At 27.9% G+C, this 44,903-nt stretch carries 41 protein-coding genes and 1 pseudogene; 38 read left to right on the top strand and 4 right to left on the bottom strand.

The window, feature by feature from the left end:
- Positions 1–21 precede the first annotated feature (21 nt).
- From kdpA to ACRDDE_RS05090, 5 genes are read left to right on the top strand one after another with little or no spacing between them, the layout of a single operon-like run.
- Entirely contained in the window at positions 22–1,767 is a 1,746-nt protein-coding gene (gene kdpA, locus ACRDDE_RS05110) for a potassium-transporting ATPase subunit KdpA (RefSeq protein WP_438626000.1), read from the top strand.
- Positions 1,768–1,792: 25 nt separating this feature from the next.
- Entirely contained in the window at positions 1,793–3,853 is a 2,061-nt protein-coding gene (gene kdpB / locus ACRDDE_RS05105) for a potassium-transporting ATPase subunit KdpB (protein ID WP_438625998.1), read from the top strand.
- 20 nt (positions 3,854–3,873) lie between these two features.
- Positions 3,874–4,443, top strand: coding sequence for a potassium-transporting ATPase subunit KdpC (gene kdpC, locus ACRDDE_RS05100; protein WP_438625996.1), 570 nt, complete (start codon positions 3,874–3,876; stop codon positions 4,441–4,443).
- 15 nt (positions 4,444–4,458) lie between these two features.
- The gene (locus ACRDDE_RS05095; RefSeq protein ID WP_438625994.1) at positions 4,459–7,155 is read left to right on the top strand and encodes an ATP-binding protein; all 2,697 of its coding nucleotides are present in this window, start codon (positions 4,459–4,461) and stop codon (positions 7,153–7,155) included.
- A gap of 16 nt (positions 7,156–7,171) precedes the next feature.
- Positions 7,172–7,867: a response regulator transcription factor gene (locus tag ACRDDE_RS05090; protein WP_438625993.1), complete on the top strand. Its 696-nt coding sequence runs from the start codon at positions 7,172–7,174 to the stop codon at positions 7,865–7,867.
- A gap of 189 nt (positions 7,868–8,056) precedes the next feature.
- Here ACRDDE_RS05090 and ACRDDE_RS05085 read toward each other — a convergent pair whose 3' ends face one another.
- Entirely contained in the window at positions 8,057–8,476 is a 420-nt protein-coding gene (locus ACRDDE_RS05085; protein WP_438625991.1) for a flavodoxin, read from the bottom strand.
- 197 nt (positions 8,477–8,673) lie between these two features.
- Here ACRDDE_RS05085 and ACRDDE_RS05080 point away from each other — a divergent pair, with 197 nt between their 5' ends.
- From ACRDDE_RS05080 to ACRDDE_RS05065, 4 genes are all read left to right on the top strand, one after another.
- Positions 8,674–9,393: a ribonuclease H1 domain-containing protein gene (locus tag ACRDDE_RS05080; RefSeq protein WP_438625989.1), complete on the top strand. Its 720-nt coding sequence runs from the start codon at positions 8,674–8,676 to the stop codon at positions 9,391–9,393.
- A 237-nt stretch (positions 9,394–9,630) separates the two neighbouring features.
- Positions 9,631–10,896, top strand: a complete 1,266-nt coding sequence (locus ACRDDE_RS05075) for an MFS transporter (protein ID WP_438625987.1) — start codon at positions 9,631–9,633, stop codon at positions 10,894–10,896.
- A gap of 107 nt (positions 10,897–11,003) precedes the next feature.
- A complete protein-coding gene (locus tag ACRDDE_RS05070) occupies positions 11,004–11,225 on the top strand; it encodes a small, acid-soluble spore protein, alpha/beta type (RefSeq protein WP_438625985.1) in 222 nt (73 codons plus the stop codon).
- A gap of 159 nt (positions 11,226–11,384) precedes the next feature.
- Entirely contained in the window at positions 11,385–13,340 is a 1,956-nt protein-coding gene (locus ACRDDE_RS05065) for a sensor histidine kinase (protein WP_438625983.1), read from the top strand.
- 58 nt (positions 13,341–13,398) lie between these two features.
- Here ACRDDE_RS05065 and tnpA read toward each other — a convergent pair whose 3' ends face one another.
- From tnpA to ACRDDE_RS05050, 3 genes are all read right to left on the bottom strand, one after another.
- On the bottom strand, positions 13,399–13,800 hold the full coding sequence (tnpA, locus tag ACRDDE_RS05060) for an IS200/IS605 family transposase (RefSeq protein ID WP_438625981.1): 402 nt from the start codon (positions 13,798–13,800) through the stop codon (positions 13,399–13,401).
- A gap of 9 nt (positions 13,801–13,809) precedes the next feature.
- A complete protein-coding gene (locus tag ACRDDE_RS05055) occupies positions 13,810–14,877 on the bottom strand; it encodes an FUSC family protein (protein WP_438625979.1) in 1,068 nt (355 codons plus the stop codon).
- Between the two features lie 123 nt (positions 14,878–15,000).
- Positions 15,001–16,353, bottom strand: coding sequence for an MATE family efflux transporter (locus ACRDDE_RS05050; protein WP_438625978.1), 1,353 nt, complete (start codon positions 16,351–16,353; stop codon positions 15,001–15,003).
- Between the two features lie 188 nt (positions 16,354–16,541).
- On the opposite strand from ACRDDE_RS05050, the gene ACRDDE_RS05045 reads away from it, so the two are divergent.
- The 29 genes and pseudogenes from ACRDDE_RS05045 to eutM all read left to right on the top strand — a co-directional run bounded on the left by ACRDDE_RS05045 (position 16,542) and on the right by eutM (position 44,719).
- Positions 16,542–17,180 (top strand): nitroreductase family protein, encoded by a 639-nt coding sequence (locus ACRDDE_RS05045; protein ID WP_438625977.1) that lies wholly within the window; start codon positions 16,542–16,544, stop codon positions 17,178–17,180.
- A gap of 456 nt (positions 17,181–17,636) precedes the next feature.
- Positions 17,637–18,221 (top strand): accessory gene regulator B family protein, encoded by a 585-nt coding sequence (locus ACRDDE_RS05040; RefSeq protein WP_438625976.1) that lies wholly within the window; start codon positions 17,637–17,639, stop codon positions 18,219–18,221.
- A gap of 179 nt (positions 18,222–18,400) precedes the next feature.
- Positions 18,401–19,444 carry a calcium/proton exchanger gene (cax, locus tag ACRDDE_RS05035; RefSeq protein ID WP_438625974.1) on the top strand — a complete coding sequence of 348 codons (1,044 nt, stop codon included), beginning with the start codon at positions 18,401–18,403 and terminating at the stop codon, positions 19,442–19,444.
- Between the two features lie 147 nt (positions 19,445–19,591).
- A complete protein-coding gene (locus tag ACRDDE_RS05030) occupies positions 19,592–20,395 on the top strand; it encodes a hypothetical protein (RefSeq protein WP_438625972.1) in 804 nt (267 codons plus the stop codon).
- A 60-nt stretch (positions 20,396–20,455) separates the two neighbouring features.
- The gene (locus ACRDDE_RS05025) at positions 20,456–20,719 is read left to right on the top strand and encodes a hypothetical protein (RefSeq protein ID WP_438625971.1); all 264 of its coding nucleotides are present in this window, start codon (positions 20,456–20,458) and stop codon (positions 20,717–20,719) included.
- Between the two features lie 251 nt (positions 20,720–20,970).
- Positions 20,971–21,818: pseudogene (locus ACRDDE_RS05020) on the top strand (EAL domain-containing protein).
- A 74-nt stretch (positions 21,819–21,892) separates the two neighbouring features.
- Positions 21,893–22,558, top strand: a complete 666-nt coding sequence (locus ACRDDE_RS05015; protein ID WP_053831073.1) for a response regulator transcription factor — start codon at positions 21,893–21,895, stop codon at positions 22,556–22,558.
- A gap of 1 nt (position 22,559) precedes the next feature.
- On the top strand, positions 22,560–23,999 hold the full coding sequence (locus tag ACRDDE_RS05010; protein WP_438625969.1) for a sensor histidine kinase: 1,440 nt from the start codon (positions 22,560–22,562) through the stop codon (positions 23,997–23,999).
- Positions 24,000–24,076: 77 nt separating this feature from the next.
- Entirely contained in the window at positions 24,077–24,490 is a 414-nt protein-coding gene (locus ACRDDE_RS05005) for a hypothetical protein (RefSeq protein ID WP_438625968.1), read from the top strand.
- 772 nt (positions 24,491–25,262) lie between these two features.
- Positions 25,263–26,204 carry an SH3 domain-containing protein gene (locus ACRDDE_RS05000; RefSeq protein ID WP_438625966.1) on the top strand — a complete coding sequence of 314 codons (942 nt, stop codon included), beginning with the start codon at positions 25,263–25,265 and terminating at the stop codon, positions 26,202–26,204.
- 267 nt (positions 26,205–26,471) lie between these two features.
- Positions 26,472–27,446, top strand: coding sequence for an arsenic resistance protein (locus ACRDDE_RS04995; RefSeq protein WP_438625964.1), 975 nt, complete (start codon positions 26,472–26,474; stop codon positions 27,444–27,446).
- Between the two features lie 165 nt (positions 27,447–27,611).
- Positions 27,612–28,490: a Rossmann-like and DUF2520 domain-containing protein gene (locus ACRDDE_RS04990; protein WP_438625962.1), complete on the top strand. Its 879-nt coding sequence runs from the start codon at positions 27,612–27,614 to the stop codon at positions 28,488–28,490.
- The gene (panB, locus tag ACRDDE_RS04985) at positions 28,465–29,292 is read left to right on the top strand and encodes a 3-methyl-2-oxobutanoate hydroxymethyltransferase (protein ID WP_438625960.1); all 828 of its coding nucleotides are present in this window, start codon (positions 28,465–28,467) and stop codon (positions 29,290–29,292) included. The genes ACRDDE_RS04990 and panB overlap by 26 nt, the downstream gene beginning before the upstream one ends.
- 13 nt (positions 29,293–29,305) lie before the next feature.
- Positions 29,306–30,148 (top strand): pantoate--beta-alanine ligase, encoded by an 843-nt coding sequence (gene panC, locus ACRDDE_RS04980; protein WP_438625959.1) that lies wholly within the window; start codon positions 29,306–29,308, stop codon positions 30,146–30,148.
- A gap of 154 nt (positions 30,149–30,302) precedes the next feature.
- Entirely contained in the window at positions 30,303–31,415 is a 1,113-nt protein-coding gene (locus ACRDDE_RS04975; protein ID WP_438625957.1) for an FtsW/RodA/SpoVE family cell cycle protein, read from the top strand.
- 28 nt (positions 31,416–31,443) lie between these two features.
- The gene (locus ACRDDE_RS04970; RefSeq protein WP_438625955.1) at positions 31,444–32,133 is read left to right on the top strand and encodes a response regulator transcription factor; all 690 of its coding nucleotides are present in this window, start codon (positions 31,444–31,446) and stop codon (positions 32,131–32,133) included.
- Positions 32,120–33,520 (top strand): HAMP domain-containing sensor histidine kinase, encoded by a 1,401-nt coding sequence (locus tag ACRDDE_RS04965; RefSeq protein WP_438625953.1) that lies wholly within the window; start codon positions 32,120–32,122, stop codon positions 33,518–33,520. The genes ACRDDE_RS04970 and ACRDDE_RS04965 overlap by 14 nt, the downstream gene beginning before the upstream one ends.
- A gap of 145 nt (positions 33,521–33,665) precedes the next feature.
- Positions 33,666–34,796 (top strand): 1-propanol dehydrogenase PduQ, encoded by a 1,131-nt coding sequence (locus ACRDDE_RS04960; RefSeq protein WP_438625951.1) that lies wholly within the window; start codon positions 33,666–33,668, stop codon positions 34,794–34,796.
- A gap of 187 nt (positions 34,797–34,983) precedes the next feature.
- Positions 34,984–35,334 (top strand): ethanolamine utilization microcompartment protein EutS, encoded by a 351-nt coding sequence (gene eutS / locus ACRDDE_RS04955; protein ID WP_021429273.1) that lies wholly within the window; start codon positions 34,984–34,986, stop codon positions 35,332–35,334.
- A gap of 2 nt (positions 35,335–35,336) precedes the next feature.
- Positions 35,337–35,762: a EutP/PduV family microcompartment system protein gene (locus ACRDDE_RS04950; RefSeq protein WP_438625950.1), complete on the top strand. Its 426-nt coding sequence runs from the start codon at positions 35,337–35,339 to the stop codon at positions 35,760–35,762.
- Between the two features lie 20 nt (positions 35,763–35,782).
- Positions 35,783–36,358 carry an ANTAR domain-containing response regulator gene (locus ACRDDE_RS04945; protein WP_021432397.1) on the top strand — a complete coding sequence of 192 codons (576 nt, stop codon included), beginning with the start codon at positions 35,783–35,785 and terminating at the stop codon, positions 36,356–36,358.
- 4 nt (positions 36,359–36,362) lie between these two features.
- Entirely contained in the window at positions 36,363–37,739 is a 1,377-nt protein-coding gene (locus ACRDDE_RS04940) for a histidine kinase N-terminal domain-containing protein (protein WP_438625948.1), read from the top strand.
- A 160-nt stretch (positions 37,740–37,899) separates the two neighbouring features.
- Positions 37,900–39,333, top strand: coding sequence for an ethanolamine ammonia-lyase reactivating factor EutA (gene eutA, locus ACRDDE_RS04935; protein ID WP_438625947.1), 1,434 nt, complete (start codon positions 37,900–37,902; stop codon positions 39,331–39,333).
- A gap of 17 nt (positions 39,334–39,350) precedes the next feature.
- Positions 39,351–40,715: an ethanolamine ammonia-lyase subunit EutB gene (locus tag ACRDDE_RS04930; RefSeq protein ID WP_438625945.1), complete on the top strand. Its 1,365-nt coding sequence runs from the start codon at positions 39,351–39,353 to the stop codon at positions 40,713–40,715.
- An 11-nt stretch (positions 40,716–40,726) separates the two neighbouring features.
- Complete coding sequence (gene eutC / locus ACRDDE_RS04925) at positions 40,727–41,608, top strand: ethanolamine ammonia-lyase subunit EutC (RefSeq protein WP_021432401.1); 882 nt, start codon at positions 40,727–40,729, stop codon at positions 41,606–41,608.
- Between the two features lie 22 nt (positions 41,609–41,630).
- On the top strand, positions 41,631–42,284 hold the full coding sequence (gene eutL / locus ACRDDE_RS04920) for an ethanolamine utilization microcompartment protein EutL (protein WP_021429304.1): 654 nt from the start codon (positions 41,631–41,633) through the stop codon (positions 42,282–42,284).
- A 9-nt stretch (positions 42,285–42,293) separates the two neighbouring features.
- Positions 42,294–42,899, top strand: coding sequence for a BMC domain-containing protein (locus tag ACRDDE_RS04915; protein WP_438625943.1), 606 nt, complete (start codon positions 42,294–42,296; stop codon positions 42,897–42,899).
- Between the two features lie 2 nt (positions 42,900–42,901).
- Positions 42,902–44,371 carry an acetaldehyde dehydrogenase (acetylating) gene (locus ACRDDE_RS04910; protein ID WP_438625941.1) on the top strand — a complete coding sequence of 490 codons (1,470 nt, stop codon included), beginning with the start codon at positions 42,902–42,904 and terminating at the stop codon, positions 44,369–44,371.
- A 60-nt stretch (positions 44,372–44,431) separates the two neighbouring features.
- Positions 44,432–44,719, top strand: a complete 288-nt coding sequence (gene eutM / locus ACRDDE_RS04905; protein WP_021429341.1) for an ethanolamine utilization microcompartment protein EutM — start codon at positions 44,432–44,434, stop codon at positions 44,717–44,719.
- The last annotated feature ends 184 nt before the right edge of the window (positions 44,720–44,903 follow it).

The raw sequence follows: 44,903 nt of genomic DNA, 5'->3' as shown, positions 1-44,903 counted from the left end.
TAGAAAATTTAGGAGGAGATTATGAAGATGAGTATTGTAATTCAAGTATTTGTTTTTATTGCAGTAGTTATATTACTAGCAAAACCTTTAGGTATTTATATATCGAAAGTATTTAAAGATGAAAAGGTGTTTTTAACTAAGATATTGGCACCAATCGAAAGATTTATATACAAGGTGTTAAATATAAAAAAAGATGAAGAAATGAATGGGAAAGAATATATATTAAGTGTTATTTCATTTAGTGTAATAAGTTTAATATTTGTATTCTTATTGCAAATGATTCAATATATACTTCCGTTAAATCCAGAAAAGCTAAAAAATATAGATTGGAAATTAGCTTTTAATACAGCTACAAGTTTTATTACAAATACAAACTGGCAAGCTTATAGTGGAGAAAGTACTTTAAGCTATTTAACTCAAATGGTAGGATTAACTGTTCAAAACTTTTTATCAGCAGCGGTAGGAATAAGTGTACTTATGGTATTAATAAGAGGATTTAAAAGAAGTAAATGCAACTCTATAGGGAATTTTTGGAAAGATTTAACTAAATCAACTTTATATATACTTTTACCTCTTTCTGTTGTTTTAGCTATATTCTTAACAACACAAGGTGTAGTACAAAATTTAAAGCCTTATCAAGAAGTTAATTTAGTACAGAATGTAGAAACAGAAAATAAAGGTGTAATAGATAATCAAATAATTCCAGGAGGTCCTGCAGCAAGTCAAATTGCTATAAAGCAATTGGGAACCAATGGAGGTGGATTCTTTGGTACAAATTCAGCATATCCATTTGAGAATCCAACTTATTTATCAAATATGGCACAAGTTGTTTCTATAATTTTAATACCTGTAGCATTATGCTTTACATTTGGAGAGATGGTAAACGATAGAAAGCAAGGAAATGTAATTTTATGCTCAATGATGATTATATTCACACTAGCAATATCATCTGCAATGTATTTTGAATTTAAAGCTACCCCAGAGCTTGCAGATAATAAATATATAACAAGTGAATTAAAATCTGATCAGTCTGGTGGAAACATGGAAGGAAAAGAAGCTAGGTTTGGAGTAATAAATTCAGCTATATGGGGAGTAACAACTACTTCAGCATCAAATGGATCTGTAAACTCCATGCATGATTCTTTTACACCAATGGGAGGAATGATTCTAACATTACTTATGCAATTAGGTGAGGTTGTATTTGGAGGAGTTGGATGTGGACTTTATGGAATGCTTGCATTTGTAATTCTTACTGTATTTATATCAGGGCTTATGGTAGGTAGAACTCCAGAATATCTAGGAAAAAAAATAGAACCATTTGAAATGAAGATGGCATCAATTTTAATAATAACTACACCGGCGTTAGTCTTAGTGGGAAGTGCTATCACATGTATGGTTCCAAATATAGACTTTTTCTTAACTAATAATGGACCACATGGTTTCTCAGAAATTTTATATGCACTAAGTTCTACAGGAAACAATAATGGAAGTGCCTTTGCAGGATTTTATACAAATAATAGCTTCATGAATATATTAACAAGTTTAATAATGATATTAGCTCGTTTTATACCAATAGTTTTAATTATAAAAATAGCACAATCATTAGCTAGTAAAAAAATAGTACCACAAAGTGCAGGGACATTAGCAACTAATAATATGTTATTTGTATTTTTATTAGTTGGAGTTGTTCTTATGATAGGGGCATTAGGATTTTTACCATCACTAGCTCTTGGACCAATTGCAGAACATTTGAAGATGTTTTTTTAAACTTTAGTATAAGGGAGATATTATTATGAGTAATTCAAATGAAAGCTTTGTAAGCAAAGATATTTTAAAAGATGCTATAAAAGATTCTATTAAAAAGTTAAGTTTTAAAGTACAGCTTAAAAATCCGGTTATGTTTGTAGTATATATCGGATCAATAATTGCTAGTTTAATAACTATTATGTCATTTTTTAATATGATAAATGACAATACATCATTTGCCTTAATGATAAGTATTTTTTTATGGTCAACAGTACTATTTGCAAACTTTGCAGAAGCTATAGCAGAAGGAAGAGGTAAAGCTCAAGCTAGTAGTCTAAGAGCTGCAAAGAAAGATGTCTTAGCTAAAAAGTTAAAATCTTGCAATAAAAATAGTGAATTTGAAATGGTACAATCAAGCTTATTAAAAAAAGGAGATATAGTTTTAGTTGATGTAAATGAGCAAGTTCCTGCAGATGGAGATGTTATAGAAGGAGTTGCTTCAGTAGATGAAAGTGCTATAACTGGAGAAAGTGCTCCAGTTATAAGAGAATCAGGAGGAGATAGATGTGCAGTGACAGGTGGAACTACAGTAGTTTCTGATTATTTAATAGTAGAAGTAACATCAAGTCCAGGTGAAAGTTTTTTAGATAAGATGATTGCTATGGTAGAAGGTGCTAAAAGGAAAAAGACACCAAATGAAATAGCTTTACAAACATTATTAATTGCATTAACTTCAATATTTTTAATAGTAACAGTGACTTTATATCCATTTAGTTATTTTGCAGTAAAACAAAATGGTGTAGGTACTGTAGTTTCTATAACTTCATTAGTAGCTTTATTAGTTTGTTTAGCTCCAACGACTATTGGAGGTTTACTTTCTTCAATTGGAATTGCAGGCATGAGTAGATTAAATAATAAAAATGTTCTAGCTACATCAGGAAGAGCTATCGAAGCAGCTGGAGATGTAGATGTGCTACTTTTAGATAAAACAGGTACTATAACTCATGGAAATAGACAAGCAAGTGATTTTATACCTCTTAAACATGTGGATATGGAAGAGTTTGTTGATTGTGCAAAATTAAGTTCTGTATTAGATGAAACCCCTGAAGGAAGAAGTATAGTTGTGCTTGCAAAGAAGATGTATTCATTGGGTGATAATGATTTATCAAATAATGAGATAGAATTTGTACCTTTTTCAGCAAAGACTAGAATGAGTGGAGCTAACTTAATCGAAGATAAAATAAGAAAAGGTGCAGCGAGCGCTATAAAACAATTTGTAGAAGAACAGGGTGGGAAATATCCAAAGGAATGTGATGAAATTGTTGAGGAAATCTCAAAAAAAGGTGGGACTCCTTTAGTTGTTTGTAAAAACAATAGGGTATTAGGCGTTATATATTTAAAAGATATTCTTAAAAAAGGAGTATATGAAAAATTCAATGATTTAAGAAAGATGGGAATAAAGACAATAATGATAACAGGAGATAATCCTTTAACAGCAGCAGCAATAGCAGCTGAAGCTGGAGTTGATGATTTTTTAGCAGAGGCAACACCTAAAGCTAAACTTGATTTAATTCATGAGTATCAAAGAAAAGGTCATTTGGTAGCTATGACGGGGGATGGGAGTAACGATGCGCCTGCACTTGCCCAAGCAGATGTTGCTGTTGCTATGAATACAGGTACACAAGCTGCAAAAGAAGCAGGAAACATGGTAGATTTAGATTCTAGTCCAACTAAATTAATAGAAATAGTAAAAATAGGTAAGCAGCTACTTATGACAAGAGGGGCTCTTACGACTTTTAGTATTGCAAATGATATTGCTAAGTATTTTGCAATAATACCACCATTATTTTTAGGAGTTTATCCACAATTGGATAAGTTAAATATAATGAATCTTAATAGCCCTGAAAGTGCTATAATGAGTGCGGTTATATACAACGCAATCATTATAATTGCATTAGTACCACTAGCACTTAAAGGAGTTAAGTATAGAGAATTACCTGCAAGTAAACTTTTATCAAGAAATTTAATGATATATGGGGTAGGTGGGATTATAACGCCATTTATATGTATAAAAATTATAGACATGATTATAGGTACAATTTTATAATATGATAAGGAGATTGAGATATGAAATATATAAAAAGAGCATCGTTAATATTTTTAATTATGACAGTTATAACTGGGATTATATATCCATTAACAATAACTGCTTTTGCTCAAATATTTGTACCAAATAAAGCAAATGGTAGTATAATTGAAGAAAACAATAAAAAGATAGGATCAAAACTTATAGGGCAAAACTTTACAGACCCAAAATATTTCTGGTCAAGACCATCAAAAACGCAAGATTATCCATATAATCCATTAGGGTCTTCTGGAAGCAATATGTCTCCAACTGGCGAAGAATTTAATAAAGTATTAAATGAAAGAATAAAAATGTATACAAAGTATGATGAAAAAAATACAGAAAAAATTCCTGTAGATTTAGTAACAGCATCAGCAAGTGGGCTAGATCCAGATATATCGTTAAGAGGAGCTAAATATCAAGTTGATAGAGTTTCTAAGTATAGCAAAGTTTCTAAAGAAAAATTATTAGAACTTATAGATAAAAATACAAACTCTAAGTTAATAGGTATGTTTGGAGAACCTACGGTAAATGTATTACAGCTTAATCTAGATTTGGAGAAAATTAAATAATTAGTAGGGGGATTTATGAATAGACCAGATCCGGAAAGTTTATTAAATAAAATAAATAAAGAAGAAAAAAGCCAAAAAAGAGGTCAATTAAAAATTTTCTTTGGATATGCAGCAGGAGTAGGTAAAACCTACTCCATGCTTGAGTCTGCACATAGTTTAAAAGAAAGCGGAATAGATGCAGTAGTTGGGTATATAGAACCTCACTCTAGAAAAGAAACACTAGCGCTGCTAGATGGATTAGAGGTACTTGAATTAAAATATATAAAATATAAAACTATAGATTTAAAAGAATTTAACTTAGATTTAGCACTTAAAAGAAAACCAGAGGTTATACTAGTAGATGAACTAGCACACACAAATGCTAAGGTTTGTAGGCATAGCAAAAGATGGCAAGATATAGAGGAACTTTTAATAGCTGGAATAGATGTATATACAACTGTAAATGTACAACATTTAGAAAGTTTAAACGATATAATTGAAATTGTAGCTAATGTTTCAGTTAAAGAAACTATACCTGATAAGTTAATTGATATTTCATCGCAATTAGAACTTATAGATGTAGAGCCAGATGTTTTGCTAGAAAGATTTAACCAAGGTAAAATATATAAAAAAGAGCAAGCTATACAAGCACAAGAAAACTTTTTTGTAAAAGAAAACTTAGTAGCATTAAGAGAATTAGCATTAAGAAAAACAGCTGAAAAAGTTAATAAAGAAGTTGAAATAACTAGATTATCAAAAGGTGGAGTAGAAGTATTGCCAACAAGGGAAACCATTCTTGTTTGTATATCTCCCTCCCCATCTACTGCTAAGTTAATAAGAACCGCATCTAGAATTTCTCAATCATCATTATCAAGAGTAATTGCTATTTATATAAAAGATCCTAATAAAGACGAGTTATCTAAAGAAGCAAAAGCTCAACTAGAGTCTAACTTAGAACTTGCAAAAAAGTTAGGAGCAGAAGTTGTACTGTTACATGGAGACAATATGGTAGAAGATATATTAAGATATTCTAAAATGAGAAATGTAACTAAAATTATAATTGGGAGAAATCATAGAAAACATAGTGTATTTTCAAGGTTTGTAAAAAGAGATGTAGTTGATAAATTAATTGATGAGGCCGATCATATAGATGTACATGTAATACCATATAAAGGTGGGAAAAGCAGAAATTATAGACCTAAAAAACAAAATGGATTTATTTCTAAATTTAAAATTAGTGGAATAGATATAGTTAAAATATTTATTATAACGACAATAACAACACTTATTGCACATGTATTAAAAAATGCTGGATTTATACAAGAAAATATATATTTAATGTATATGTTGGATATAGCATTAATATCTGTATTTACAAATGGATATGGAACAGGTATAATAAGTTCTATTTTAAATATAATTTTATTAAACTACTTATTTACAAGTCCACTATATACGCTAGATATAGATGATACTAACTATATAATTACTTTATTTGTATTTTGTATAGTTGGAATAATAACTTCATCACTTACATCAAGAATAAAGCAGCAAGTAGAAATTTATTCAAAGCGTGAACAAAACACACAGATGTTATATAAAGTTGGAAGAAGTTTTTTAAGATTATCAAATAAAGAAGATATTATAAATACTGGCTTGGAACTTTTATCAATTGGATTAGATAAAAATGTTGCATGCTATGTAAGTGATAAAAATAAAAAGCAGTTAAATCTTTACAAAAACATAAAAAACAATCAAGATGAAGAGTTTTTTATAAATGATTCTGAAAAAGCTGTTGCAACTTGGGCTTTTAATAATGATTCTATAGCGGGTACAGGGACAGATACTTTGCCTGGATCAAATGGATTTTATATGCCTATAATTGGAATGAGTGAAACGCTAGGAGTAGTAGGAGTAGCGTGTATTGATAAGAAGCTTGACAATGAAGACATATGTTTAATTGAAGCAGTAATTGCTCAAATGGCTATAGCACTAGAAAGAGAAATTTTATCAGAAGTTCAAAAAGAGGCTAGTCTTGAAATAGAAAGTGAAAGATTAAGAAGTTGTTTATTAAGAGCTATTTCGCATGATTTAAGAACACCACTTGCTGGCATAAGTGGAGCTGTTAGTACTATTATTAAAAATAAAAACTTGATAGATGAAAGTGTTATTGATGAGTTGCTAAATGGAGTATTTGAAGATACACAATGGCTAATTAGATTAGTGGAGAATTTGCTTAGTATGACAAGGATAGATGAAGGAAAACTTGAGGTAACGAAAAATCCAGAAATAGTTGAAGAGGTTATATCACAATCTTTATCTCATATAAAAAAGAGAATTCAAGATATAAAAATTAAAATAGAAATGCCAGATAAAATACTTTTTGTTCCAATGGATGCAAAGCTTATAGAGCAAGTTTTTATAAACTTAATTGATAATGCTATAAAGTATTCAAAAGGAGCATGTGAGATTAAAATAAGTGTATATGAATTAGGCAATAATGTAGCATTTGAAGTTATAGATAATGGGCCTGGAATTAATGAGAAAGTAATAGATAACATATTTGATAGATTTTTTACTGGAGAATTAAACTATTCAGATTCAAGAAAAGGAGTAGGTCTTGGATTATCAATTTGTAAATCAATAATAAATGCTCATAAAGGTGAAATAAGTGTTAAAAACAACTTAAATAAAGGTGCAACTTTCAAATTTACATTGCCTAAGGAAGAGTAATTGAATGGGGGAGAATATGAATAAGCATAGTATTTTAATTGTTGAAGATGATGATACAATTCGTAAATTTATAAATGCATCTCTTACAACTCAAGGTTATATAATAAAAGAAGCAATAAACGGAAAAGAAGGAATATCCCTAGCTATGTCACATTCTCCAGATGTTATATTGCTAGATTTAGGTTTAGGAGATATGGATGGAATAGAAGTAATAAAAAATATAAGAAACTTATCTGATGTTCCTATAATTGTAGTATCAGCAAGAGAACAAGATCGAGAAAAAGTAGACGCATTTGATATGGGTGCGGATGATTATATAACTAAGCCATTTTCAATAGCAGAATTACTAGCAAGAGTTAGGGTAGCTATTAGACACTCTGAAAAAAATAAGCCAAAGGTAAACTCGAAAACTGATTTTGAATATAAAAATTTATTTATAGACTTTGAAAAAAGAAAAGTTAGTATTGATGAGGAAGAGATACATTTAACACCTAGCGAATATGATATATTATCATTACTTGTAAAATATCATGGAAAAGTTTTAACTCATAAATTTATTGCAAAAGAAATATGGGGAAGTGCACTTGGGAGTGAAATAAAATCATTAAGAGTATTTATGGCTACATTAAGACGAAAAATAGAAAAAGAGCCAGCTAACCCTGAATATATAATAACTGAAATTGGGGTAGGATACAAATTAAATGATGAATAACAAAAAGGACTGTTGCAATTGATAAATTGGGGGACAGTCCTTTTTGAAATTTGTTTGTTTTAGGAAATATACAATATTTTAAAATATAGGCTTACTTATGAGCTGAGTGAAATGATATTAATTATCATTTGCTCTAATATAATGATAATTGTTTTCAATTAAAAAGTCAATATTAAATTGAGAAAAACTTTATAATTTAGCTATACTCTCTCCAAATTTAACACAAAGGTCTTTATCATCACCTTCAGGAGCTTCGTTTACTATTACTGATTCTAATGGAAGTTCAAACCCATATGAATCCATTTGTTCTTCCCATTTTTTCATCCATTCACCGTCACCCCATCCATAAGAACCGAATAGGCATGCTTTCTTACCTGCACCTAGTCCTTTTAAAGATTCTATGAAAGGTTCAAAGTCAACCTCTTCTAGGTTTTCATCACCCATTGATGGGCAACCTAGTATTAATATATCTTCATTTTTTAAATCATCTACAATTACTGACTCTACTCTTAAAAGCTCAGGTGACTTACCTTGATTAGATAAACCACTACTTATAAGATTTGCCATAGTTTCTGTATTACCAGTACCACTCCAATATATAATTTTCATAGCTTTACCTCCTAAATGGAATTGATAATTAATATCAATTATTTAATTTAATGATAATTGTTTTCAATTGTTGTGTCAATATAAAAAGTTAAAATATAGAAAAAAATTAAAAAAAGTTTATAAAATATTTGATAAATTAATAAATTCATAATAATATTAAGTTAGAGATAAGGAAACTAAAGATAGGAGAGCATGTTGTGATTAAAAAATTTTATGCAGTTAAAGTAGGAAAAAAACCGGGAGTGTATACAACTTGGGATGAATGTAAAGAACAGGTTAATAAATTTCCAGGATCTATATATAAGAGTTTTAAAACATTACAAGAAGCTGAAAAGTTTTCGGGGATAAAGATAGACAACATATCGAAAAAGTCTAAATCTAATGTTAAAAGTAAGTTGGCATCAGAAAGTAAGGATAACGAATTAAAGCCAATAAAAAGTAAAGCAAATGTAGATTACTTTGAAAATTATATTGAGCCAGAAGATATAAAATGTAATTATGATATGATTGCTTTCGTTGATGGAAGTTATGATAGAGTATCGAAAACTTTTGGATCAGGTATTGCAGTAATTGATATTGAAAAAGACCTGATTCAAGAATATAAAACAGCAGGACATGATAAGTGGGATCAATGGAATATAGTAGGTGAAATAGAGGCTGCTAAATATGCTATAAAATTAGCTCATGATGAAGGATTAAAAAAGTTATGTATATATCATGATTTAAAGAACATTGCACTTTGGGCATCTGGAACTTGGCAGGCTAAAAATGAATATACTCAATCGTATGTTAAATTTATAGAAGATTATAGCAAGGATTTAGCAATTACATTTATAAAAGTTAAAGGACATAGTTGTAATAAATATAATGATATAGCAGATAGATTGGCTAGAGAAGCGATAGAAGAATATTTATAAATAATAAAAATATAGCTAGAAAGGGTTACTTTTATGTAGTCCTTTTTTAGGTTTAAGAAAAATATTATAAAAGTTTAATAATGGAATATATGAATTAATAATATTAATAAAAAATATACATTAAATTAAAAATATTAAAAATGAGATTAAATATTTTAATCAAAATAGTGACAAATATTACTCTCGTGTATATACTTATAATATAAGAAAAAAACTAAACTAAAAGGCGGGTTAAATGTGGAAAGTATAAAAAACTTTGAAAAACCTAAAAATTTATGGAATAAAAACTTTTTTTTATTGTGGCAAGGTCAGTTAGTCTCTTGCCTTGGAGATGCATTTTACTCTATGGCTTTAGGGTTTTGGGTTCTAGATAAAACAGGGTCATCATCTATCATGGGGATATTGATGGCGGCTATAAGTTTACCTAGAATTATAATTGGGCCTTTCGCAGGAGTTATAGTGGATAGGTTTGATAGAAAAAAGATGATAATTTTAGGAGATCTAATAAGGGGAATAGGAATTTTATTTGTAGGTTATGCAGCGTATAAAAATATACTAGAAGTTTGGATGGTTATTTTAATTGGAGTAATATGTGGTATATGTTCTGCGTTTTTTAATCCAGCAATAAGTTCAGTTATTCCAGATTTAGTTTCTAATGATAATATAGTAAAAGCAAATTCAGCACAGCAAATGGCAGTGTCAACAACAAGTCTAGTAGGTAGCCTTTCAGGTGGGTTTATATATTCAATTCTTGGAGCTTCAGTAATGTTTATATTTAATGGAATAAGTTATATTATATCAACTGTAACGGAAATCTTTATAAATATACCTAAAGTAGAACAAAAAAAATCACAACTAACATTTAGAGAAGATTTTAAAGAAGGAATAAATTTTACATTTGGTTTCAGGGGGTTAGTTGTATTACTTGCTGTATGTTTTGCATTAAATTTTTTCTTTGCTATTTTTTCGATACTTTTAAGACCATGGTTTATGATGGAAGAATCTTTGGGAGTGGCAAGATATGGAGTTATATCTGCTTTCCAAAGTATAGGAATGATTGTAGCAAGTATATTACTTACAAATATTAATATAAAAGCTGAAAATAGAGCTAAAACAATGCTTACATCATTATTTTTAACCATTATTTTTTTCTTTTTAGGAGTACTTATAAATAAATTTTATGTAATGTGTGTATGCTTTTCTTTTGGATTATTTTTTAATACAATATCAAATACAGTTATGATGTCATCAATGATGGTTACTGTGCCACAAGATATGAGAGGAAAAGTTATGAGTATAGTGATGACTTGTTCTATAGCTATACAACCAATAGGAACATTAATAGGTGGAGTTCTTGGTGATATTTTTTATCCAAGAAGTATTATGTTAGGTTGTTTTTTAATTTGTATGATAGGGTGCATACCTTTATTTTTTAGTAGTAGCACCAAGAAAGTTTTAAACTATAATCCTGAAATCCAAAATTTAGAAGATATAAAAAGGTAAAATATTAATAAATTTTAAAGCATAAAGTTTATTAACATAAAATGCATAATAATACTTTTTAAAACTGTAAAAATTATAGATAATTACAGTTTAAGGAGGCAATTTTTATGACAAATAAACCGTTAGTAAGTAATGCAAAAAAAGCTTTAAATCAAATGAAGCTAGAAATGGCTGGAGAATTAGGGATACAAAGTGAACATATTAATGGAGCAAATAAAACATCTTATGAAAGCGGAGCTATGGGTGGAAATTTAGGTGGAATGATGAGTAAAAAATTAGTTGAATTAGGGGAAAGAGAGTTAATTAGAGAATATAACAATAAAAAATAATTAATTAATTAATTGGGCTAAATTTTAGCCCAATTTTTAAATTGTTTTTTTATGTTTTAATTTGGAAATTTTAAGCAGGACAAGAGAAAACTTGATATAATATTACTTGATAGAACAAATTCATACAAAAGATACTAAACAAGTAAGGGTTGGGGGAGAATGATACAAAAAAACAAAATAAATATATTATGTATTTTAATTGGATTAGCATGGTTTTTGATTTTTAATACAGCGTATGCATCTGAAAAAGAAAAGCATGTTTTATTTATAAGCTCTTATAATCCTAATGTTGAAACATTTTCAGATCAAATAGAGGGTATACAATCTGGAATAAATGAAGATGTAAATCTTCAAATTGAGTATATGGATTCAAGAACATTTTTAGGAGAAGAAAACAAAGAAAAATTTTATGAATTACTAAAACATAGGTTAAGAGATCAAAAAGGGTATGATGCTGTTATTTTAGGGGATGACCAAGCTTTTGAATTTGGTATGGAACATAGAGATGAATTATTTAAAAATACCCCAATAATCTTTTTAGGTGTAAGTTCTAATAATAATATTGAATTAGCAAAAAAATCAAAATTAGTTTATGGAGTAACAGAGCCACAATCTATAAAGGAAAATATAGACTTAATAAGAAAACTTCATAAAAACAAAGACATAACAATTGTAACTGATGCATATTCAAATTCTTTAAATTTAGATTATAATTTAGATATATTAAAAAAAGAATTCAAAGACACAAAATTTAATTTGATTTCTTTAAAAGATATGAGTTTTGAAGAACTTAAAAAGAAATTAAAAATTTTAGGGGATAATGATGTATTGTTTGTAATGTATGCATATAGAGATAAATTGGGAAATGTAAAGTCTATAAAAGGTTCATATAAACTAATTAGTGAAAGTACAAATGTACCAATATATTCAACTATGAATTATGGAATTGAATGTGGATTTATTGGTGGTAAAGTAGTTAGTCATACAGAACAAGGAAAAGCGGCAGGTAAAATAGCCAAGGAAATATTAAATGGACAACAACCAAAAGAGAAAATTATTGATGGAAATAAGATAGATAATTACATATTTGATTATAATAAGTTGAAATTTTATAATATAAATATAAAAAAATTGCCAAATGACTCTCAAGTAGTTAATAGTCCAATTGATACTCTTTATAAATATAAAGAAATGGTCTATGGTTATTTGTCATTAACAATAAGCTTATTAATTGTTATAGCTTCATTAATATTATATACTGTAAAAAAATTGAATTATCAAAAAGAGCTAATAAAAGCAAAAGAAACAGCAGAGAGTATGCAAAAATCACAAAGTAATTTTATATCTAATATTAGTCATGAGTTAAGAACTCCAGTTGCTGTTATAATGTCTGCAAATCAAATATTAGATATGAATATGAAAAAAGTTACTAATAGTTATTCGGAAAGCAATTTGAATAAAACAAATATAATAAAACAAAATTGCAATAGGCTTTTAAGACTTACTAATAATATCATTGATATAGCTAAAGTTGATTCTGGATTTATGAACTTGAAATTAAAAAATTTAGATATAATATTTTTACTAGAAAACATAGTTACATCTGTTATACCATATGCTGATTGTAAGAATATAGATATAATATTTGATACTAATTGTGAAGAATTAATTATGAGCGTAGATCCTGATAAAATAGAACGAATAGTATTAAACTTAATATCAAATGCTATTAAATTTTCAAAAGACAATACAAATATATATATAAATGTAGATGTAGATGAAGAACAAAATGTTCTTGAATTCTCAGTAAAAGACACTGGAATTGGAATGAAATCTGAAGACTTGGAGCGAATTTTTGATAGATTTACGCAAGTTGATGATATTATGGTCAGAAAAAATGAAGGAAGTGGTATAGGTCTATCTCTTGTTAAAATATTTACAAATATGCATAAAGGTGATGTTATTGTAAATTCAAAACTCGGAGAAGGAAGTGAGTTTATAGTAGTTTTACCTATTAGATTTATTGAATCTAGAGAAGATGATGATTTTGAAATAAATTCGTATAATTCAAGTAATTCAAAAGCTGCGGTAGAATTTTCAGATATAAATTTTTAGGCATATTAAAAAATGGCATGTATATAGGTAAAACTATATCATGCCATTTAATTTAATTTTAACCTCTTTTTTTCTGAAGTTCTAAGTACTCATTTAAAACATCATCGTCAATTTCATCTTCTGTAGTTACAAAGGACGCTCTAGTCCAGAGGCTTTCTAAGTGGTTAAGATGCTCAAACTCACTTCTCAAAATCTTAGAGGAATTTACTTTAAATTTGACAATAATATCATGAGGACTTATATCAGAAAGAGCATTGACTTGAAGTTTACAGTAATCCTCTCCACAATATATATATAAGATTTTTATATTTAAAAGTTCTGCTTCAGACTTTATTACTTCATAAAATCTTTTTTTCACCTCATCATTCTCAAAAATCTTTCTTCTATATCTAGGACAAAATATGTAATTGTACTTCAAATAACTGATTCTTTTTTTATCTATTCTGTATTTTTCTCTCATATAAATATATTACATATTAAACTTAAAAACTTCAACACTCTGATAAGTATTATTTAGATTAATACTATCAATAGATTCTTTTAATTTAATTAGAGAGTCTCTATATTCTAAAATTCGCCCCAATAATAAAACACTTAGAGAATTACTTAATTCAAATTTACTATGGTCTATATCTATCAGATTAAAATCTTGAATATGGTTATTGTTTAATACATTATCTAATAAGTATTTATGCTGGATATTAAAATTAGATAAAAGTTCATTTATATATAATTTTTCTTCAATCGATAAATTATTAAATTCGTCTAAATTCTTAGAAATTAAATTTAAAAAATCATAATAACTTTCACAAACAACTCCTAGATAATCTAGGGTATTAATTTTATATTTATAATGTTTTAAGTGATTTTTAAGTGAATTAGTTTTTGCTTCTTTATCTAAAGTTAATAAATTTGGTTTTATAGCTTGGTTATATAGATTTAAAATTTTAATATTTAAAACGTCTAAAGTAGATATATTTAAAAGCATATAATCAGTAATTTTAAAGGCTTCTTTAGAAAAATTAAATATCAATTCTTCTACTTTAAAGCCTTGATTAATAGGTAAAATTAACTCATTGATGGTAATTGCTACAAGTGATCCTACTAAAATAGATGAAAGTCTTACTATTATTTGGGATGGATCACTCATAGTAAAAAATAAAATTAAACTACCTGAAACTAAGCTCATTAAACTGAGTTTTGTTTTATTTAAGTTGAATTTATAAAAAATAAATACATCTAAAGAACAAACTAATGCAAGTGAATATATATTCCAGTTGAAAATAATACCTATACAAAAGGTTAGTATAGCTCCTAATATATTTGCAAAAAATCTTTGTATGCAGTAAGTTCTAGCGCCTGAAACAGTTGGAAGCATTGCAAATACAATTCCCACAGTTATTACGGTAGTTGATATTTTAAAATAATTAGTTAAATTACATAAATAAATGCCTATTATAGCTGATAAAAGAACTTTTAGAGCTCTAGTTTCATCTTTTACTGATAATCTTTGTAATATAAATTGATTATGATTCATAAGTAGTCCTCCGATTAAATTATATTACAATATTGTATCAGTTAGATAAATTAATTGCAACGAAAATATCAGTTTAATATAAAAACTGATACTAAAAAACAGTCTTAAAATATTTTAAGACTGTTAAATATGAATAGATAAAACTTTAGATTCACTTAATGTATTTATTTTTTTGATATAATCAAGTATTAATGGAATACAAGCTGCAATCCAAGCCATAGGACCTGCTAAGCAAACTCCGAAATAGCCTAAGAATAAAGGTAGTGTAAATGCAACAACTGTTCTAGCTAATAATTCGCAAACTCCAGCCAACATAGGAACTAACGTGTAGCCCATTCCTTGAAGTGCATTTCTATATATAAATATTAAGCTAAGTGGTATAAAGAAAAATGCAACTGTAGTTAGGTATTTCATAGAGTAAGAAACCACATCTGGGTCAGAATTTGATACAAACAGTTTAACAAATTGATCACCAAATAAAAATAGTATAATACCTCCTATAAGACCTATAATTATATTTATAATAGTACATTTTTTAACCCCTTCTTTTATTCTATCTATATTTCCGGCTCCTAGGTTTTGAGCACAATAAGTTGCCATCGTAACTCCAAATGTTATACTAGGTTGCATAACTAATTGCTCTACTTTAGATGCAGCAGTATGAGCGGCTACAACTGTTGATCCAAATGCATTAACCGCACCTTGAAGTATAATTGCTCCTATAGCAGTTATAGAAAATTGAAGAGCCATTGGGATTCCAATACTTAAATGCTTTTTAAAATATAAACTGTCAAATTTAAAATGTTTTTTCTCAAGTTTTAATATAGGAAATTTTTTAGCAGTATAAAATAAACATAAAATTCCCGAAACGCCTTGAGCAATTACTGTTGCGTAAGCTGCTCCGGCAACTCCCATAGATAAATTTATTATAAAGAATAAATCAAGAATTATATTTAAAATTGATGCTACTATTAAAAAATATAGAGGTGTTTTACTATCACCAAGAGCACGAAGTATACTCGATATCATATTATAGAAAAAAGTAGCAAATATTCCTCCATAGATAACTACTATATAAGATTGAGCGTCATCTATAATATCACTAGGTGTATTTATTAAGTGCAAAATTGATTTTGATGTAATAACACTTATAAATGTTATTACAATTGACATAATAATAGATAGAACAATTGCACTGGCAACTGCTTTTTTTACTCCATCAACATCGTTTGCTCCAAACTTTTGAGATACTAAAACAGAAAAGCCTGAAGTAAGGCCTAATACGAATCCTATTATTAGAAAATTCATGGATCCGGTTGATCCAACTGCAGCAAGAGCCTTGACACCTAAAAATCTTCCTACTATTATAGTATCAACCATACTATAAAACTGTTGAAATATATTACCTATGAGAAGTGGTATAGAAAAGTATAAAATTAGTTTTACTGGATTACCAGCGGTCATATCTTTTGTCATAAAATCCCCCTTTGTAAAAAATATATGCTTGCATATGATAGCATTATTTAAAAATTCCGACAATACCATTATATTAAAATTATCAAAAAAGGATAGTAAATTATATAAATAAAATAGTTTGACATAAAACTATTTTATTTATATAATTTAAATTGTTAAATCAGTTTATAGACAAAGGAGAATTTAAAATGACAAACTTAGATTTCATATATAACCGTCAAAGTATAAGAAAATTCAAAGATGAACCTATTCCAAAAGAAGATATAATGGAACTTTTAAAGGCTGCAACATTTGCTCCATCAGCAAAACATCAGCAAAATTGGCATTTTGTAGTACTTCAAAATAAGGATATGATAAATGAAATGGCTGATATCGTTACTAGAAGCCATGAAAAAATAGGTGAACTAGCAAAAACTGAAAAAGATAAAAAAATACATATGAGTGTTATAAATTATTATACATGTTTTAAAAATGCTCCTGTTGTTATATTAGTTTATGGATGCGAATATAAAATGATAGAATACAAAATTTTAAAAGAAAATGATGCGCCAAAGGACCTATTAGAGGTATTAGTATCTCCTCAATCAGCAGCTCAAAGTATAGGAGCAGCAGTTGAAAACTTCTTATTAGCGGCAACTGAAATGGGATATGGAACTTGTTACATGACAGGTCCTACTCATGCAAAAACAGAAATTGAAAATCTTATAGGATTTGAAAAGCCTGGATATGAGTTAATGTCGATGATATCTTTAGGTGTTGCAGAGGACAATCAACCACAACAACCACCTAGAAAACCATTAGAAGATGTTACTACATTTATAAATTAAAATCTACATTAAAACAAAGAGCTCAAATTAGCATACTAATTTAAGCTCTTTATTTTAAATACAATAAAAAACAAATTAAAAAATAATTTTTATATAAAAAAATAATTATACTCTAGACGAATAGATAAAAAGATGGTATATTGTATACATAAACAACGAGATTAGACAAAAAACAACATGACAATAGGAAATGACATAATTTATATAAAATTAAAGCACTTTAATATAAATATATTTAAAAAAAAGAAGACTTAAGAAAGTTTTCTAAATCCCCCTAAAAGTACAATAATACTATTTAAAGACTGTTTGCAAAACAGTCTTTTTTTGTTTTGAAAAGTCAGTTTTTGCACTAAAAAATGGTAAATATAAACATTTAATGACTAGTTTTTTAATTTGTATTGAATAAACAAATAGAAGGTGGTAATTTAAAATAAAAAGGTAAAAAGGGAGGACTTAATGATTGAATCACTTACCGACAGACTTGTGTCATTTCTTGTGCTAAATAATATAATAGACACAGAAAAATTTGAAAAATATAGAGATAAAATAAAATCTTTAATATTTTTGGCAATAAGCTTTGTAAGTGTAATTTTAGTTGGAGCTATCTTCGGGAAAGTTACTCAAGGAATAATACTTTTAATATGTTATTTGATAATAAGAAAATTTGCCTGTGGATATAAAGCTAAAAGTTACATTATAAGATTACTAATGTTTATGTGGATATATATATTTACTATATATTCGAGTAGTTATGAGGATTTAACAACTTATAAGTTTTTAATTATTTTATTTACAGTATTAAGTTGGGGATGTATATATGTTTTAGCGCCTGTAGAAAATATAAAAAATAAAATGGATTTTAATGATGTACTAAGAAAAAAAATTATATCTAGAGTAATAGCCACAATAATTACTTTTTTAACAATTACATTATTAAGGATAGAAATTATAAATGAATATGCGGCATTTACTTGTAGTGCTTTATATTGGAGTGCATTTATGTTAGTACTGGGGACTATAAAAAATTACATAAACAATTAAGAAAAAAACATTTATGGGTAGATTTTTAAATTAGGAAATCCTTACCTATAAATGTTTTTTATTTTTTATGCTTATTTTTATCTACAATAAGGTAGATAATATAGACAAAGGAAAATTATAGGAATATAATAAGTTAGAAAAAATACTATAAAAAAACTAAATATCTAAGAGGTGAAAATATGAAAGTATTAAAATATTTACTTATATTTATACCGATAAGTATAATTGGAGAATTTATGCACTTGCCACCAACAGTAATGTTTTTATTGGCGGCATTATCAATTATACCACTAGCGGGACTCATGGGAGAAGCTACAGAAGAAATAGCTTTTTATACAGGACCTAAAATAGGAGGCTTTTTAAATGCTACATTTGGAAATGCAACAGAACTTATTATTTCGTTCTTTGCTTTAAAAGCAGGACTATTTGACGTAGTAAAAGCATCTATCGCAGGGTCGGTAATAGGAAATATATTACTTGTATTAGGAGCTAGTATGCTATTAGGCGGACTAAAGCATAAAAATCAAAAATTCAATAAAAAAGTTATAGAAGTATCATCAAGTATGCTTTTATTTGCAGTTATAGGACTTTGTGTGCCAGCAATTTTTACGCATACAATCAATCCTAGCTTGCTAAATACAAAATATGAGGGACTAAGCATTATTGTAGCTATAATAATGTTTATAATATACATATTAAGTTTAGTATTTTCGTTTTATACACATAAAGATATATATTCATCAGAGCCTGAGAATGATGGAGAGTCTAAGTGGTCACTTAAAAAGTCTATATTTGTTTTAGCAATAGCTACTATATTAATAGCTATTGAAAGTGAATTTTTAGTTAGTGGTGTAGATTCATTAACGGCAACATTAGGATTGAGTGAATTTTTTGTAGGGATAATAATAATACCTATAATAGGAAATGCAGCAGAACATTCTACCGCTGTTGTAATGGCAATGAAAAATAAGATGGATGTTGCTGTAGAAATTGCAGTTGGATCTAGTTTACAAATAATATTATTTGTTGCTCCTATATTAATATTTATAAGCTTAATATTTACTCCTATGAGCATTGTATTTAATCCGTTTGAATTAGTAGCATTAATTGCGTCTGTTCTTATTGTAAATAGAGTTGCAAGTGATGGAGAGTCAAATTGGCTAGAAGGTGTACAATTATTATCTGTTTATTTTATTATTGCAGCAGGATTTTTCATATTATAAATAAAAATAGACCTTTAAAAAGGTCTATTTTTATTTATAATATGAAAAATTGTTTAACATACTAAATAAATAGATATATATAACAGTGACACCATATAAAAGGCTAAGAAAAAATAGTTAACTAGATTAAAAATAAGAAAGAGGGGAATGGAGATAAAAAAGCTAAATAAAAATATTATAATAAGCTCATTGGTGTTTATTATAATATTTGGGTCTTATTATTTAATAAAGAAAGAAAATAATGACATTATAGACGATATAGCATATAGTTATGAAAATGATAAAGAAATAGATAAAGAAAAATTAAAAAATCAAAAAATAGAGATTTTTTCTAAATCTCATAAAGATTCTAACGATTATTTTATATTAGGATATTATAATATAAATTTTTATAAAAATAATAAAGAAGTAAAACAATATTTTGAAAAGGTAGTAGAAAATCAAGATGAACATACAAATGATTTTGCTAAATTATACAGCTACTACTACTTAGCTAAAGATGCTAGAGAAAATGGAGAAACAAACAAAGCTTTAAATTATGTAGAGGATGGATTTAACAGTATAAGTCCAAAGAGTTATAGCGAGTATAAAAAAATAATTTGGAATACTCATAGTAAATTACTAGATTTGGAAAAAGGCAGAGCGATAGCTCTTAAAGATTTTAGAAAAATAAAGGAAAATGAATATTTAATTGATGATGAGTCTAAATTATATTTTTATAAAAAAATGTCTACCGTAAGTTTAGCTTTATATGGATACAATTATGACATTGAAAGTAATTTAGAAGCAATAGAACTTGCAGAAAAGATGGATAAAAAAGAGGAATTGTATAAATTGATAATAGACTTAGGGGTATCGGCAAAACAAGTTGGAGAATATGAATCTGCAATTAATATAATAAAATACACTGATAAAATAAATATAGAAGATAAATACACAAATGCAATTTAAAATTGTTATAAGCTAATAAACTTAGCTCAAATTGAAAGTAGAATTGGAAATTATGGGAAATTGTTAAGCTATATAAAGAAAATAGATAAATACAGTACTTCTATACAAAAAGATATATCAAAAGATGTTCAAGTTTTAAAGTTTTCTATAGAAAGTGAATACTATACAGAAATAGGAGATTTCTATTCAGCTCATGAGTACTTAAAAAAAGCAGAATCTATGATAGATAATGAAAGTATAGATATTTATGCTAATAAAGAGTTATATTACTATAAGGCTTTAGCCAATACCTACAATAAAGAAAAAAATATAATGATGCTATAGACATTTATAAAAAAGGAATTAAGTTAGCTAATGAAAAAAATATTATAGAATATAAGGAAATGTACTTACACGGATTAATGGATGTGTACTCCAATCTTGGTGATAAGAAAAATGAGTATAAATTATAGTATGGAACTAACAACTCTTATAAGATCGAAAAACAAAGAGTTTTATAAAAACCATTATTATGAGAATGTAATAGCTAAATAGGGAATAAACAAAACAAGGAAGAAAATACTACAATAAAGAGTTTGAATAATTTTTTCAAAGTTTTAATATTTATATTGTTTGCTGTAATATTTAAACTTCAGATATACCCTATTATTTATAAATATATATACAGAGCTAAAGTAAAAAAATATATAAAAGAAGATAACTATCTTTTAAACTATCAGCCTATAGTTAACCCAAAAGAAAATAAAATTATGGGATTTGAGGCTCTAATCAGGTTAGAATTGAAAAATAAATTAATTATGCCTTCTATAATAATAGAAGAAATTAATAAGTGCCATATGATGGAAGAAGTTTCTATTTGGATATTAAAGAGAATAGTTGAGGATTTTAAAAGATTGAAAAATGTAGAGAATATAAATGAAAAATTTTATATTTCTATAAATTTATCACTTAAAGAAATTGAAAGCATATATATAGTAGAAACATTGAAAGCTATAATAAAAGAGACTTACCTAGAAGGTCTATTTGCATAGAGATTACTGAAAATAATAGCTATAAAAATAAAGAGTCTGTAAGCAAAAACATAAAAATTTTAAAGGATAGCGGATTTTTAATAGAGTTAGATGACTTTGGAGTAGATTACTCGAATATATCTATGTTAGACAAGTTTGAATTTGACATAATTAAATTAGATAAATATTTTATTGATAATATAGGAACTTCATCTATAAATAAGACACTTATAGAAACAGCAGATTACTTATCTACTATAAAAGATAAAACTATAGTAGTTGAAGGTGTGGAGGAAAATTATCAAATGAAAATTATAAAAAATACAAAATCAGATAAAATTTATATACAAGGATATTTTTATAGTAAGCCTTTAAGTGTTCAAGTATTAGAAAAATTTAAATTATTTAAATAGAAGACAAGCTCTGGTGTTTAACCGGAGCTTGTTTTATGGTAACATAAAACAAAAAGTATGAAGGAGAATAGGAAATGGTTAACATATTAGTTGCTGATGATGATTTAAGAATACTAAGGTTAATAAATGATTTCTTAAAATTAGAAGAATTTAATGTATATAAAGCGGAAAATGGAAAAGAAGCAATTGAGTTATTTGAAAAAGAAAACATATCACTAGCTATATTAGATATAATGATGCCTATTGTAGATGGGTGGGATGTATGCAAACATATAAAATCAAAATCAGATATTCCAGTACTTATATTAACAGCAAAAGACAGTGATATAGATGAACTCTTTGGTTTTGATATAGGTGCAGATGAATATATGTCAAAGCCATTTAATCCTAAATTACTAATTGCTAGAGTAAAAAATTTATTAAAAAGAGTTAATTCATTGAAAGAAAAGCAAACCTTTAAGTATGGAGACATAGTTCTTCAATTAAATAATAATGTAATAAGAGTTAGAGAAAAAGAAATTGAACTTACACCTATAGAATATGAATTAATGTTTATATTTTTAAATAATGTAGGAATATCGCTAAAAAAAGATAAATTATTAGATTTAGTATGGGGATATGACTACTATGGGGATCCGAGAACATTAGATACTCATATAACAAGGTTAAGAAAAAAATTAGGCTATGAATCAGAGTTGATTAAAAACATAAGAGGTTTTGGCTATGTTTTTGGGAGTTAGTATGAAATCTATAAAAAATAAATTATTAACAGGGATAATACTTATCAACTCAATGATGTTAGTTGGAATATTAATATTTACTATTAACTTCAAAGATATATATATAAAGTATACTAGTTTACAATTAGATAAATTATCAAATGAAATAAAAGTGATATTGAATGAAAATTTAGATGAAAATACATCAAATAAGCTCCTAAAATTAACCGAAAGTAAGGGTGTAAATTTAGATATATATAATAAAGAAGGAAACTTAGCATTTAAGAACAGAATGAGTATGAATAATCATATGATGGGGAAGATGAAAAACAAATATGAAGTAGTAGATAAATACTATATAAATAGAGACTTAACCTCATATATAATACATGAAAACTCAGAAAATATTGAGTTTTTATCAATCATATCGAGCACAGATGATAACTTATACACGATAGTTATTAAAACACCTATAAGTTCAATTGAAAATAGTATAAAGATAGCTTCTACTTTTTTAATAATTATTTTTATTCCTATAATAATTATTTCTATTATAATGGCTATAATTTTTTCAATCAAGTTTACGAAGCCTATAAGAAAACTAAATGAAGTAACTGATAAAATTTCAAATTTAGATTTTAATGAAAGAGTTGATATAAAAACTAATGATGAGATTGAAAAATTAGGACAAAGTATAAATAAATTGTCGGATAAGATAAATAGTAGCTTAAATGACTTAAAATATAAAAATGACGAATTAGAAGTGCTTATTAAAAATAAAGAAATACAAGAAAATCTTAGAAGAGAATTTGTGTCGAGTGTATCTCATGAGCTAAAAACTCCGATAACGGTTATAAGTGGATATGCTTTAGGTTTAAAAAGCAATGTAGTAAAAAGTTATGAGGATCGAGAGTACTATATAGATGTAATATATGAAGAAAGTGAAAAAATGGGGGTATTAGTTAAAGATTTATTAGATTTATATAAGCTAGAGTCTAAGACGTTCAGTATAAAAAAAGAACAAATAAGTATAAAAGACTTAATAATAGAAACTATTAGAAATTTTGAAATAAAGATTAAAGAAAAAGATATAAATGTAACCTTAAATATAAATGATATCTATATATATGTAGATAAAATTAGAATTCAACAAGTTTTATACAATTTTATAGATAATGCTATACATCATATAGATAATAATCGTATTTTAAATATAACTACATATAGATGTAAGGGGAATTTAAAAGTATCTATATATAATAGTGGAGAAAATATAGAAGATGAATATTTAGATGAGATATGGGATTCTTTTATGAGAATTAATAAATCCAGAACATATAGTGACAATAGAGTGGGACTGGGATTGTCTATTATAAGAGAAATAATAAATCTTCATGACGGTAAATGTGGTGTTTTGAACAAAAAAGATGGTGTCGAATTTTGGTTTGAATTAAAATTGTAAAATTTTTTACTTGTAACTAAGTTGTAACAATCGATAGTCATAATGATATTAAAGATAATTTAACAGGAGGTAGTTTTATGAAATTAAAAAAAATAGTATTATCACTTAGTGTTATATCAGCTATTGGATTTGGATCTATGGGGGTTATAGCAAATGCAAATGAAAAATCATCTACAGATAATTCATTTAGTTACAGATACCAAAATAGACAAGAATGTAGACTTACAGATGAGCAACAAAAACTTATAGACAAAGGCTATAATGAACTTACAAAAGATGAAAAAACAATATTTGATAAGTACTACAAACAACCAAAAAGTAATTTAAGTGATGAAGAATTAAACAAATACTTTGAAATTCATGATAAAGCATATAAGTATTTAGGAAGTGATTTTTTAGAAAATATGAAGCAAAACAGATCTGAAAGATTAAACAATGGACATATGAAAAATGGACAAGGACAAGGTAGAGGTATGTGTAATCAACGATAAAAGTTAATATAAATAAAAAATAAGGTTAGTTTTACTAACCTTATTTTTTATTTATATGAGGAAATGATAAATATTTATCGTTATAGATAAGTAGACAAATAGTATCTATGCAATAACTTAACATTAAATTAACATAGAAAAAATCTATAACAAATCTATAATGAATATAAAGCAATTAAAATAAAAGCTATATATATTAGCAATCAATATTAAAAAAATTAACAAACTAGAATTTTAGTATTGTATTGAAATTAAAAATTTAAGATTTATATTAAATTGAGTTTGAATTACAAACTGGATAATATGATTTTTTATTAGTAACAAAATATATAAGCAGAGCTAATAAAAAAGAGTAAATACATTTGTAAAAACTAAAAGTTACAAAGTGAATTTGTAATATTTAAAATAGAAAAGGTAATTAAGCTGTAATTTATGATATTTTTTACAATGATTATTATATAAAACAAGCAAAAAATAGCATGGATTATAATTGTTACAAAAAAAATTTAAAAAAATTTTAAGTGAATTTCACATACCTATGAATGCTTGCAATTTCAATAGATAAACATTGTTACCAATTGTAACTCTTTTGTAACCAAATTTACTTTTTTTTGGTTCCAGGTGTTTACAAAAAGAAAAAAGTGTATTAACATTAATAACAAGTTAAAAAAAGTTACGAAAAAGTAACAAACACAAACAATATGAATTTAAAAAGACATTAAGGTCAATAATATATAATTTTTAATTTTATTTAATTGAATGGAGGAATTTTATGAGTATGAATAAAAGAGCAAAGAAATCAATAGTATTAACATTAGGTTTAGTAGTTGGAGGTATGTATGCTTCAACAAACAGCATATTTGCTGCAGAGAAAGAAATAGTTACACCAGAAAAATTAAACGTGAGAAAAGGACCATCTGTAGAAAATGATAAAATAGGATCATTAGATAGAGGAATGGTTGTTGAAATATTAGAAAGTAACAATGGATGGAACAAAGTTAAACTTTCAGACGGAAATGAAGGATGGGTAAGTGGAGATTACACTGCAAAAGAAAAAGCAACTGTAACAGCTACTGAACTAAACGTAAGAAAAGGACCATCTATAGAAAATGATAAAATAGGATCATTAGCAAATGGAACTGTAGTAGAAGTATTAGAGCATGAAAATGATTGGTATAAAGTTAAGCTTGATGACAATCAAGAAGGATGGATATCAGGAGATTATGCGTTAACTGAATCTCAAGCTATGGATCAACAAGCTAAAAAGACTGAAGTAAAAGCTGCTACAACAAATACAGTAGATCAAAAGAATGATTCAAACGATTCAACTGTTAAAGAAGAGAAGTCAGAAGAAGCAGTTTCAAACAGTGCACAAAATAACAACCAAAATAATAATTCAAATGAATCATCAAAAACTGAAGAAACAACTTCATCAAACAACAATAGTGGAAGATTAATGACTGTAAATGCAAGTGCATATGCAGGTCATAGTATAACTGCTACAGGAACAACTCCTAAGTGGGGAACTATAGCTGTAGACCCTTCAGTTATACCTTACGGAACAAAGGTTTATATACCTAAGTTTGACATGGTATTCACTGCAGAGGATTGTGGGGGAGCTATAAAAGGAAATAAAATAGATATATTCATGAATAGTGAATCTGAGTGTACAACTTTCGGAAGACAAAACATAGAAATACAAATATTAGGATAATAAATAAGAGAAGTCTCGATGGAGGCTTCTTTTTTATATGCCTTAAAAACTATTTAAATCGATTTTAAGAACTTTGTTGGCGCTTTAGGGGCAACTATGCTTAAGGAACAAAAGAAAACGTGAATTTGGATAAATATTAGAGTGGGAAAAAATGGGCTTTTTAAGTCCGTTTTTTTATTATATTAATTAAAATAAATATAAAATATGAATAATGAAAATCATTATTAATTGTGATATACTATTAGAATAATGAAAGGAGGACTAGCTATGGAAAATATAAATAAATTTCAAAGTTTTATGATTTTATTAATGGTGGCTATTGGAATTTTTATTGGACAATTTGACATAATTAAAATGTATAGTGAGTATCTAATAATGCCAGCTCTCATAGTAATGTTATTTTTAGTATTTTTACAAATTCCTTTAAAGGATATAGTTAAGTCATTTAGCAATAAAAAATTTACAATAACATCGATTTTTATAAATTTTATATGGACACCGATTCTTATTTTTATACTTGGAAAATTGTTTTTAGGAAATAATCCAAGTTTGTTGATTGGATTTGTTATGTTGATGGTAACACCTTGCACAGATTGGTACCTAATATTCACTGGAATAACTAAAGGAAATGTTGCATTAGGGGCGTCTATATTGCCTCTAAATTTAATATTGCAATTATTACTTCTGCCAATATATGTATTGCTTATAGGCGGTTCTAGTGTAGAAATCGAAGTACTTAGTTTACTAAAGGGAGTAGTTATGAGTTTAATTATTCCATTAATACTATCTATTGTTTTAAGAAAAATAATTATAAGTAAAAATGGTAAAGATTTTTTTGAAGAAACAATAACTTCAAAAGCTTGTGATTATCAAGGGTATTTTTTAAATATAGCTATTGTTGCTATGTTTGCATCTCAAGGGAAAGTTTTAATTCAACATCCGGAAGTTCTATTACAATTACTTGTACCTGTATTGTTGTTCTTTGCAATAAATTTAATAGTAGGAGTATTTGTATCTAGAGTAATAAATTTAAATAGGGAAGATTCTATCGCATTAAATTTCACAACGCTTGCGAGAAATTCACCTATAGCATTAGCTATAGCTGTTGCTACTTTCCCAGATAAGCCATTAATATCATTAGCTCTTATTATAGGGCCATTAATAGAATTACCTGTACTTTTTATAATATCAAAAATACTTTTAAAGAATAATTTTGTAATTAATGAAAGTGTCTCAAAGTAGGCACTTTCATTTTTATTTTATTGACATGGCATAAAAATGAAGTTACATTTATCTATGGGTGGTATTTTAATTAAACTGCACCAATTGGATATTAAAAAATTTTATTATAGGAAGCTCATATCTTTTTAGAATGAGACTGATTAGTAGTATCACACTCATTAGGAGGTGGTAACTATAAACTTTGGAATTATTGGAGCGGGGAAGATGGGATTTTCCCTGGGAAAATATTTAAAAGAAAACAATATAAATTTAGTGGGGTATTATAGCAAAAGTGAGCATTCTTCTAAAGAAGCATCAACTTTCACAAATACCAAACAATATGTTAAATTAGAAAATTTAGTACAAGATAGTGATGTTATATTAATCACTACTCCAGACTCACAAATAAAAAACGTGTGGGAGAATCTAATTAGCTTTCCTATTAATAATAAAATAATATGTCATTTAAGTGGATCAAAATCCTCAGAAATCTTTTCGAATATAAACCAATATGGTGCATATGGTTATTCAATTCACCCAATATTAGCAATTTCAGATAAATATAATTCTTATAAAAATATCTCTAAAGCATTTATTACAATTGAAGGAGACAAAAAATACATAGATTATTTAAAAAATATATTTTTGTCAATTGGTAACAAGGTTTTATTAATCAATAAAGAAAATAAGTCCTTATACCATGAAGCCTGTGTAAGCGCAAGCAACTTAATAATTCCTATAATTGACAAAAGTATAAAACATCTTGAAAAATGCGGATTTGAAAAAAATATAGCTATTGAAGCTTTGTATCCGTTAATTGAATTTAATATAAAAAACATAAAGGAAAAAGGTGTTTTAAATAGCTTAACAGGTCCTATAGAAAGATGTGATTTAGAAACTATAAAAGGTCACTATGAAGTTTTGAATGATGAAGATAAAGAATTATATACTATCTTATCTAGGCACTTATTAAAAATAACTAAAGTTAAAAATTTTGAAAAAGATTATTCTAAAATTGAAAAATATTTGGGGGAACAATATGAAAAATACAGTTATAACTTTTAAAGAAGCTAAAGAAAGCAATGAAAAACTAACTATGCTTACAGCCTACGATTATTCAACTGCAAAGTTAATTGACAGCTGTGGAATCAATGGAATATTAGTTGGAGATTCATTAGGAATGGTGTGTTTAGGTTATGAAGATACACTATCTGTAACTATGGAGGATATGATACATCATACAAAAGCAGTATCAAGAGGATGTACAAATACTTTAATAGTTGCAGATATGCCTTTTATGTCTTATCAAACATCCACATATGATGCTGTGGTAAATGCGGGTAGACTTATAAAAGAAGGAAGAGCACATGCAGTAAAATTAGAAGGTGGAGTAGAAGTTTTTAATCAAATACAAGAAATAGTTAAATCTTCTATACCAGTTATGGGGCATATTGGACTGACGCCACAATCTGTAAATGCTTTTGGCGGATTTAAGGTGCAAGGTAGAGATGAATTAGCAGCAAAAAAACTTATTGAAGATGCATTAGCAGTAGAAGATGCAGGTGCATTTGCTGTTGTATTAGAAGGAGTGCCATCAAAGTTAGCATCACTTATAACTAAAAAGTTAACAATACCTACTATTGGAATTGGAGCAGGTGCTAGTTGTGATGGACAAGTACTTGTATATCAAGATATGTTGGGGATGTTTAGTGATTTTACACCTAAATTTGTGAAAAAGTATGAAAATATAGGAGAAAAGATGAAAAATGCATTTTCAAATTATATAGATGAAGTAAAAACACAAGCTTTTCCAAGTGAAGAACACAGTTTTAAGATAAATGAAGATATAATAGAAAAATTATACTAAAGGGGATTTGGGCATGAAGATTATAAACAACATAAAAGAAATAAGAAAACAAGTTAAGGATTGGAAAAATGATGGATTAAGTGTAGCACTTGTACCTACTATGGGATATTTACATGAAGGTCATGAAAGTTTGATAAAAAAAGCTAGTGAGAATAATGATAAAGTTATTGTAAGCATATTTGTAAATCCAATGCAATTTGGAATAAATGAAGATTTGTCTACATATCCAAGAGACATAAATAGAGATAGTAGTATATGTAAAAAAAATGGAGCTAGTGTAATATTTAATCCAAGTGTTGAAGAAATGTATAAAGATGGATTTAGCACTTTTGTAGATATGGACAATTTAACTTCTGAATTATGCGGGAAAAGCAGACCAACTCATTTTAGAGGAGTTTGTACGATTGTAAGCAAGCTATTTAATATAGTGAATCCAGATAAAGCATATTTTGGACAAAAAGATGCTCAACAACTTTCTATAATAAAACAAATGGTAAAAGATTTAAATATAGATACGGAGATTGTAGGTTGTCCTATAGTTAGAGAAGATGATGGATTAGCTAAGAGTTCAAGAAATACATATTTAAGCCAAGAAGAAAGACAAGCTGCAACTATAATAAATAGATCATTAAATAAGGCAAAATCTTTAATAGAAAGTGGAGAAAGAGCTTCTAAGAATATAATTGATTTTATAAAAAATGAAATTGGGAAAGAACCTCTAGCAAAAATTGATTATATTAGCATAGTTGATAATAACACTATAAAAAGCGTAACAACTGTTGAAGAGGGCTCATTGATTGCAGTTGCTGTTTTTATTGGAAATACAAGGTTAATAGATAATTTTATTTATAAATAAATAGGGTAAATATAAAAGGGATATTTTAAAATATCCCTTTTATATTTACTCTAAAATAATCTCCATAATTTCTCCATAATTAATTTTTATAATCCTTTTATAAATTTGTAGTTTTTATAACTGTAAAATAGAGACGAGAAAGAGGATTACAATTATGGAAAAATTAACACTTAAGCATATAAAAAATTTAAACTGGAGATTAATATTAAATGTTACACTTATATTTATATTTGGCCTTGTAATGCTAACAACTGCAACCCATGCAAATAGAACAGGTAACTATAGAGAAATAATGAAACAATTGTTGGCATTTGGTATAGGTGTTGGTTTAATAATTTTCACTATAAAAATTGACTATATTAAAATAGGTAAATTTTATAAGATTTTTTATATATTTACTATAATATTATTATTAAGTATATGGGTGCCTGGATTAGGAGTAGTACAAGAAGGATCTAGAAGATGGATAAAATTAGGGCCACTATATCTTCAAACATCAGAAATTGCGAAACTTACTTTTATAATAAGTTACGCTAAAATTGCAGAAGGATATAAAGGTAAACTAAATACCATAAAACAAATAATACCAGCGGTATTAAAAGCTATGCCAGTTTTACTTTTAATGTTAATACAGCCAGACTTAGGAGGAACTATAGTTTTTATATGTATAATGTTTGGAATGTTATTTGTATCAGGGCTTAATGGTAAAATAATAAGAAATACTATTTTAATAGGTGTATTATTATTACCGTTAATTTATACATGTTTAGCTCCGCATCAAAAAGTTAGAATAGAAGCTTTCTTAAATCCTAATGATTTAAGTTATAAAGGAAATTATCAAGTTGTCCAATCTATGATAGCTATAGGATCAGGGGGTGTAAAGGGTAAAGGTCTTTATGAAGGAACACAAAGTCAAAATGGTTTCTTACCAGTACCAGACAGTGACTTTATATTTGCTGTTATAGGAGAAGAATTAGGGTTAATAGGAATGGGAGCTTTAGTGCTATTATATGGAGCATTTTTATTAACAATGATAAAAGATGCAGAAGAATCAAAGGATTTTTATGGAACTTTAATTATAATTGGAGTAACTAGTATGTTTGCATATCAAATTATTCAAAATATAGGTATGACTATGGCATTAATACCTGTTACAGGAATAACACTTCCATTTATTAGTTATGGAGCAAGTTCTTTGGTTGGTTCTTTAGCGGCGCTAGGTTTAGTACTTAATGTTGGAATGAGGAAAAGAAAAATTAATTTTTAAGTGAAATTAATAAGAGATGAGGTAGGCGATGATAAATATACTACTTATAGATGATGAAAAAAAGATTTGTGAGTTTGTAAAAGCTTATTTAGATAAAGAAGGATATAAAACTGATGTAGGATACAATGGAAATGATGCTATTAATTATCTTGATAAAAATCAGTATGATATAGTTTTGTTAGACAGGATGTTGCCTGATATAAGTGGAGAAGAAATTTGTAATTATATACGAAATAATTGTAAATTTATGAATGTAGCTGTAATTATGTTAAGTGCAAAAACAGAAGATGATGATCGGATTGAAGGTTTTGAGCTAGGGTGTGACGATTATATATGCAAACCATTTAATGTAAAAGAATTAATTCTAAGAATAAAATCTGTATTAAAACGAAGTCATGATTTAGAAAATAATGAAAAAGTAAAATTTAAAAATCAAATTGAAATAAATACAAAAACCCATGAAGTGAAAGTTAGGGGAAAAAGTGTTGATTTAACTAATACAGAATATAAATTATTGTTAGTAATGACCTCAAATCCTAAAAAAATATATACTAGAGAAGAACTTTTAGAAAATGTAGTAGAAGACCATTTAGAAAAATTTGATAGAGTTATAGACAGTCATATAAAAAATTTAAGGCAAAAGATAGAAGTTGATTCTAGAAATTGCAAAATAATAAAAACTGTTTATGGAGTAGGATATAAATTTGAAGAAGAATAAAAAATATATTTCTCTAAATAGTCAAATTTTAATAGCATTTTCGGTTATAGTTACTTTAATAACAATTATTATTTCTATATTTATGAATTCATCATTTAAAAATGTATTTAGTAAGTATGTTGATGAGAACAATAAGGATGAGGTAAATCACCTTGTATTTGACCTACAAAATGTATATGACAATGATAAATGGGATGTAGAAAATATAAAACTTTTAGGAGAAGATGCAATAAGAAAAGGGATAGCTCTAGAGGTTTATAATAAAAATGGGGAATTGATTTGGAGTGTTTTTGAAGATGAAAAACTATTATCAAATCAAAGACTAAACACAATAAAAAAGAATATGAAAAGTATTAATCAAAATTGGAATGGAAAACTTAAAGAATATAAGTTTGACATATATGATAATAAGAAGTTAATAGGATATGAAAGGATAATACATTATGACTCTATTTACTATATGGAAGATGATCTTGAATTTTTAACTATTATGAATAAATTTATGATATTTATAAGTATAGTAGCTGTAATAAGCGTTATAATCATATCTGCAATAATTTCAAAGTCCATTTCTAACCCTATAAAAAATGTATCTAAAATAGCTAAAGTTATAGGAAGTGGAAACTATAAAAATAGATTGAACTATAAAAGTAATATAAAAGAAGTTAATGAACTTACAAAGTCTATAGATATGTTAGCTGAGGAACTCAATAAGGAAGAACTTTTAAGAAAGCAGTTAACAACTGATATAGCTCATGAACTTAGGACTCCTGTAACCAATATTCAAGGACATTTAGATGCTATTATTGATGGAATTTGGGATCCAACGCCAGAGAGGCTTACAAGTATAAGAGAAGAAGTTCAAAGGTTAGGAAAGTTAATAGGATCAATTAAAAATTTATCAACATTTGATAGTTCATTAAGTGAGTTGAATAAAACTAAAACTAATTTAAGCGATTTTATAAAAAATATAACATATACTTATGAATCAAAAGCTTTAGAAAAAAACATAAAAATTGAATATGAATTAAATGAAGTTTTTGCATATGTAGATAAAGAAAAATTTTCTCAAGTTATAGTTAATATTTTAGTAAATGCAATAAAATACACAAACTATGGAGGGTCTATTTTAATTAAAGTAGAGAATTATGATGATAGTATAAATATAGCTATAAAAGACAATGGAATTGGAATACCTAAAGAAGAATTACACTATATATTTGAAAGGTTTTATAGAGTTGATAAGTCAAGATCTAAAGATACTGGAGGTATAGGTGTGGGACTAGCTATATCAAAAGCTATAGTATATGAGCATGGAGGAGACATCTTAGTATATAGTGAATTAGGTCAAGGTAGTGAGTTTGTAATTAAGCTTCCAGTTATGTAAATAAAATATAACTTATTTATTGACAATAATAAATTTTATATAGTATATTTAAAATAGCACAAAGAGGTGCATTAGGAAGCAATGAAGCTCCATAGATTAATCTATGGAGTTTTTTTGTACTTAAAAAAGAAAAGGGGAAATACAAATGTACAACTTTGAAATAAAGACAAAGATAAGCTGCGGTATAGGAGCTTTAGAATCATTAAAAGATATAAAAAATAAAAAAATATTTATAATAACAGACCCATTTATGATTGAATCTAAAACAATAGATAAAATATTAATCAATCTAGAAGGAAATGATTGTGATATATTTAGTGAAATTGTACCAGATCCTCCAATTGAAACAGTTGTAAAAGGTATGGAGAGAATAAAAAATTACTCTCCAAATATAATTATTGCATTAGGTGGAGGCTCAGCAATTGATGCAGCTAAGGCAATTATGGATTTTTCAAAACAAATCTTTAAGATAGATGAAATTGAGTTTATTGCGATTCCAACAACTAGCGGAACAGGTTCAGAAGTAACGTCTTTTTCTGTAATAACAGATGCACAAAAAGGTACAAAATATCCACTTGTTTCAGATGATTTAATACCTAATAAAGCAATATTAGATCCAGAATTAGTAAAAACTGTTCCAAACTTTATAACGGCAGATACTGGTATGGATGTATTAACTCATGCTATAGAAGCTTATGTATCAACAGATAGTAATGATTTTTCTGATGCATTAGCAGAAAAGGCAATAAAACTTGTACACGAATATTTAATTGATGCATATAAAGATGGATCAAATTTAGAAGCTAGAGAAAAAATGCATAATGCATCATGTATGGCAGGATTAGCATTTAACCAAGCGTCACTAGGTTTAAATCATGGTATAGCACATATAGTAGGTGCAAAATTCCATATACCTCATGGAAGAACTAACTCAATATTACTTCCTTATGTTATAGAATATAATGCTAATATTTCAGGATATAATAATGCATCTTACTCAGACACTGCTAAAAAATATGCACAAATTGCTAAAATGTTAGGACTAGAAGCTCCTAATGTTAGATTAGGTGTGAAAAATTTAGTAAATGAAATTAAGAAAATGCAAAAAAATATGAATATGCCGATGAAGTTAACAGATTGTAAAGTGAATAAAGTTGACGTTGAAAATTTATTACCAGAAATTGCACAACTTGCTTTAAAAGATGGATGCACTAAGACAAACCCTAGAATTCCAAATGATTCGGGAATAATCGACATATTAAAACAAATAATTTAATAAAAACTTAATAAAATGGTTTTTTAAATATTTTGAAATAAATATTGACAAGTGGAAAACGTATATCTATAATTAAATTATCACAAGGGCGTGATAATTGATTAAAAAGCAACGGAGCTTCTTAAAGATATATTGATAGTATATATTTTTAAGGAGCTTTATTTGATTTAAGAAAGAAGGTTTCAAAATGACAGAAGAAACTAAAAGTAGAGTTATTCAGGAATACGTTCCTGGAAAACAAGTTACATTAGCACATGTAATAGCGAATCCAAATGAAGATATATACAAAAAATTAGGACTTATAATAGATAAAAAAGATGCAATAGGCATACTTACAATAACTCCAAGTGAAGCATCAATTATAGCTGCAGATGTAGCAACGAAAGCATCAGGTGTACAATTAGGGTTTATAGATAGATTTAGTGGATCCGTAGTTGTCACAGGAGATATAAGTTCTGTTGAATCAGCACTTAATGAAGTTGTAGAAGTGCTAGGAAATATGTTAAACTTTACATCAACAAAGATAACGAGGACTTAATTATGAAAAATATAATATTTATGGGTAAAACAGGTAGTGGAAAAACAACATTATGCCAAAAGCTTGATGATTTAGAAATAAAGTATAATAAAACTCAATCAGTTGAATTATACAATCAATCAATAGATACACCTGGAGAATATATTGAGAATAGAAGTTTGTATAGTGCACTTATAACTACAGCTGTAGATGCAAAAACTATAGCATTAGTATACGACCCTACACAAGGTGAAGGATATATTGCACCAGGATTTGCTAGTATATTTGCTAAAAATGTAATAGGAATAATTACAAAAATAGATATAGCAAATGAAGATGAAATTGAACTAGCAAAAGAAAAGCTGAAAATGGCAGGTGTTAATGAGATATTTTTAGTAGATACTATCAAAGGCATAGGTATTGAAGAGTTATTTGAATATTTAAGTTAGCTAAAGTGAGGTGGCAACATATGAAAGGAAATATATTGGTAGTCGATGATGAACCAATAATCAGAATGGATATAAAAGACATTTTAACTGATAGAGGATATAATGTTGTTGGAGAAGCATGTGATGGATTTGAAGCTGTTGAAGCATGCAAAAAGTATAATCCTGATTTAGTTATAATGGATATAGATATGCCAATGTTAGATGGACTTAAAGCTGGTAAGATAATAACAAAAGATAACTTAGCAGGAGGAATACTTTTATCAACTTCTTTTGAAGGAGATGAGTATTTGAAAAAAGCAAAAGAAATAGGTGCCTTTGGATACCTAGTAAAACCTATTAATGAAAAAATATTTATACCTACAGTTGAAATGTGTATAGGTAAAGTAAGAGAATTTGAAAAAATGAAAAAAGACCTCGATAAGATAAGCAATAAGTTGACTGAAAGGAAGTTAGTAGAAAGAGCTAAAGGGATACTTATAAGAGAATTTGAAATTGATGAGGAAGAAGCATATACAAGAATAAGAAAACTTAGTATGGATAAAAGAACTTCTATGCTTGAAATTGCAAAAACTATTATTATAGGTTACGAGGAATAATCATATGATAAAAGAGTTATGTCAAGAGTATTCTAACTTAAATAGTGAAGAAATTGACAAAGTAATTGATATTTCAAAATCCTTAGATCTAATGGCTAACTTTTATGAAAGTGATGTCTTTATAGACATATTAACAAAAAACCAAGAAGAGGCTATTGTAGTAGCTCATGGAAAAGCTAAAAATAATTCTATTTACAGACATACTGTAGTAGGAAAAAAGGCTTTGAGTATAAATGAACCAGGAGTTATAAATACACTACTAACAGGAGTTACCTCAAAAGATATAAAAGCTTTAACACAAGAGTATAAGCTTGTGAGGCAAAGCATACAACCTATAGAACTAAATGATAAAACAATTGCAGTATTGATTGTAGAAAAAGACATAAGTAAAGAGTTAAAAGATGAATTTGATACAAACAAAAAAGAATCAAAAGAATTAATAAACTTAATAAAGCAAAACAGTTTTATAACTGATAATTTAAATGCTGCTATACTTGTGTTTGATAAATACGGAAGTTTAAAATTTAAGAACAAAAATACTGTAAAAATATATGAAGCTATAGGAATGAAAAAAGATTTAGAAGATGTTAAATATGACGAGATATCATTAGAAAGTGAGAAATTTATTGATATTATAAAAAGTCATAAAATAGAACAAGTAAGGGAAGTAAATATAAATTATTGCTTCTTTGAAGTAAAAACAATAGTTAGAAAATCTGAAGAACTTAGAGTAATTCAAATAATACAAGATATAACTGAATTGAAAGAAAAAGAAGCTGAACTTGTTTTTAAATCAATTGCAGTTAAAGAAACTCATCATAGAGTAAAAAATAATCTTCAAACTGTAATTTCCTTGCTTAGAAAACAAAGTAGACTAACAGATAACGAAGAAGTTAAGATGTGTCTAGACAATGTGACTAACAGGGTGTTTGCAATACTATCTAATCATCATTTGTTATCAAAGCAAATGGATAATAGTATAAGTATTTTGCAGGCTATAAACTTATTAATCAGCAATATTCAAGGTGGATATTGTGATGATAAAAATATAAACATATACATTACAGGTGAAGATTTTAAAATAAATGGAGAAAAATCCAGTGCATTGCTACTAGCTATAAATGAAGCTATCCAAAATTGTTATGACCATGCTTTTGAAGGTAAAGATAGTGGCAATATACAAGTGCTAGTAAATGAAGAAGGCAATAAAAATATTATAGCTATCGTTGATGATGGAATTGGATTTAAGAATGATGCTAAATTAAAAACCAATTTAGGTACATTTATAATCGATAGTTACATAAAACAGGTTCTAAAAGGTGATGTTGAAAAAATATCCACTGATAAAGGAACAAAAATAATTTTTAAAATTCCAAAATAATTTAATATATGTATTAATAACTATATCTACAAAGTGGTAGTATTAATTAAGCAAAGGGGCTTAAGGTTATTGATAAGTTAGGTAAATATATACCTAAACTTATTATAACTTTAAGCCTCTTTGCTTGTTTAAAACACACTTTGTGTATGGAGGTGAATAAATGAAAGAAGAGTTATTAAGTGTTGGAATTGATATAGGAACAAGTACTACACAACTTATATTTTCAAAGTTAATAGTAGAAAATATGGCTTCAAGCTTTTCAGTTCCAAGAATTAGTATTGTAGATAAAGAAATTATTTACAAGAGTGAAGTTTATTTTACTCCACTTATTTCTAACACTGAAATTGATAGAGATAAAATTAAAGAACTAGTAGAACTAGAGTACAAAAAAGCTAAAATTTGTAAATCAGATATACAAACTGGAGCAGTTATTATAACAGGTGAAACTGCTAGAAAAGAAAATGCAAATGATGTACTTCATTCATTAAGTGGTTTTGCAGGAGACTTTGTAGTTGCAACAGCTGGACCTGACTTAGAAAGTATTATTTCTGGAAAAGGCGCAGGAGCACATATATATTCAAAAGAACACTCAACGAGTGTTGTGAATCTAGACATAGGAGGAGGAACAACAAACTTAGCGCTTTTTAAAAGAGGAGAAGTTTGTGATACTGGATGTTTAGACATAGGTGGAAGGCTTATAAAAATTGATAAGACAACAAAAAAAATTATATATATATCACCTAAGATTAAAGAGATTATAAAAAATAACAAATTAAATTTAGATGTAGGAACTATTGCTACAGTTGAAAATTTAAAGCCTGTTATAGATATAATGGTTAAATTGTTGCTTGAAAGTGTAGGCATAAGACCTAAAAGTGAACTATTTGATTATATAGTTACCAACAAAAATATTAAATTAGATGAAGATATAAAATGTATATCTTTCTCTGGTGGAGTTGCAGATTACGTTTATTATGATGGCGAAATCGATGATTACTTCAAATATGGAGACATAGGTATTTTACTTGGTCAAGCTATTAAAAACTGTGAAGAATTCAAAAATCTTAAAATTATAAGATCTATGGAAACTATAAGAGCAACTGTTGTAGGAGCAGGGTCTCATACAACTGAGGTTAGTGGAAGTACTATAACATATACTAGCGAAAGTTTTCCTCTTAAAAATTTACCAGTTTTAAAATTATCAAAGGAAGATGAAACAGGAGATAGTCAGCACATAAGTAAAGCAATAAAAAATAAATTAAATTGGTTTAAATTAGAAAATGATCTTCAAAATATTGTAATTGCTATTGAAGGTAAATCAAATCCTAGTTTCTCAGATATACAAACATATGCAGATGGGCTAGTAGATGGAATGCAAGAAATAATCGATAGAGATTTAGAATTTATAGTTATTGTTGAATGTGATATGGCTAAGGTTTTAGGTCAAAGTATGTATTCCAAGTTGAACTTTAAAAAGAACTTAATATGCCTAGATAGCGTTAAAGTTGAAAATGGAGATTATATAGATATTGGAAAGCCAATAGCACAAGGTCAAGTATTACCAGTAGTAATAAAGACACTGGTTTTTAACTAATAAAAGGAGGTAAGTCAATGATTTTACAAACGAAACTATTTGGACATACGTATAAGTTTAATGGGTTATACGATGTAATGGCTAAGGCTAATGAAGAAAAATCAGGAGATAAGTTAGCAGGCGTTGCGGCTACTTCTTCAGAGGAAAGAGTTGCAGCTAAGGTTGTTTTATCTAATATAAAGTTAGAAGATATAAAAAATAACCCAGCGGTACCTTATGAAATAGATGAAGTTACAAGAATAATAATAGATGACTTAAATGAAAAAATATATGAGGAAATAAAAGATTGGACAGTATCAGACTTAAGAGAATGGTTACTAGACTCAAATACTACAAGTGATGATATAAGCAGAATTTCAAGAGGATTAACTTCTGAAATGATAGCTGCAGTTGCAAAATTAATGTCTAATATGGATTTAGTTTATGCAGCTAAAAAAATAATAGTAAAAGCACATTGTAACACAACAATAGGAGAACCAGGAACTTTATCAGCAAGACTTCAACCAAACCATCCAACAGATGATCCAGATGGAATTTTAGCATCACTTTTAGAAGGATTAACTTATGGAATAGGAGATGCAGTACTTGGATTAAACCCTGTTGATGACTCAGTTGAGAGTGTAACTAAAGTTTTAAAAAGATTTGAAGAAGTAAAACAAAAATTTGATATACCTACTCAAATTTGTGTACTTGCACACGTTACTACTCAAATGGAAGCTGTTAGAAAAGGTGCTCCAACAGACCTTATATTCCAATCAATTGCAGGTTCTCAAAAGGGAAATGAAGCATTTGGATTTGATGCTGCAACAATTGAAGAAGCAAGACAATTAGTTTTAAAACAAGGAACTTGCACAGGACCAAATGTAATGTACTTTGAAACAGGACAAGGTTCAGAACTTTCATCAGAAGCTCACCATGGAATAGATCAGGTTACTATGGAAGCTAGATGTTATGGATTTGCAAAGAGATTTAATCCATTCTTAGTAAACACAGTTGTTGGTTTTATAGGGCCTGAATACTTATACGATGCAAAAGAAGTTATAAGAGCAGGACTTGAAGATCACTTTATGGGTAAATTAAGCGGATTACCAATGGGTGTTGATGCTTGTTACACAAACCATATGAAAGCAGATCAAAATGATATAGAAAATTTAGCTATTTTATTAACAGCAGCAGGATGTACATACTTTATGGGAATACCTCATGGAGATGATGTAATGCTTAACTATCAAACAACAGGATACCATGAAACAGCTGCTCTTAGAGAAATGTTTGGATTAACAGCAATTAAGAAGTTTGACAGCTGGTTAGAAAATATGGAATTTAGTAAAGATGGTAAGTTATTAGAAAAAGCAGGAGATGGATCTATATTATTAGGATAGGGGGCTAAGTTATGAACGAAAAAGATTTAAAAACATTAGTAGAGCAACTAGTTGGCCAAATGGTTGGACAAATTGATACAAACTCAATAAACGAGGTAACAAAGCAGGTTGCTACACAAATAGATGGAAATGATGAATTTATAGAAGATATAACAACAGTAGATATAAAGAAACAATTATTAGTTGAAAATCCAAAGGATAAAGATGCTTACTTAGATATGAAAGCAAAAACTCCTGCAAGATTAGGAACTGGAAGATGTGGAGCAAGATATAAAACAGCTACTGCACTAAGATTTAGAGCAGACCATGCTGCGGCGCAAGACTCTGTTTTCTCATATGTTTCTGATGAATTTATAAAAGAAAACAACTTATTCGAAGTTGAAACACTTTGTGAAAGTAAAGATGAATATATAACAAGACCAGATCTTGGAAGAAGATTTTCAAAAGAAACTATAGATAAGGTAAAGTCTAAGTTTGGAACTAATCAAAAAGTATTATTAATGGCAGGAGATGGATTAAGTTCAGCAGCAATAGAAGCTAACTTAAAAGATATAGTACCAGCTATAAAGCAAGGTTTAAAAATGTATGGAATAGATTCTAGTGAAATATTATTTGTTAAACATTGTAGAGTTGGAGCTATGGATCACCTAGGAGAAGAATTAGGAAGCGAAGTTATATGTATGTTAGTAGGAGAAAGACCAGGTCTTGTAACTGCAGAATCTATGTCAGCATACATTGCATACAAACCATATATAGGAATGGCAGAAGCTAAGAGAACTGTTATATCAAATATCCACAAAGGTGGAACTACAGCAGTTGAGGCTGGTGCACACATAGCAGAATTAATAAAAACTATGTTAGAGAAAAAAGTTTCAGGAATAGATCTTAAGTAATCTATATAGGAGGAGTTAAACTATGAAAAATGATGCAATACGTCCTAATGTCCTAGGAGTAAAGATAATTTCAAATGTAAGTCCGGAAATGGCTAAAAAATTAAATTTAGAACAACATCATAAAAGTTTAGGATTAATAACAGCTGATTGTGATGATGTAACATATACTGCTCTTGATGAAGCAACAAAAGCAGCAGAAGTAGATGTAGTTTATGCAAAATCAATGTATGCAGGAGCGGCAAACGCTTCAACAAAATTAGCTGGAGAAGTAATCGGAATTATAGCAGGACCAAGTCCAGCAGAAGTAAGAAGTGGATTAAATGCAGTTTTAGATTTTATGGAATATGGAGCAACTTTTATAAGTGCTAATGATGATGATTCAATAGCATATTATGCTCACTGTGTTTCAAGAACAGGAACTTACCTTTCAAAGGTAGCAAACATAAGAGAAGGAGAGGCATTAGCTTACCTAGTAGCACCTCCACTTGAAGCTATGTATGCTTTAGATGCAGCACTTAAAGCAGCAGACGTTTCTTTATGTGAGTTATTTGAACCACCTACAGAAACAAACTTTGCAGGAGCACTTCTTACAGGTTCGCAGTCAGCTTGTAAGGCAGCATGTGATGCTTTTGCACAAGCTGTTATAGCTGTAGCAGATAACCCAACAGGATTTTAAGGTTAGATAATGAATGCTTTAGGATTAGTTGAAACAATTGGTTATGTTGCTGCGATAGAAGCTCTAGATGTTTGTTTAAAATCTGCAAGCGTAGAAGTTGTTGGAATACAAAAGGTAGGACAAGGTATAGTTACAATTGAGGTAAGTGGAGATGTTGGAGCTGTAAAGTCAGCAGTAGAAGCTGCTAAGTATGCTGTTGAGAAAGTAGGAGTATTAAGAGCTACACATGTGATACCAAGATTACATGCAGATGTACACGATGCCTTATTTAAAAAAGAAGATATTAAAAGTGTAGAAGAAGAAACTGTACATGAAATAGAAGAAAAAGAAATAGAAACAGAAGTTGAAATAAAAGAAAAAGAAATAGAAACAGAAGTTGAAATAAAAGAAGTAGAAGATACTCAAGAAGAGATAGAAATAGATAGTGTAGACGTAGAAGAACACAATGAGAAGAAAGATGAGTTAGAAAAACCTAATTTATCAAATCTTAGTGTAAAAGAACTTAAAAACTTAGCTAAGTCATTGGGATCAACAAAGACATCTAAAGAATTAAATGCTTTAAAGAAAGAAGAATTAATTTCTTTAGTAGATAAGTTTTATAGAGAGGATGAGTAAAAATGACACTTTTAGATAAAGATTTAGTATCAATACAAGAAGTTAGAACTCTTGTGAAAAATGCTAAAGCTGCACAGCAAAAACTAGAATCTATGAACCAAGAACAAATAGATAAAATAGTAAAAGCTATCGCAGATGCAGGATTTGAAAATGCTGAAAAGCTAGCTAAAATGGCTAATGAAGAAACTGGATTTGGAAAATATGAAGATAAAATAATTAAAAATGTATTTGCATCTAAGATGGTTTATGAAACTTTAAAAGATACAAAAACAGTTGGGATAATAGGTGAAAATAGAGAAAACAAAACTATAGATATAGCAACACCAGTTGGCGTTGTAGCTGGACTTATACCATCAACTAACCCAACATCTACTGTAATATATAAAGCTATGATTGCTTTAAAAGGTGGAAATGCTATAGTATTTTCTCCACACCCAAATGCTAAAAAGTGTATCCTTGAAACTGTAGAAATAATAAGAAATGCAGCAGTTAATGCAGGATGCCCAAAAGATGCAATAGGATGTATAACAATACCTAGTTTACAAGGTACAAGTGAATTAATGAAGCATAAATTAACTTCACTAATACTTGCAACAGGTGGAGAAGCAATGGTTAAAGCTGCATATTCATCAGGAACACCAGCTATAGGGGTTGGACCTGGAAATGGACCAGCTTTTATAGATAAAAGTGCAGATATCAAACTAGCTGTTAAGAGAATAATAGATTCTAAAACATTTGACAATGGAACTATATGTGCATCAGAACAATCTATAGTAATAGAAGAATCTATTGAAAATGAAGTTGTAAGTGAACTTAAAAATCAAGGAGCTTACTTATTAAATGAAGAGGAAAGCCAAAAACTTTCAAAATTCATAATGAGAGCTAATGGAACTATGAATCCTCAAATAGTTGGTAAAAGTGTTGAAACTATTTGTAAATTAGCAAATTTAAACAACGTACCAAATTCAGCTAAAGTTTTAGTAGCAAGAGAAACAAAAGTAGGACCAGATGTAGCTTACTCTAGAGAAAAGCTTACACCAATACTTGCATTCTATGTAGAAAAAAATATAGATTCTGTAATAACTAGATGTAGAGAAATACTATTAAATGAAGGGGCTGGGCATACATTCTCAATGCATGCAAACAATGAAGAACTAGTAAAAATATTTGCTCTTCATATGCCAGTATCTAGAGTTTTAGTAAATACTCCATCTACGCTTGGAGGAATAGGAGCTTCAACAAACTTAACTCCAGCTCTAACATTAGGATGTGGAGCTATAGGTGGAAGTTCAACATCAAACAATATAGGACCACTTGATTTAATAAATATTAAAAAAGTAGCCTATGGAGTTAAAGAAATGGAAGAAATAAGAGGAGATAGACCTCAAAATACAAATGTAAACATATCTTTAGATGACAACGAAGACTTAATAAATATTTTAGTGAAAAGAATAATTGAAGAATTAAGATAATTAAAAAGTATACTAAATAAAAAAATAAAATAAACTATAAAAATTTTGGAGGATAAGATTATGGCAAACGCAAACGCATTAGGAATGATAGAAACTAAAGGATTAGTAGGAGCAATAGAAGCAGCAGATGCAATGGTTAAAGCAGCAAACGTTCAATTAGTTGGAAAAGAGCAAGTTGGTGGAGGATTAGTTACAGTAATGGTAAGAGGAGATGTTGGAGCTGTAAAAGCTGCAACAGATGCAGGAGCAGCAGCAGCTGAAAGAGTAGGAGAATTAGTATCAGTACACGTTATACCAAGACCACACTTTGAAGTAGACGCTATATTACCAAAAGTTAGCGAAAAGTAATAAAAATTTAAGTAAATAGGGGTTGTTTCAATTGAGACACCCCTATTTACACATCCGATAGGAGTTGTGAGGATATGGGTGTTTTAACAGAAAGTGAAGTAAGAAAAAAAATAGGACATACAGATGTAAAAGAGTTTTATATAGAAAAGGGGCAAATTATAACTCCTTCAGCAAAATCGTATTT

This window comes from Paraclostridium sp. (assembly GCF_051656405.1).
Classification (GTDB): Bacteria; Bacillota; Clostridia; order Peptostreptococcales; family Peptostreptococcaceae; genus Paraclostridium.
The sequence above is the reverse complement of the archived record's forward strand: the minus strand, read 5'-3'. Positions and strand labels throughout refer to the sequence as shown.

What these genes read in the sequence shown, in the direction of transcription:
- kdpA (WP_438626000.1), top strand. Translation starts at nt 22, where the DNA reads ATGAAGATGAGTATTGTAATTCAAGTATTTGTTTTTATTGCAGTAGTT.
- kdpB (WP_438625998.1), top strand. Translation starts at nt 1,793, where the DNA reads ATGAGTAATTCAAATGAAAGCTTTGTAAGCAAAGATATTTTAAAAGAT.
- kdpC (WP_438625996.1), top strand. Translation starts at nt 3,874, where the DNA reads ATGAAATATATAAAAAGAGCATCGTTAATATTTTTAATTATGACAGTT.
- ACRDDE_RS05095 (WP_438625994.1), top strand. Translation starts at nt 4,459, where the DNA reads ATGAATAGACCAGATCCGGAAAGTTTATTAAATAAAATAAATAAAGAA.
- ACRDDE_RS05090 (WP_438625993.1), top strand. Translation starts at nt 7,172, where the DNA reads ATGAATAAGCATAGTATTTTAATTGTTGAAGATGATGATACAATTCGT.
- ACRDDE_RS05085 (WP_438625991.1), bottom strand. Translation starts at nt 8,476, where the DNA reads ATGAAAATTATATATTGGAGTGGTACTGGTAATACAGAAACTATGGCA.
- ACRDDE_RS05070 (WP_438625985.1), top strand. Translation starts at nt 11,004, where the DNA reads ATGACAAATAAACCGTTAGTAAGTAATGCAAAAAAAGCTTTAAATCAA.
- ACRDDE_RS05065 (WP_438625983.1), top strand. Translation starts at nt 11,385, where the DNA reads ATGATACAAAAAAACAAAATAAATATATTATGTATTTTAATTGGATTA.
- tnpA (WP_438625981.1), bottom strand. Translation starts at nt 13,800, where the DNA reads ATGAGAGAAAAATACAGAATAGATAAAAAAAGAATCAGTTATTTGAAG.
- ACRDDE_RS05055 (WP_438625979.1), bottom strand. Translation starts at nt 14,877, where the DNA reads ATGAATCATAATCAATTTATATTACAAAGATTATCAGTAAAAGATGAA.
- ACRDDE_RS05050 (WP_438625978.1), bottom strand. Translation starts at nt 16,353, where the DNA reads ATGACAAAAGATATGACCGCTGGTAATCCAGTAAAACTAATTTTATAC.
- ACRDDE_RS05045 (WP_438625977.1), top strand. Translation starts at nt 16,542, where the DNA reads ATGACAAACTTAGATTTCATATATAACCGTCAAAGTATAAGAAAATTC.
- ACRDDE_RS05040 (WP_438625976.1), top strand. Translation starts at nt 17,637, where the DNA reads ATGATTGAATCACTTACCGACAGACTTGTGTCATTTCTTGTGCTAAAT.
- cax (WP_438625974.1), top strand. Translation starts at nt 18,401, where the DNA reads ATGAAAGTATTAAAATATTTACTTATATTTATACCGATAAGTATAATT.
- ACRDDE_RS05030 (WP_438625972.1), top strand. Translation starts at nt 19,592, where the DNA reads ATGGAGATAAAAAAGCTAAATAAAAATATTATAATAAGCTCATTGGTG.
- ACRDDE_RS05015 (WP_053831073.1), top strand. Translation starts at nt 21,893, where the DNA reads ATGGTTAACATATTAGTTGCTGATGATGATTTAAGAATACTAAGGTTA.
- ACRDDE_RS05010 (WP_438625969.1), top strand. Translation starts at nt 22,560, where the DNA reads ATGAAATCTATAAAAAATAAATTATTAACAGGGATAATACTTATCAAC.
- ACRDDE_RS05005 (WP_438625968.1), top strand. Translation starts at nt 24,077, where the DNA reads ATGAAATTAAAAAAAATAGTATTATCACTTAGTGTTATATCAGCTATT.
- ACRDDE_RS05000 (WP_438625966.1), top strand. Translation starts at nt 25,263, where the DNA reads ATGAGTATGAATAAAAGAGCAAAGAAATCAATAGTATTAACATTAGGT.
- ACRDDE_RS04995 (WP_438625964.1), top strand. Translation starts at nt 26,472, where the DNA reads ATGGAAAATATAAATAAATTTCAAAGTTTTATGATTTTATTAATGGTG.
- panB (WP_438625960.1), top strand. Translation starts at nt 28,465, where the DNA reads ATGAAAAATACAGTTATAACTTTTAAAGAAGCTAAAGAAAGCAATGAA.
- panC (WP_438625959.1), top strand. Translation starts at nt 29,306, where the DNA reads ATGAAGATTATAAACAACATAAAAGAAATAAGAAAACAAGTTAAGGAT.
- ACRDDE_RS04975 (WP_438625957.1), top strand. Translation starts at nt 30,303, where the DNA reads ATGGAAAAATTAACACTTAAGCATATAAAAAATTTAAACTGGAGATTA.
- ACRDDE_RS04970 (WP_438625955.1), top strand. Translation starts at nt 31,444, where the DNA reads ATGATAAATATACTACTTATAGATGATGAAAAAAAGATTTGTGAGTTT.
- ACRDDE_RS04960 (WP_438625951.1), top strand. Translation starts at nt 33,666, where the DNA reads ATGTACAACTTTGAAATAAAGACAAAGATAAGCTGCGGTATAGGAGCT.
- eutS (WP_021429273.1), top strand. Translation starts at nt 34,984, where the DNA reads ATGACAGAAGAAACTAAAAGTAGAGTTATTCAGGAATACGTTCCTGGA.
- ACRDDE_RS04950 (WP_438625950.1), top strand. Translation starts at nt 35,337, where the DNA reads ATGAAAAATATAATATTTATGGGTAAAACAGGTAGTGGAAAAACAACA.
- ACRDDE_RS04945 (WP_021432397.1), top strand. Translation starts at nt 35,783, where the DNA reads ATGAAAGGAAATATATTGGTAGTCGATGATGAACCAATAATCAGAATG.
- ACRDDE_RS04940 (WP_438625948.1), top strand. Translation starts at nt 36,363, where the DNA reads ATGATAAAAGAGTTATGTCAAGAGTATTCTAACTTAAATAGTGAAGAA.
- eutA (WP_438625947.1), top strand. Translation starts at nt 37,900, where the DNA reads ATGAAAGAAGAGTTATTAAGTGTTGGAATTGATATAGGAACAAGTACT.
- ACRDDE_RS04930 (WP_438625945.1), top strand. Translation starts at nt 39,351, where the DNA reads ATGATTTTACAAACGAAACTATTTGGACATACGTATAAGTTTAATGGG.
- eutC (WP_021432401.1), top strand. Translation starts at nt 40,727, where the DNA reads ATGAACGAAAAAGATTTAAAAACATTAGTAGAGCAACTAGTTGGCCAA.
- eutL (WP_021429304.1), top strand. Translation starts at nt 41,631, where the DNA reads ATGAAAAATGATGCAATACGTCCTAATGTCCTAGGAGTAAAGATAATT.
- ACRDDE_RS04915 (WP_438625943.1), top strand. Translation starts at nt 42,294, where the DNA reads ATGAATGCTTTAGGATTAGTTGAAACAATTGGTTATGTTGCTGCGATA.
- ACRDDE_RS04910 (WP_438625941.1), top strand. Translation starts at nt 42,902, where the DNA reads ATGACACTTTTAGATAAAGATTTAGTATCAATACAAGAAGTTAGAACT.
- eutM (WP_021429341.1), top strand. Translation starts at nt 44,432, where the DNA reads ATGGCAAACGCAAACGCATTAGGAATGATAGAAACTAAAGGATTAGTA.